The 57,671-nt window shown below is 58.1% G+C and carries 41 protein-coding genes and 6 pseudogenes (2 of these 47 running past the window's edge); 17 read left to right on the plus strand and 30 right to left on the minus strand.

The window, feature by feature from the left end; genetic code table 11:
• Positions 1-22, plus strand: the end of a protein-coding gene (groL, locus tag XH92_RS34845) for a chaperonin GroEL (RefSeq protein WP_194456166.1). It extends 1,619 nt beyond the left edge of the window; 22 of the gene's 1,641 nt are visible here — the last part of the coding sequence; its start codon lies beyond the left edge, outside the window; its stop codon occupies positions 20-22.
• A gap of 1,266 nt (positions 23-1,288) precedes the next feature.
• Here the strand turns inward: groL and XH92_RS34850 are convergent.
• The 11 genes from XH92_RS34850 to XH92_RS34900 all read right to left on the minus strand — a co-directional run bounded on the left by XH92_RS34850 (position 1,289) and on the right by XH92_RS34900 (position 12,551).
• The gene (locus XH92_RS34850) at positions 1,289-1,501 is read right to left on the minus strand and encodes a hypothetical protein (RefSeq protein ID WP_194456167.1); all 213 of its coding nucleotides are present in this window, start codon (positions 1,499-1,501) and stop codon (positions 1,289-1,291) included.
• A gap of 354 nt (positions 1,502-1,855) precedes the next feature.
• A complete protein-coding gene (locus XH92_RS34855) occupies positions 1,856-2,584 on the minus strand; it encodes a hypothetical protein (RefSeq protein WP_246787867.1) in 729 nt (242 codons plus the stop codon).
• The gene (gene alr, locus XH92_RS34860) at positions 2,581-3,675 is read right to left on the minus strand and encodes an alanine racemase (RefSeq protein WP_246787868.1); all 1,095 of its coding nucleotides are present in this window, start codon (positions 3,673-3,675) and stop codon (positions 2,581-2,583) included. Before alr ends, XH92_RS34855 begins: the two co-directional genes overlap by 4 nt.
• 103 nt (positions 3,676-3,778) lie before the next feature.
• On the minus strand, positions 3,779-4,846 hold the full coding sequence (locus XH92_RS34865; RefSeq protein ID WP_194456169.1) for an FAD-binding oxidoreductase: 1,068 nt from the start codon (positions 4,844-4,846) through the stop codon (positions 3,779-3,781).
• On the minus strand, positions 4,843-5,184 hold the full coding sequence (locus XH92_RS34870; RefSeq protein ID WP_194456170.1) for a cupin domain-containing protein: 342 nt from the start codon (positions 5,182-5,184) through the stop codon (positions 4,843-4,845). The genes XH92_RS34865 and XH92_RS34870 overlap by 4 nt, the downstream gene beginning before the upstream one ends.
• Positions 5,185-5,233: 49 nt before the next feature.
• Entirely contained in the window at positions 5,234-6,544 is a 1,311-nt protein-coding gene (locus XH92_RS34875; protein ID WP_194456171.1) for a lysine N(6)-hydroxylase/L-ornithine N(5)-oxygenase family protein, read from the minus strand.
• A 23-nt stretch (positions 6,545-6,567) separates the two neighbouring features.
• The gene (locus XH92_RS34880) at positions 6,568-7,782 is read right to left on the minus strand and encodes an MFS transporter (RefSeq protein ID WP_246787869.1); all 1,215 of its coding nucleotides are present in this window, start codon (positions 7,780-7,782) and stop codon (positions 6,568-6,570) included.
• Entirely contained in the window at positions 7,779-9,305 is a 1,527-nt protein-coding gene (locus tag XH92_RS34885) for a class I tRNA ligase family protein (protein WP_246787870.1), read from the minus strand. The genes XH92_RS34880 and XH92_RS34885 overlap by 4 nt, the downstream gene beginning before the upstream one ends.
• An 830-nt stretch (positions 9,306-10,135) precedes the next feature.
• A complete protein-coding gene (locus tag XH92_RS34890; RefSeq protein ID WP_194456174.1) occupies positions 10,136-11,740 on the minus strand; it encodes an IS66 family transposase in 1,605 nt (534 codons plus the stop codon).
• 74 nt (positions 11,741-11,814) lie between these two features.
• Complete coding sequence (gene tnpB, locus XH92_RS34895; protein WP_194456175.1) at positions 11,815-12,159, minus strand: IS66 family insertion sequence element accessory protein TnpB; 345 nt, start codon at positions 12,157-12,159, stop codon at positions 11,815-11,817.
• A complete protein-coding gene (locus XH92_RS34900) occupies positions 12,156-12,551 on the minus strand; it encodes a transposase (protein WP_194456176.1) in 396 nt (131 codons plus the stop codon). The genes tnpB and XH92_RS34900 overlap by 4 nt, the downstream gene beginning before the upstream one ends.
• An 89-nt stretch (positions 12,552-12,640) precedes the next feature.
• On the opposite strand from XH92_RS34900, the pseudogene XH92_RS44000 reads away from it, so the two are divergent.
• Positions 12,641-13,117, plus strand: a pseudogene (locus XH92_RS44000) (ATP-binding protein); the annotation flags it as partial.
• Positions 13,118-13,499: 382 nt separating this feature from the next.
• Here the strand turns inward: XH92_RS44000 and XH92_RS34905 are convergent.
• From XH92_RS34905 to XH92_RS34920, 5 genes and pseudogenes are all read right to left on the minus strand, one after another.
• A complete protein-coding gene (locus XH92_RS34905; protein ID WP_194456177.1) occupies positions 13,500-13,691 on the minus strand; it encodes a hypothetical protein in 192 nt (63 codons plus the stop codon).
• 368 nt (positions 13,692-14,059) lie between these two features.
• Positions 14,060-14,246: pseudogene (locus XH92_RS44005) on the minus strand (ISL3 family transposase); the annotation flags it as partial.
• A gap of 918 nt (positions 14,247-15,164) precedes the next feature.
• On the minus strand, positions 15,165-15,998 hold the full coding sequence (locus tag XH92_RS34910) for a YopT-type cysteine protease domain-containing protein (RefSeq protein WP_194456178.1): 834 nt from the start codon (positions 15,996-15,998) through the stop codon (positions 15,165-15,167).
• Positions 15,999-16,958: 960 nt separating this feature from the next.
• The gene (locus tag XH92_RS34915; protein WP_194456179.1) at positions 16,959-17,129 is read right to left on the minus strand and encodes a hypothetical protein; all 171 of its coding nucleotides are present in this window, start codon (positions 17,127-17,129) and stop codon (positions 16,959-16,961) included.
• Positions 17,130-19,111: 1,982 nt separating this feature from the next.
• The gene (locus XH92_RS34920; RefSeq protein ID WP_194456180.1) at positions 19,112-19,330 is read right to left on the minus strand and encodes a hypothetical protein; all 219 of its coding nucleotides are present in this window, start codon (positions 19,328-19,330) and stop codon (positions 19,112-19,114) included.
• Between the two features lie 847 nt (positions 19,331-20,177).
• Between XH92_RS34920 and XH92_RS34925 the strand changes: the two genes are divergently transcribed.
• The 12 genes and pseudogenes from XH92_RS34925 (at position 20,178) to XH92_RS34975 (ending at position 33,221) form a co-directional block, all read left to right on the plus strand.
• The gene (locus XH92_RS34925) at positions 20,178-21,647 is read left to right on the plus strand and encodes an acetyl/propionyl/methylcrotonyl-CoA carboxylase subunit alpha (RefSeq protein WP_194456181.1); all 1,470 of its coding nucleotides are present in this window, start codon (positions 20,178-20,180) and stop codon (positions 21,645-21,647) included.
• Position 21,648: 1 nt separating this feature from the next.
• The gene (locus tag XH92_RS34930; RefSeq protein ID WP_194456182.1) at positions 21,649-22,152 is read left to right on the plus strand and encodes a biotin/lipoyl-containing protein; all 504 of its coding nucleotides are present in this window, start codon (positions 21,649-21,651) and stop codon (positions 22,150-22,152) included.
• Position 22,153: 1 nt separating this feature from the next.
• The gene (locus tag XH92_RS34935) at positions 22,154-23,761 is read left to right on the plus strand and encodes an acyl-CoA carboxylase subunit beta (protein WP_194456183.1); all 1,608 of its coding nucleotides are present in this window, start codon (positions 22,154-22,156) and stop codon (positions 23,759-23,761) included.
• Positions 23,762-23,786: 25 nt separating this feature from the next.
• Complete coding sequence (locus XH92_RS34940; RefSeq protein WP_194456184.1) at positions 23,787-24,152, plus strand: hypothetical protein; 366 nt, start codon at positions 23,787-23,789, stop codon at positions 24,150-24,152.
• A 195-nt stretch (positions 24,153-24,347) separates the two neighbouring features.
• The gene (trpD, locus tag XH92_RS34945) at positions 24,348-25,355 is read left to right on the plus strand and encodes an anthranilate phosphoribosyltransferase (protein WP_194456185.1); all 1,008 of its coding nucleotides are present in this window, start codon (positions 24,348-24,350) and stop codon (positions 25,353-25,355) included.
• A 265-nt stretch (positions 25,356-25,620) separates the two neighbouring features.
• Positions 25,621-25,803: a hypothetical protein gene (locus XH92_RS34950; protein ID WP_097675029.1), complete on the plus strand. Its 183-nt coding sequence runs from the start codon at positions 25,621-25,623 to the stop codon at positions 25,801-25,803.
• A 278-nt stretch (positions 25,804-26,081) separates the two neighbouring features.
• Positions 26,082-26,606 carry a flavin reductase family protein gene (locus tag XH92_RS34955; protein WP_246787871.1) on the plus strand — a complete coding sequence of 175 codons (525 nt, stop codon included), beginning with the start codon at positions 26,082-26,084 and terminating at the stop codon, positions 26,604-26,606.
• A gap of 7 nt (positions 26,607-26,613) precedes the next feature.
• Positions 26,614-26,727 (plus strand): annotated as a pseudogene (locus tag XH92_RS43315) (site-specific integrase); the annotation flags it as partial.
• A gap of 951 nt (positions 26,728-27,678) precedes the next feature.
• Entirely contained in the window at positions 27,679-28,803 is a 1,125-nt protein-coding gene (locus tag XH92_RS34960) for a M20 family metallopeptidase (protein WP_194456186.1), read from the plus strand.
• An 805-nt stretch (positions 28,804-29,608) separates the two neighbouring features.
• Positions 29,609-29,782 carry a hypothetical protein gene (locus tag XH92_RS34965; RefSeq protein WP_194456187.1) on the plus strand — a complete coding sequence of 58 codons (174 nt, stop codon included), beginning with the start codon at positions 29,609-29,611 and terminating at the stop codon, positions 29,780-29,782.
• Positions 29,783-30,202: 420 nt separating this feature from the next.
• Positions 30,203-31,720: a class I adenylate-forming enzyme family protein gene (locus XH92_RS34970; RefSeq protein WP_194461564.1), complete on the plus strand. Its 1,518-nt coding sequence runs from the start codon at positions 30,203-30,205 to the stop codon at positions 31,718-31,720.
• Between the two features lie 199 nt (positions 31,721-31,919).
• Positions 31,920-33,221, plus strand: coding sequence for a peptide ligase PGM1-related protein (locus XH92_RS34975; protein ID WP_246787872.1), 1,302 nt, complete (start codon positions 31,920-31,922; stop codon positions 33,219-33,221).
• Between the two features lie 238 nt (positions 33,222-33,459).
• Here XH92_RS34975 and XH92_RS34980 read toward each other — a convergent pair whose 3' ends face one another.
• Together XH92_RS34980 and XH92_RS34985 are read right to left on the minus strand one after the other, a co-directional pair.
• The gene (locus tag XH92_RS34980) at positions 33,460-34,137 is read right to left on the minus strand and encodes a 2OG-Fe(II) oxygenase (protein WP_194456189.1); all 678 of its coding nucleotides are present in this window, start codon (positions 34,135-34,137) and stop codon (positions 33,460-33,462) included.
• Positions 34,138-34,175: 38 nt separating this feature from the next.
• Positions 34,176-35,237, minus strand: coding sequence for a GFA family protein (locus XH92_RS34985; protein WP_246787873.1), 1,062 nt, complete (start codon positions 35,235-35,237; stop codon positions 34,176-34,178).
• 987 nt (positions 35,238-36,224) lie between these two features.
• Here XH92_RS34985 and XH92_RS34990 point away from each other — a divergent pair.
• Positions 36,225-36,922, plus strand: a pseudogene (locus XH92_RS34990) (MFS transporter); the annotation flags it as partial.
• A gap of 1,662 nt (positions 36,923-38,584) precedes the next feature.
• The gene (locus XH92_RS34995; RefSeq protein ID WP_246787874.1) at positions 38,585-39,901 is read left to right on the plus strand and encodes a DUF3422 domain-containing protein; all 1,317 of its coding nucleotides are present in this window, start codon (positions 38,585-38,587) and stop codon (positions 39,899-39,901) included.
• Between the two features lie 247 nt (positions 39,902-40,148).
• Here the strand turns inward: XH92_RS34995 and XH92_RS35000 are convergent, their stop codons facing one another.
• The 3 genes and pseudogenes from XH92_RS35000 to trxA all read right to left on the minus strand — a co-directional run bounded on the left by XH92_RS35000 (position 40,149) and on the right by trxA (position 48,057).
• Positions 40,149-40,991 (minus strand): electron transfer flavoprotein subunit beta/FixA family protein, encoded by an 843-nt coding sequence (locus XH92_RS35000; protein ID WP_194456192.1) that lies wholly within the window; start codon positions 40,989-40,991, stop codon positions 40,149-40,151.
• A 611-nt stretch (positions 40,992-41,602) separates the two neighbouring features.
• A pseudogene (locus XH92_RS35005) lies at positions 41,603-46,657 on the minus strand (shikimate kinase).
• Between the two features lie 1,079 nt (positions 46,658-47,736).
• On the minus strand, positions 47,737-48,057 hold the full coding sequence (gene trxA / locus XH92_RS35010) for a thioredoxin (RefSeq protein ID WP_194461565.1): 321 nt from the start codon (positions 48,055-48,057) through the stop codon (positions 47,737-47,739).
• 416 nt (positions 48,058-48,473) lie between these two features.
• Between trxA and XH92_RS35015 the strand changes: the two genes are divergently transcribed.
• Positions 48,474-49,907, plus strand: coding sequence for an IS4 family transposase (locus tag XH92_RS35015; protein ID WP_194456193.1), 1,434 nt, complete (start codon positions 48,474-48,476; stop codon positions 49,905-49,907).
• Positions 49,908-49,993: 86 nt separating this feature from the next.
• Here the strand turns inward: XH92_RS35015 and XH92_RS35020 are convergent.
• The 9 genes and pseudogenes from XH92_RS35020 to sctR form a co-directional block, all read right to left on the minus strand.
• Positions 49,994-50,708 (minus strand): annotated as a pseudogene (locus tag XH92_RS35020) (IS5/IS1182 family transposase); the annotation flags it as partial.
• 436 nt (positions 50,709-51,144) lie between these two features.
• Positions 51,145-51,675: a hypothetical protein gene (locus XH92_RS35025; RefSeq protein ID WP_194456194.1), complete on the minus strand. Its 531-nt coding sequence runs from the start codon at positions 51,673-51,675 to the stop codon at positions 51,145-51,147.
• Between the two features lie 49 nt (positions 51,676-51,724).
• Positions 51,725-52,594, minus strand: coding sequence for a hypothetical protein (locus XH92_RS35030; RefSeq protein ID WP_194456195.1), 870 nt, complete (start codon positions 52,592-52,594; stop codon positions 51,725-51,727).
• A gap of 43 nt (positions 52,595-52,637) precedes the next feature.
• Positions 52,638-53,759: a type III secretion system translocon subunit SctE gene (sctE, locus tag XH92_RS35035; RefSeq protein ID WP_194456196.1), complete on the minus strand. Its 1,122-nt coding sequence runs from the start codon at positions 53,757-53,759 to the stop codon at positions 52,638-52,640.
• A gap of 1 nt (position 53,760) precedes the next feature.
• Complete coding sequence (locus XH92_RS35040) at positions 53,761-54,291, minus strand: SycD/LcrH family type III secretion system chaperone (RefSeq protein ID WP_194456197.1); 531 nt, start codon at positions 54,289-54,291, stop codon at positions 53,761-53,763.
• A 1,019-nt stretch (positions 54,292-55,310) separates the two neighbouring features.
• A complete protein-coding gene (locus tag XH92_RS35045; protein ID WP_194456198.1) occupies positions 55,311-56,375 on the minus strand; it encodes an EscU/YscU/HrcU family type III secretion system export apparatus switch protein in 1,065 nt (354 codons plus the stop codon).
• A 6-nt stretch (positions 56,376-56,381) separates the two neighbouring features.
• Entirely contained in the window at positions 56,382-57,170 is a 789-nt protein-coding gene (gene sctT, locus XH92_RS35050) for a type III secretion system export apparatus subunit SctT (protein ID WP_194456199.1), read from the minus strand.
• Positions 57,171-57,263: 93 nt separating this feature from the next.
• Positions 57,264-57,524, minus strand: a complete 261-nt coding sequence (gene sctS, locus XH92_RS35055; protein ID WP_194456200.1) for a type III secretion system export apparatus subunit SctS — start codon at positions 57,522-57,524, stop codon at positions 57,264-57,266.
• Positions 57,521-57,671 carry the end of a type III secretion system export apparatus subunit SctR gene (gene sctR, locus XH92_RS35060; RefSeq protein ID WP_194456201.1) on the minus strand. The gene runs 512 nt beyond the window's last position, so 151 of the gene's 663 nt are visible here — the last part of the coding sequence; its start codon lies off the right edge, out of view; the stop codon is at positions 57,521-57,523. The genes sctS and sctR overlap by 4 nt, the downstream gene beginning before the upstream one ends.

Raw genomic sequence — 57,671 nt, forward strand, 5'->3', positions numbered from 1 at the left:
CATGGGCGGCATGGACTTCTGATCCCTCCTCTCAAAAGGATCGACAGGCAGAACCCTGGCAGCAATGCCAGGGTTTTCGACTTCAGGCAAGCTTGCAACCACGCAACCATTGTCAGCTTGAGTTGGATCGGCAGTTGGCGCCAGCCATTTTATCAGCAGCGGCCGTCCGACGCACACCTAAGTTGGTTAGTCTGCCTTCTCTCTCCCGCCGCCGCTCGGCTTCCATCCATGACGTTCCATGAGCTCTAGTTCTTAGACCGCGTATACCGGATCTTTCAGTTCCGCGCATGATCCAGATCGATCCTATACCACGCTATCTAGTCAACGCTGAGGGTTCACAGGGCCACGCAGATGACGGCGTAAGATGCGGCTCGACCGGCGCGCCGACATTTTTCCTTGGAAAGCGGCGTTATTGCGCGCGGGCCAAACGAGTAAGTTCGCCTCAGGCGACAAGATGGCAGGTCGCCCGCAGAGTACATCGCTGATCTAGAATTCTCGATCGCCAAGAAACGATGTGTCACGGCAACGGTCGTTACTAGAATCTTCTTCCGGCACGGCTGTCGGAGCCAACAAGACTCTCGAGCAGTGCCCGGTCAGCCACAACGCATCAATTAGGTTTCATGCAGAAGCGGCCCCAGCGAGAGGTTCAAGCTGGGGCCGAGCTGAGGTCGCGGCCGCTCGTCACCGAAATCAGCAGCCGAACCAGGGCTGAACAATACGAGATGAAAATTACCCGCCCTATGCCCGCATCATTAGAATCGAATTTCGAAAAATAACGCGTGTGAATCTCAGCGAAGAAATCGCCACCGGGCCCGGCCGCCAGGTATCATAATCTCGAGCTCCTCAGTTGCTCACTGGTTCCGTTTTAGAGACTCCGAACTGGATTTTCGGCCTAACCATCCTATTACTTTGGTTTGCGAGAGCGGAAAGAAGCCAAATAGCCCGCAAAGCTGCTGGTCATTGTCGCCCTCGAGCCGCGATCGCTTAAGTTTTCGACGCAGATGCCTTATCTGATTCGGGGAACTACTTCGGCTGGATTTTAACGGAGGCTGCTGAACGGGACTCCACACCCGCTGTTCCCAAATTGGCTCCCGTCGCGGCATGGTTTCAAACACGGATATACCGTGCGGACCACTGCGGCGCAGAAGTCGCTAGGTTGAAGTCAAGTCCCGCGTGTGGTAGGCGATCGCTTGCCGACCTCAGAAAGAGGCTCGATGCTCTCGGCGCGCCGATCGGTCCGGAAATAAAACGCCGGGAATTTGTTTGCCGATCGCTTGTTGTTTGTAGATCAAGCTTGCTTGTCAGCTAAGGTTTTCATCGAACGACCTAGCGGCAACTTTCGCCGATGGTAGCCGTAGATCCGGACATCTTCGCGGATTTGCTCGCTAACCGAGCGCACGACACGTTTCTTCCGCCAGTTCCTGTTGAGATCGATCGGAATGGAATTGCCTCGAGGAACGACGAGAAGGTCGTTCCGTTCGTTCAAGTAGACATCGTACATGGAAGTCCTCGCTCCGGGTCAACATAGGCCGAAGCCCCAGCCCTTTGGTGACTTGGACGACACAGTCTCATGAAAGCCGAACAGGGTGCTTTGCTCTCGGAATGCCAAGGCTGGGAGGGACGATTTCTGCTTCATCTAGGCAACAGCGACGAAGCCGAAAGAAACTGCGGATTGGAGCTCCCCGCCCGGCGCGTGTCGCAGGTCTCGGCTTGACTTGTTGTAAGCCTTTCGTTGCCTAATGGTGTCGGCCTATGCAACTAGCCGTGGCTTTCCGTGCTGCTTGCTTTCTAGTGATCCGGCTGGCGTCGATACCTAATATCTGTTTCTGAGCTCGGTTGGCATTATCCTGCTCCCTCATATCCTGCCCCTCATTTCAGGATGCCCCTTTTTGAAATGAAGGAAGTTACAGACATCATGATATTCTATCTCGTTCAAGCGGAAGCCATACGAGGATATGCGGTTCACCAGAAAGACCGGATCGAACGCGAATGCCTGAAAACCGTTGGAGCAATCTAATCGAACATAGTCATCCGTGCGCACCACCCCCTGAATGGTAATACCACAAAGGTCATAGTATTCGTGGCGAGCCACCGTTGCCGTATCGCTCGTCGAAAAGAGCGACAAAGCTAGATCAAAAGGCGCTTTACAGACCAGCGACAGAAATTCCATCGGCGCGTCCATCGTGCCAATAAAATTAAACGGCAGTATGCAAAGCACCTTTCCATCATATCGGCGCATTATCTCTTCGATTAGCCGCATTCTTTTGAAGAATTTTCTGGCCTCGCAGCGGATAACCGCTCCTCTCCTGCTCTTTAACCGGCGCATACGAGGTGGATTTATTTCGATGCCAAGATAATCATTGTCATCGTTTTTTATGCCGATAAGGCGGTAGCCGCTACAACCAACTTCTATGATCAACTGGTACTGGGTCGCGCACAGGAGATCGAGGTAAAACAGTCTCTCGCGATGATGAAACTGACGCACCTCGGCAGTGAAGCAGCTCGGACGCATGAGACGTACGCCTTCATTGCCTAGATAGATCGCTCGATTGACTTGCTGGGACCGGAACGCGGAGGAGTTCACTGGTGCCTCATATCATCTCGCGCGGATGAGACGTAAAGCCTGCGGCATCGTCGTCCCATCGCCGTGGTCAATTCGTCGCTCAGCATTTTCGCGGCCAACGCCATATCCCCGACGGTCTGCTCGGGGCAGATGAGATCCACCACCGTACCGGGCGGCGTCAAACTCTCGGGCAGGTCAGTTACGTCAATGGTGATAAGGTCCATCGAAACGAAGCCGACGATAGGCGCACGACGACCATATATGAAGACATGCCCTCGATTACCCAGAGTACGCGGAAATCCATCAGCATAACCAATCGCGGCGGTCGCGACCCGCATTTGCTTCTTTACTGTGTAGGACCTGAAGTATCCAATCGCTTCCCCATGCTCGAGTTTACGGCATTGAATAATTTGCGTTCGCAGATGAACAACTTGCATCGGCTTGAAATCGGGATCATCGGACGCCGAGAAGCCGAAAATTCCTCCACCCGATCTTACGAGGTCAAAATGAAACTCACGTCCGGCGAACAGTCCGGCCGAATTCGATAGCGAAAGAATCGCATTCGGGAACAAATGGGAAAGTCTGCGAAACCGATTTAGTTGTTGGAGACAGATCTCGTTTCGCCACTCTGCACAGGCGAGCTGACTCATGAACAGCACGACAGGCAATTCAGACAATCCGTTTCTATTTTCGACGATTGTGCGTAATTCATCAATGGAAAACCCCAATCGAGAAAGGCCAGTGTCGACATGAATTCCTGCTGGCAGCGCACGATTGCGAAGTCGGCAATGCCGAAGCCAGGCCTCCAATTGTTCCCTGCTGTTGAGGATCGGCAGCAAATTGCGCTGCTCGGCCGCCAGCTCCATGCCCGGCATAGCGCCGTAGAGCATATAGATCCTCGCGGATGATGGCAGCACCTCGCGCAAGGCAACGCCCTCCTCCACATCAGCGACGAAAAAATGCACGCAGCCGAGGGAAGCCAGGAAGGGCGCTATACGTGTCGCGCCAAGACCGTAGGCATCAGCCTTGACGACGGCGCCGCAAGCGCTGCGAGGCGCAAGCGCCTGGCACTTCCGATAGTTGGCTTCAATTGCGCTGAGATCAACAATCATGGTCGATCTCGACGTCTCGCGAACGGCATCTACAAGTTTATGATAGGGATGGTCTTCGAGACCAATCGGCACATGTCTTCTCATCACGGCACGCCGACGACTATCAATGGTGAGAATACAGCGATCGAATTGCCTCTTCCGCGCACGCGGGCCCAAAACGAAACCCGTTACCTGCACCGCCGCCAATGACATACAGTCCGGCGACATCTTGAGCTGGACGAGAGAACGGGACCCCATCGTCAGAATAGCAGTCGCAGAACACACGCGCTGATACCACGGTGGGGATGTCAGGGGAAAACCATTTTGCGAGGATTGCGGTGGCGCGCGCGAGATCATCCGAACTGACGTGCAGCCCGCCGGGGTCAGCTCTCACATCCCATTCTTGCGAGGTGAAACTGAACAACCAATACCCCTCCTCAATCATAGGAACCAGGAACGCATAGTCATCGAACAAGCCGACCATTGGACAGTTCGTTGTAGGGCGCGCCGCCAAGTGAAGCGCGACGATCTTTTTGACTCGCCATCGCGGCCCCTCCGCGAAATGCGCGCGCAAGGGTGACTCTGGCAGCCATGGACCGATTGCCAGAACGGCCCGCCTCGCCGAGAGTTCGCTATCATCGGATGTCTGAAGACGAATATGGCTCGGCCTCTGCCGTATCCGTGCAATCGATGTGCGCTCCCGTATCGAAGTCCCGACGGCCTTGAGCCGTAGGGAAAGGTCCCGAACAATGGAATTGACTGGGCAGTAAGACCCCCGATCCAGTGCCACGACCATATCGCCGGGAACCACAAATTGCGGCAGTGATAAAAGTCTCTCCCTGAGCGCGAAAGAAGTCGATGGGGCGGTACCGACCACACAGCTCGTTCGCGTGAGTTCTTCCGGATCACGCGTCAACCAAAATACGTCGCAGTCTCGGCCGCCGGGCCATTGCCCATGGGGATAGATCTCTCGCCAAATCCTTGACCCACGATTGAGGAGGCTTCTTTCCTTTTCATTACGACCGATGTTGATCTGGATTCCGGGGGCAAACCCACTGGCACCTGCCCCCACGGTCTCTCGATCGAAGATGACGATTCTATCCCGCGGCCGGCTGTTCGCTGCAATGAAGGCGGCACTCAGGCCCATGACGCCGGCGCCAATGACCGCCAAGTCGTAAATGCTGTCGGTCATCGAGCTCCCTCCCAAGCGATAGACAAAGCGCACAGAATTTCGCTGCCGCGATTTTCCAAATAATGAGTTCGATGTGGCTGCAGAAACACCAGATCGCCTGCCTTGATGGCCAACTCTCCATCGTCAGTTATCACCCGACCTTGGCCGCTCGTGATGCGCCAGATCTCGCAGGAAGAATGAGAATGAGGCGTCGACACAGCGAACGGATCCAGCCGAAATTCGATGAGCTCGACGGGACAAGGGGTCCCGGACTCGCCGATTTCTTCAACGTGCTGCAAGACTACACCGGGGCTATAGACCGTCCTGTCGCCCAGCGCCATCAACTGTGCATTCTTCATTGTATACTCCGAACCACTACCCCGTGTTCGTGGCAGACTTGTTCGCCGGTCAGCAGGAGCCCTCGTAGCTAATGCTACTCCACTCGATGACGCCTGTTCCCGGCCCGCAATCGTAGGCTACGCGGCCGATGATCGAATTGAGGATCAGCGAAGCGCGCCAAGGAACCAGGCTTAGATTTGTATCAGCGATGCCATGTTGAAGGCGTGCGCCATTCTGGACGTACAAGCGGCACTTTCCGGGACCGTCAAAACGAGCCGAGAACTCTTTGTCGACCACGATCTCCTGAGAGCCACCTGGGGCATTCAGGACCTTGAGCCGTCCTGCGATCGGTTCCAGGAACGATGGGATTTCGGTGCGGTAGCCTGTGGCCAAGACGACAATGTCTGCGACATGTTGTGAACAAGTTCCTGTCTTCCGCTGACGCAAATCCAAGCGAAAGGGAGACATGCCGCGCAAGTCCTCTGCCGTGGTATCCACGTATATCTTTACGTGGGCCGGGTAGGACCGTCTATGAACTTCGCGGTCGTACAGCGCATTGTAGATAGCGCGCAGCGTCGAGCAGTTCACGCCATCGCTCGCCAACGATTGTCGCTCAAGAATTTGCTTCCGGGCGGCTTCACTCTGGTAAAAAAACCAATCACCATGTTGCGGAAAGAACCATTCATTGACGAAAGGACTGTCTTCGAGCGCGAATATGCTTGCGCGGCGCGTCACCCAGGTCAGGGTTCCCAATGGACCGCATGCACCACCGAGGAGATGAAGGAAGATTTCAGCCCCGCTTTGGCCGCCACCTACGACCACGACACGCTTGCCGGAAAACTCACGTCGCCGCAGGAGAAGGGTACTCCCGTGAAACACCTCGTTTGGCGGCGCATTCCTGCCCCACTCAGGAACAGACGGTACCCTGCCCACACCAAGCACAATCGTACCGGTTTGGTAACTGCGGCAATTCGTTGTGATATTGAAGGCTTCACCGCGCAGTTCGACTGCGCTCACGTGCTCGCCGAATTGAATGTTCGCCAGCTTCGCCGCAGCCCAACGCAAATAGTCCTCAAACTCACTACGAGTAACAGAGGCCAGTCCCCGAACAATAGCTTGATAAAGTCGCTTCTTATCATGCAAGTAGGCGAGGAAACTGTATGCACTCGTCGGATCGGCCGGTGTGACCAAGTCCTTTAGCGGGCTGGTTTGCATGACGGCACCTGCCAAAAGCAGACCGGGATGCCACTTTACCTTCTCTAAGCTTTCAAGGACGTTCAACGAAATGTCCAGAATTGGAGCCGCGAGCGCTGCCAGACTCAGATTAGCCGGCCCCGCACCGATCGCGATGACGTTGTAGCTGTCGGCGTGTTTCAGCATCCCATGATCCCACAAGGAGCCAGTCAATGTTCTCGGCTGCCCGAGAACACTTGAGTTACAAGAAGAACTGCATTCCCGACGATAAGTATCATCATGCTTATCAGCAGATTATCGACGCTGCCGAACTTCACGATTTGCCCTGCGATGTATGGAAATCCGAATAGGCCAATGAAGTAGGAGAGCGTGAAGACTTGAGACGCAATTGCCAACGATGTCCCATCCGTTTCAGCAATGTACACGACCATACTGTTCAGGGTCGAATAGCTGAGACCGTATCCCAGCGCGAACATCATCGTTCCGAAGATGTAGTTCGCCGTACTGCCTACATTCACGAAAAGAATGAATAGCCCCGCGATAGTGCATATGATGAGAACCGCGGCTACGCGTTCAAGGCGAAATCTTCCAATTACCGGCGCCACAGCAAACCGCATGAAGACGGCTGTCAGCGTGAAAACCAGAAAGAATGTGTCGGCAGACTGCGATCGCGATGCAGCGTAGAGCGTTTGGAACGTAAAAAGACCGGCGAAAACGCATCCCCCAAGGCCGATCATGATGATCGGATATCGCGTGTTCGATTCGAACGCTTTTAGCACGCCCTCCAGGGTGAGACGTATGGTTGGCAATTTGGTCTGAGGAGCTTGCGCCAACCCCCTACCGGCGAATTCCAAGAACGTCGCGCCAACGAGACATGCAGCCGCAAATAGGGCGTACACCGCAATGTAGGATCCCGCAGTCACCGCGACGGTGTGCGCGAGAGGAGAAGCAAGTCCGATACCCAGCATTTGCGACCCGGATAGCAAGGTAAGATACTTGATGCGGGCTTCGGCCCGCACGTGGCCAAGGACTTGAAGAGGCGCCAGCATATAGAAGCCGGACCACCCAATGCCGAGAAAAAGTCCTCCGACGTAGGCGAAGAGCGTTAAAGTTGACGCTAATGCGAAACACATCATCGCGCCCGCCATCATCACTGCGGCTACGGTGATAGTTCGCATTAAGCCAAGCGAATCCGCGATCCGGCTGACCATTAGCGAACACAGTATCGTTGCGATCGTACCGGTCGAGATAACGGCTCCGGCGGTCGTGGCGCTTTGTTGAATGGACCGCAGAGCGTCCACGAGAAAGAAGCTCGAACCATAGGACGCCGCCAAGCTGATACTACCAAGCATAAAAGGAATGGACACTTCTAACGGGATCGCACTGGGCAGTTTCTCGGCAGGAACGATGTTCGCGACTGTCATGCTGCAATCTTTCCCGGAAGGCATCGTTCAATATCTGAGACCGCCAACCTGCGTCCATCGATCTTCGGTGCCCCTCCATTTCGGTGAGGTGAAGGCGTCGAAGCGCGTGCGGCAACTGGATGGCCGCTATGACCGAGCCAGCGCCATAAGGCTTCTGTTATCTTGGGCATCAGCGGCCAGGCCAATATACTGAATCCCATAAGCCAGGCGTAAGCGGTCTTATGGTCCGGCGAACCATCAAGATGATCAACCCATTCGATAAGCGGCCGCGACGATTGCGATACCCGCAGACGGTCGAGCGAAAGCGCGGCGCACTGCTTTTCGTAGAGTCGATCCAACGTAACCATCATCGCACTATCAACGTGACATCCAGCGAGAGAAGGCATCGAGTTTAGGGACTCCGTGCAGCGGTCGATTGCCGCAGATATCTTGTCGAGAACCGCGTTGTAACGATCGACCAAGCGCCCTGGCACCAAGTCGGTCTCGGTTTCTTCCGGGCAGATTTCCGACAGGTACACTCTGAGGACGTCGACCGATATATTTGGAATTCGAGCGATTTCGCCTGCCCAGATCACATGGCCGCGACTCGTGGAGAACTTCGAACCGTTCAGCCGAAGGAAGTGATTAAAAAAAATTCGATCAAATGGGCGGAACGAGTTCTGACCCAATGCGCATCCAGTAACGCCGACAAGCATCGGGATTGTGTTATCGATACCGGTACCGCCAATGAGGAACGCATTGGACTCGCGCGCAAAAGGATTGGGCTTGTGGGTGCCCTCCGTGTCCTTGTAACCGCAATAGAGAGAATGAGCGTAGAGTAACGAGGAGTAGCTAAACAATATCTGCTGGCTGTTGAAATGTCGTGAATTCCAAGCCAGCCCGTGTAGTCCCGGTACGGTCAGGCGCATTTGCTGGCCTTTGCGCGCGACGTACCGTGTCCCTATCTCCAGAAAGCTGGATTCGATGGCCGTATCGTCCCACGTTCGTCGAAATAGGTCCTTTCCCGAAATTGAAAGGAACGCGGAAATGTTTTCCAGCCATTCGACGATCCGCCCGCGGCTGGATACCGGATTCAGCGCTTCTTCTGGTTCAAAATGATGTCCACACTGTTCGCAGAAGAAGCTCCCGGCAGATGCCAGGCAAACCGGGCAGGTTGCACCAAACCAGCCTCCAATGCAGAATCGCTCTTCTGGTGCGGCACTAGAATCCGCATCGTCCACTGGTAAGCGCCCCGCGAGGAAACGAAGCGAGCCTGCTGCAGATAAGGCGCCCATCAGCGCGTTGCCGACCTTCGAAAAGCGCTGCAGATTGCTGCCATACGCTGGATCATCGAAATGATCGAAGACGACACCGACAGAGGCGAGATCTTCAACAATTTTGATATGGAAGCCATGTGCCAGGGCGGACGGGTCAATGCTCTCAAGAGCCGCTCGGACCAGGACATGGTTCTCGAAACCGTCAGTCGTCAGTCCAGAACGAACATGATGCCCCGCCCTCTTCAGGTGCTTCTGTACAACATCCATTCTGAGATATGGCCCAGCGGCATGCCCCAGATGTGCTCTGCCATTGGCCGTCAAGTTGACGGGAGATATATACACATCAACGGGATGCGTATTCGCTTCATTTATCCGCGGGACCGTTGGACTTTTTTTCATAGCTTCACAATGACTTCTATGAACACATATCTGGAAGCATCCAAACAGGTGCCAGACATCGCCGCTGGGACACGAAGGCGTATGCGACTTATGGGGTTATGGACGCAGTCCGACTGCGTATCTCAAATTGGTCTCCATACGTCGAAGACCTATAGCGTTCTGTTTGAGATTTTAGAGTAGACGACGCTGTTTCGCGGGATACTCGACGTATCGCTCTACCTCAGCTCGCAACATAGGTAACCTCCTGACCAACCGCTGCTTGGAAGCGATCAGTTCTGACGCCGTGAACGAAGCAAACGGCGCGCCAACTGAAAACGCTTGATTCTGAGGCTTGTCACGCCTGCGTTTCGTCAACTTTCCTACATTGGTCACGAATCTCACAAGTGGTCCCGTAAAGCCGGATGAGAGCGGTTTTAGGCAGAGGGGTTTCTATTTTTTCGCGACCGTAACCCAGCTGCGGCCAGCTGGTGATGCCGACGACTTGGGGCGGCGACCAGTCCGGACATAGCTTGTTTCCGCGGATCAACGCGTCACAGCCAATCGCTCACCATTAAATTAACCTGGGGTACGCCTGCACAACAGGCCGAGGTGCCATCCTAAACATTCCGCGCAATCCCTGGTTCAGGCGGGGGACTCGATCCGGGATCGATATCGCTGAGGCGCATACATTCCGTTGGTAAGCGGCAAGCTGAGGCCGTTCAGGGTTTGAAGTGCCAGGGCATGAGCGCATCGATCTGAGTGATCGGCCAGCGCTTCGCGATCCGATCAAGAGTTTGTGTGAGCCAGGCGTGCGGGTCGACGTCGTTCATCTTCGCGGTCTGCAGAAGCGTGGCGATGGTCGCCCAGGTCCGGCCGCCGCCATGCGACCCGGCGAAGAGCGCGTTTTTTCTCGTGATGGTTTGTGGCCGGATCGCGCGCTCGACGGTGTTGGAGTCGAGCTCGATGCGGCCGTCGCTCAGGAAGCGCTCGAGAGCGGTGCGCCTGGATGTGGCATAGCGGATCGCCTCGGCGAGTTTGGATTTGCCGGACAGGCGAGGCAGCTCCTTCTCCCACAGATCGAACAGCGCTTTGACGATGGTGGCAGACTTTTCCTGGCGTGCTTGCACCCGCGTTGCAGGATCCTGGCCGCGGATGTCGGCCTCGATCGCCCAAAGCCCGGCCATTGTCGTGACGGTCTGTGTCGCCAACTGCGAGCTCTCGTTGACGTGAAGCTCGTAGAATCGCCTCCTGACGTGGGCAAAGCAGGCTGCCAGCGTCACGCCCTCATTGGCGCCCGCGGACCTCGCGAGCCGATTATAGGCGGCATAGCCGTCGACCTGCAGGATGCCGGCAAAGCCTGTCAGATGGCGTTCGACGCATTCGCCGGCGCGGCTGTCCTCGAAGCGATAGGCGACCATCGGTGGACCGTTGCCACCAAATGGCCGATCGTCGCGCGCATAGGCCCACAGCCAGGCCTTTTGCGTCTTGCCGGATCCGGGAGCGAGCGTCGGCAAGGTCGTCTCGTCGGCGAAGACCCGCTCGCCCTGCTTGATCTTCTCCAGCACATAGTCGGCCAAGGGCTGCAATTCGAAGCCGACCTTGCCCATCCATTGTGCCATCAGCGATCGGTCGAGATCGACACCGTCACGCGCATAGATCGCCTCCTGCCGGTACAGCGGCAGCCCGTCGGCATATTTGGCCACCGCGATCTGGGCGAGAAGCGCTTCGGTCGGAAGCCCACTCTCGATCAGGTGCGGAGGCGCCGGCGCCTGAACTACACCGTCGCGATTGCGATAGATGTATTTCGGGCGCCGCGTCACGATCAGGCGGAACTTCGCCGGCGTCACGTCAAGGCGCTTCGACACGTCCTCGCCGATCAGAACCTTCTCCAGCCGTTCGCAACCCGGAGGCACCTCGGGCTCGACGACGATCTCCACCCGCTCCAGATGCGCGCCGAACTCCTTGCTCGGCCGCGGCGCCCGTTGCGGCTTGTCCTTGCCGCCTGCCTTGGCCAGTTCGGCTTCAATGGCCGCCACGCCGGTGGCGATCTCGTCAAATACGAAGGCGATCTGCTCATCGCTGGGCTTGTCGCTGCGCAGACGTTCCGAGCGCGTGCCATAAAGCGTGCGCTCCAACATCTTCACGATCGCCGTCAGCTCCACGATCCGCGCGTCAGCCGCCTGGTTGATTGCGCCAAGATCGGCGTTCGCCGCAGTCAGTGTTGCAATCTCGGCCTCGATCGCCTGCCGCTCGGCCGCCAAGGCGAGGATCAGCGCATGGGCATCGGCAAGGGTCGTCGGAAGCTCTGCAACGGGCGGCGTCATCGCCGTCCATCACAGCAGAGTCGCCGCCAATCTTCCAAACCTTTCAGCGCCCCGATTCAATTCGCCGCAGGTTATCAACCCATCGATTGCGGGCGCTTCACAACCACCGGACGCACCTTCGTCCAGTCCAGCCCGTCAATCAGCGCGAGCAACTGTGCATGGTTCAGCCGCACCCGGGTCGGCGCAATTTTCGGCCAGCAGAACCTCGCCTCCTCGAGAGTCTTGGCAAACAGGCAGACCCCGCTGCCGTCCCACCAAACCGCCTTGATCCGGTCCGCTCTTTTCGAACGGAACACGTATAGCGCCCCGCTGAATGGGTCGGCACCGCCATCTCGCACCAGCGCCATCAAGCCGGTCGCTCCCTTCCGGAAGTCGACCGGCGTGCTGGCCACGTAAACTTGAACACCTGCCGGGATCATGCCTGCCGAACCGCCCGGATGACCGCGGCAAGGCGCTCAGGCTCCACGTCGCTGCCGATGCGCACCGCGACATCGCCGACCACAATTTCCATCGTCTCGCCCGCCACGGCTTCAAAACGCGCGAACTTGACCGGTCGGGCTCGCTCCGAAAGCGGCGCGACCATTCCCGAAGCCAGCGCCTTGCGTCGCCACGCAAACACCTGCGATGGATCAAGCCCGTGAGCGCGCGCGATTGCCGACACGTTCGCCCCCGGCGCGAACGTTTCCCCGACGATCCGCTCCTTCTCTTCACGCGACCATGTACGGTAGCTCCGCCCCGGACTAACCGAAAGCCGCTCAGGTGTCGCCATGATAACTTCGAAGCTCTTAGTGTCAGACCTATGTTCGCTCATATGATCTCCTGGGAACAAATCACCAGGAGATTCTCTGACAATCAAACGCCACCCGCTATCTGGGGTGACCTACACGCTAACTTCCGTTGCGCTACTACGCCGAAACGGCCTCGGACTGGCTCTGGGATACCGGGCCGGATCACCTGTGCACCCGTCTTTCGGAACACGCGAGCGCTGCAGGTCTCTTGGCCGCCGAGCTCATTGGCCTGGCTCGTTGGGACGTTGCGTGCGATGTTGAGGCAGAACCACGGAAATGGCAGCAGCATCGAGCAACGCTAGCTGCACATCTTCCGTTTCGCGATCTGATCTATCCCGTCATTCGCTCATTCAGCCACAGTGCAGAATACGTGCAGCTTAGTGTGGCTCACTGTGGCGTCGGAATCGCTGAGGATGATACGGACCGCGTCTTGGTTCTTCACCACTAAATCAAGCGGTCTGGAATGGGACTTTCGATCCGCCGTTCAATCATGGAGGCGCACGGAGGGCGTCTGTCATTTGTCCGCAAGTCGGAGCCCGCTGCGGCGCTTCAATTCACTCTGCCGCTGCATAGGAAAGCCATGTCGTGATTGGACGTTCTGAGTCGCCGCACGACCACAGGAAGGCCGGGGCGCGTCAAACGGTCGTCTCGTCGTCGTGGACGATGGCTCAAGGCCGATCGCTCAAGAACCTCTTCAATCCGTGCACCCGGGCATCGCCAATTTCGGACGGCTCGCGAGATACGGCGGAGCAAGCTTCTGGATGTTGTCAACAGTCTGGTTCTTGCACCTGGTTGGCGGATTGATCGGTTCTCGATTTCCAGACCGAGCTGCCTTCATTGACTAATCGGCCCGAGATTGAAGCGTTGGCGAAGAGGTTCCGATCCTTCCGGCCCACAGGCGTTCCCACGAATATGTGGAACGAACAGTTTTGTCTCATAACCGCCGAACCACCGATGCCGGGACAAGCAATCTATTCGCACGCGGCGAGTTCAACGATCGTCGCCGTGTCGAGGACCCTGCCGGCAAGGTCCTTGATCAGGATCTCGTTTCCAGATTCGGCGAGTTCATTTGCCTTGGCGACAGCTTGCTTTGCGGAGGAAACAACGACCCGGATAGCACCGTTGCCGCTTCTCGAATAAATCTGATATCCAACGCCACTCATCGTGCCTCGCTCACGAAAATCTCTAACGTTCCTACAGATCCGCGCCTAGTGCAAACGAGCCACAGCTCACACCTTCCGAACGGAGCGAGTGCCAGGCGCTGGTCTGTAAAGGATCACTGGACACACCATCTAGCCGGCCGTTGTACGATTGAGAAGGCGCGTCGAAAGATGTTGATGCGTGGCTGGGTTTGCCATCATCGCGGCCGGCATCGCGAAACGCTCAGGGCGCGGGCCGGTTTCTGAGCGGCATCTCGCGAGGCCTCCCTTTCCGAACAAGCGCAGCGCCGCTAGCCGCTACTGACGCTGAGATGTTTTCCACTCCGTCGCCGAGCATGCCCGGAACGGAGCTTTGGCGACGATATTTCTGGACCAATCAGCCGAGCTTGAAGCAGATCGATTTTCCCTCGACCGTACACTTGGCTTCTGACGAGGCTGGGACGCCGATCTGATGCTCAGTCTGTCTATTGGACTGCGGGTCAAAGCGACCGCCGCTCGATTTGCCGCCATCCTTCGCGACATCGTTCTGGCAATCGACCCTTCTGAATGTTCCGCGCGTCAGCCTTTCGGTCGGCCGCTGCAGGTCGGCGCCTTCTCCCGGCAGCACTTGGCCGTTTAGGGAAGCCTCCTGCCGGTCGACCGCCGAGCGCTAAACCGAGTGATGGACGATAGAGTCCGACCTCGATGCACCACGCCAAGGGGCTGGGACAGCCACTGGTTGCTGCGCCTCCGAACAGAGGCAGATTGGTCACGCTTGGCAAATGGCCGCTATGGATAAGCAAGCAAGACCGTGCCAGATGCATCCGGGCACGGGTTTAGAGAGGTCGCTGACGTTCGTCGATCGGCACCTGACACACGAGGCGTAGTGCCAGGCCATCTATGGTTTCTCAAAACGGAATGCGCCTTCACACCAGAGGCCACGGCGACCTGACGGTTGCTGCCGAAGACGTCCGCGGCTCGCAGGTCGTAAAACTATCCGAATGCTTCACGGCGTGCCCGAGCACGAATTCTCGATGATGACGCTCGCCAGCCCCTTCACATGGACGTAATGAAGCTGCGGATGATCTAGGGCGGGGTTCCTTCGCAATCTGGTGCTCAACACGCTGACAGACAAATGCTGGCATGCACATGATGAAGCGATCATGGACAATCCAGATCGCGGGTCAACCGCACCCGCGCCAGCATATGACGCTGTGGCAAAGCTCCTCACATTCCGCCCGCATTGCCGCTACCAACGCCCGCACGCAAAGAATGCACAAGTTCTCGCTCGACGAGATCGGCCCTTCATCAAGCGAACCTCTAACATCTCCACACCGTCAGCGTGGCCTCATCTCAGCGCGTTGCCGTACGCTGAAGCGGCAGACTCGGAGCCCACATCCGCTTGCCCCTAAACGCGACGTCCTGATTCTCCGTCTCCATCGTTTTCGCGCCGGGAACGACGGAGATCTCGGCAGGATTGGTGAAAGCTCCGAACGCTCAGGCCACCCTTTGCGTGACAACCGTCGATATATCATGTTGGTTCGGGTTCCTGTAGCGCTCGGCAAGACTTTTGAACACCTCACCCATCTGACCTGAGCGAACAGTAAACTCCCCATAATTAGGATCAAAGAGGGTCGTCATTCCATTCGATGTCGACGTCGCGATTGTGTGTGCGCCACCTGCGGCGAAACGCAAGCCGATCAAAAAGATCGACGGATCGGCGGTGACTTCGTTCACTATCTCGGCAATGCGCGAAGATGAGCCAAACTTATATCGCGTCTGTTCGTCGGATGGTTCCAAACCCGCTTCATGCAGCATTGTACTTCTTGCCTGAAGGTTGTGAGAACCTCGCGCCCCATCGTTTCGCAGCAGAGTCTTGATATCTGCATATCGCTGCTGTCGCGCTGCCGCCGAGGCATGGTTTGGTGTGCCTGGGTGCAGAGCGCTCATTCTGGATGAGGGGCTGCTGTGGAGATTGAGTAGCCACTCCGCTGCCAAACCAACGCAGATACCGTTGACATTGGCCCCGGGCAATTCAGCGGTCCTGTATTCGAACAGAGCATGGATCGGCCGCGCCGGAGACGATGGACTGGAATCGGAGGACAGGGAGGATGTGCTCGGGTCGGAGGGGTCTGGACTGTAAACGTTTGTCTCTGAGGTATGTGGCCTGCTGCAGCAGCTCCCCATTTGGTCGAGCAACTCCCCATCTGACAGGCTCTCCTGTCGCGCGCATTCCGTAAGTGCTTGCGCGAAGCTGCCATTGTCCACCGACTGACCCGATACATCAGCCCGATTGGAGCCTATGGATTGTCCGCTCACTCGATTATACATGATGGCTCGCCTGCCTCTTAAGCGCACGTTTCCTCAGAGCGAGTGCGGGATGCTCATGCGCTGCCTGTGAAGGATATTGCCGCAAGCTGACCACAACCTGACGAGCCGGCAAGCTTGGAAACGTTATCGATTCATGTCCCCTATTGCAGGCACACCGTTTTGATCGCCAGCTCTGTTCCAGGCGGATGGCTGGGACTGCGAGCACGCGGTTCCGCTTGAGGTGGTGCCCGCCCTCGATAAGACTTCCGTTGTTGCTCCTACCCCACGTTCAACGCGGCTTTCCACAAGCACTGGCTTGAACGCCGCCAAACACTCATTCGAATCCCATCACGCTCACAATGAATGTAGCCGCGGTGATGCATATGAGACAAATCTTGCCGATTCAGTGAACTTTACCGGCCACTTGCGCGGCAGCAGGATTGCCGGCTGAGCCTCCCCACGTTGTCCACTGGCAGAAAAGCCCGACATGTCCGGCAATCGCGCTGCCCTCCGGCGGCGCAGAACCGACATTTCTGTGCTGGCCCCAGCCCCTCTTCCAAGCTGATATTGATGCAACTCGTCATGCTATCGCGCTCATCCGTGCAAATAACATTGCTGCTTCGGACGGTCCTAGCCCAACTATGCCTACAAAGCTCGGCGGCGGCGTTGGGATGTCCCGATAAGTAGGTTTCCACAGGTGCAGGCAATACCGACTGTTATTCACATATTGCGAAAGAGGCGGATGCAATTGCATCACGCACTCCTCTTCATCCCAAAACAGGTCTTTTACGAAGCACATCTCTTCCCAGTTTGGACAACGCCGCGCCGTCGAGACAGCGACGTGCTCCCAGGTAGGACGAACTAATCCACTGATCTTGAGTTCACACCCGCAGGGCCCCTGCACAAGAAACAGGCCGCAAGGGCCTGATCCAGGAACGCTGGCGAACTGCCCGTATTTTACCCGGCCAGCCTCAAGCTTCTCTATGATCTGCGCTCGCACGTCCCCTCCTTTGCCTCGCGGATTGCTTTGAAGTCGACGTAGATGACGTTGTCTGGCAACTGATCAACCGGCGCCAGCTCGGTCCTCACCCCGGCGTTCCAAAACCACTCTTCAGCGAACCATCTGCCGAGAAATACGCAGATGTCCATCATCACTTGCTCTCCTAATTCTTGGTTTACGAACGCTCATATCGCGTTTTAGGACACGACGGACACGCTCATTGCCCCTTGATTGCCAGGCCGCGCACGATCCGCTCGATACGAATCGGCCAGTTACACACCCATGGTTGACCCGACGGGCAGACCCGGTGGACGACTTCGTCACCACGTCGAGCCTCGCGTGGGCCATCTTGCTCATCTATGCTGGCAGGCTTGGGCTCTCTTCGCCGAACAGCGCCGGCCTGCAGGCAGGTCGGCTCTTGAGCCTTAGCACGTCCAAACAAGTATTCATTGCCCTGCCCGTGCAGATCAGCTGGTGATGTGCTTGACCATATGAAATGGGTCGAGGCCGATCATGGCCCATCAACTCATCGACGATGGACCGATCGTCATCCCGGCGGCTCCATTTGATCGCATGTGATACCTGCTTGTAGATTCCATTATGGCTCGAAAGCCGCGCACGCTCTGCCGCCACTATGATTCGAACGGGACGGCGCCTCGGTCCGCGCCGTCATGTGGGTCCTCGATAGCTCGCAGCACTCGCTTCTCGTGGTCTGAAACAGTGCCAATGCGTCATCTATGTGACCGTGATCAGGCTGTAAGAGCGCAAACTCAAACCAGTTCGCATCGGAGCCGCAGACGGCTGAGCCAACATGTCATTAAGTGAACTGCCAACATCTCAACGCTTTTCTTCCATCTAAGCGGCTCTTCGTCAGCTAGCGGTCAGCGAAGACGACTAACTTGGCTTGCTGCCTCAGGCTGAACCGCGATCAACGGCGATCTTTCGGACGACATTGTCGTCGTATGTCGCTTGCGACGGACCTACTGTCGTTTGCTTTCAGACATCGGTGTCGCGAATTCGACTAAGGGCAGCTAGACCATGGCGCTGAACGCGACAAATGGCATTTTTCTATTGTCAAAGCGGCGCCGGTACATCTCCGTTCGTGGCATGCTGATTGCTGCGGTCAAGAAAACGATGCGAACAGGACGCGCCATCGGTCGTCAATTCACGACGGGCTATTTGTGTTGTCCGGAACGCTGCAGCTCTAGGCAGGCCGGCAATTCGCAGGGTTCTTCGTCTGAGCGACGATACGAACGGAATTCTGACACTCGAGCCCTTGAAGGAAGACCGCGAAACTCATGAGTGATACGAGACATCCAAACGCGAGCCTGCTTCCGTGGGCCAGCGCATCGTGGGATGAATGATGCACTGGCGCACACCAAAGCAGCCCATGATCAAGCAGTATGGCGCTGATTGCGGATCTTGGCCGACGCAAACGAAATGGAACCTGTGGCCACTGGTCGGCCTGCTCCTAAACGCGCTGCTCTGGGCCGGTATCTGCTGGATCGTCGCAGCGCTCCTATGAGCGAAAACGAATCGAGGGCGATGTCTTGACAAATAGTGCGGCACACGAGCGCTCTTCGACCACTCGTATGCCGCGACTGTTCCGATCGAATCGTGCGGAGGATGAAGCAGGTACACCGCCAGTCTGGCAGTGGAAATCTCTTTCCTTGACTTGGTTCAAGTCAACACCTGGCGGATTACCTAGACACGACATGCGGCTCTCTCGCGACGCAAACGAAATAGGCGGAGATAACAGGACAACGCCTCGAATCGGCGGACTGACATGACCCGCCAGCATGCCGGCTGACATCGGCTATTACCCGCGCCCAGATGCGCAAAAGGCCGCAAACGTGCTTTGTGAAGCCAGCGCAAGAATGGCGACAGCGATCGCGTCGCCAGACTCGGCGGCGTTCCGATCCCATCGCGACAGGAGCAGGCCGTCATATCAACATGTTGCACGCGGCCACCTCGTCCCCTCTCCCCCGAGATCTGACGCCCCGCCGTACGTCTCGGCTCATCCGGCGTACAGACTTGCAATTGACTCGGCGCCACGCGCGCCGAGCGGCCTTTGCTCCACGAATGAAATTGCGAACCGGTATGCCCGGGGAGGTGGTTGAAGCGCAGCGATCCCTTACAACTCATAATCGGACAACGTATCGTTCTCGTTTATGCGCGCCCGCCAGTCCTGGGCACGCAGAGCCAGCTTGTCGTATTCGATGGCAATCTTAAGAAGCCTATCTCTGGATTTGCCGTAAGCGAGTGCTTCCGCCTTCTTTCGCGTTGCTTCCGCACGGCCTCGCCAGTGATGGGGCTCGTAGAGTTTACTTTTCGGATTCATGTCGGTGAGCATGCATTTTTCAGATCAAAGAAATGCGACAAGCGCGCTACGTACAATTACGTAACAGCGATGCTCATCTCGTTGGCTACGCCGGCGTGCGATGCCCAGGCGCCGCCCAGCAATACTGCGTACACTGTTTCATCCGACGTCCCTCGCACAGGCGTTCGCCTAAGACGGAATATGCACATTCCAACATCTTCACACGATTGGGCCCACGAAGGGGCTTGAATCGCTCGTTGCGTCAGATTGTACGATCCTCGACAAGTGAGAACCACCTTCGACAATCTCGACGCTTCCTGACAGATAATGAGAACCGCGCGTCCGGGCCCATTTTTCGGTCGTCAGGTCATCTTGCGTTTGGCGCCGAACAACAACCGCTGCAACACCGACTTGAATGGATATCATGAGTCAAAACCAACGACTTCGTTTGGCTTCGCTTCTCAATGCCAACTATCGCGCTATCGCTCTTGCTGTCGCAATGACAGCCGCAATCCCCGGACAGGTAAATGCGCGCGATCAAGCGCCGACCGCGGAGGAGAAGGAGGCTTGCATGGAGGACGTGTTCCGCCTGTGCAGCAGCCACATACCTGATCGTGCCGCCATTGCGTCTTGTCTCCGATCAAAACAAGCGAGCCTCAGCCAGCAGTGTCGCTACGTGATCTCCGTTCGAGATACTGGCAAGAAGAACAGTGACTCAAAGTGAGGGATCCCCGGCCGTGAGCGTGCGAGCTCACATTCAGAAATGGATCAAGCCTGATCTTCCTCCAAGGCAGGCGATCAAGCGCGGGCCGTCGAAAGTCGTACCAATCGGTTACAACTGACAGAAGCTCTGGCCCACAGTGCTTGTTCGGATAGGCGAATGCACAAATTACCCTTCGATACGGTTCTAATCGCCAATAGGGGCGAGATAGCTGCACGAATCATCAAAACGTTACGGAAGCTTGGACTCCGTTCTGCGATTGCCTACCACGAGGTAGACGCCCTGACCCCGGCCGTCTCCATGGCCGACTTGGCGATTCCGATTAGCGGCCGCACGCCGGTGGCGAGCTATCTGGACATTGCGCAAATCATCGCTGCCGCTCGCAAGGCGAATGCCGGGGCACTGCATCCGGGTTATGGATTGCTTTCCGAGAGTGCGGAGTTCGCCAGGACTGTGATCAAGGCAGGTATTACCTTCATCGGGCCTGCTCCGGAAACCATCGAGCTCATGGGGGACAAGATCCGGGCCCGCAATTTCGTTCAGCGTAACGGCTTTCCAGTCCTTCCCTGCGCCATCGAAGAAGATGATCCGCCGACATTCGTTTCGAGAGCGCAAGCTGTTGGATATCCTTTGCTGGTGAAGCCGACAGGGGGCGGTGGGGGCAAGGGCATGCGGATTGTCCGCGACCCAGATGCACTGGAAGCAGCTATCGAGCAGGCGCGCAGTGAAGCGCGTCGCTGCTTTGGAGATGGCCGACTTTATGTCGAACGATATCTCGAAATGCCGCGGCACATCGAAGTACAGGTGTTGGGTGACGCCTTCGGTAACCTAGTCCATCTCTTCGAGCGTGAGTGTTCGGTGCAGCGCCGCTTCCAGAAGATCATAGAGGAGACGCCCTCGCCCGCGTTATCACCAGAATTGCGGACGCGCATTTGCGACGCCGCGGTCGGCATCGCCCGTGCGGCGCAATATCAAAATGCTGGAACGGTTGAGTTCATTCTCAGCGAAGGCGACTTCTACTTTCTCGAAATGAATACCCGCCTTCAAGTCGAGCACCCAGTGACCGAGATGGTCACTGGCGTCGACCTGATCGCCGAACAGGTTTATGCCGCAGCGGGCCGCGAACTCGCGCTTTCGCAATCCGATATTGCTTCGAACGGGCATGCGATCGAGCTTAGGCTGTACGCGGAGGCTCCCGAACGCGGATACGTCCCAACCACTGGCAAAGTACTTCTTCTCGAGTATCCGGACGGCGTACGGATCGATAGCGGCATCATGCTGGGTCAGCACATCACGCCGGAGTTCGATCCGATGCTTGCAAAGATCATCGTGCATGCACCAAGCCGCATAGAAGCTGCTATGAAAGCCCACCGTGCGATTCGAGCACTTGTTCTACTTGGGTGTGAGACCAATGCAAGCTTGCTCGCCCGGATCCTAGCCGACGAGGCATTTCTCGGCGGTCAGCTTCATACGGGATACCTTGAAGAAAACCCGCATCTTGCAGCGGACAATTTTGCTACCGGATTGTCTGCGTTCCTGGCATCCGCCGCTCTGCTGACGAGACCGGTGCGTGCTTCCGCCGACGCCGTGCCCGAGCTTCACACAGCATTCGGCAGCTGGAGAAATTGACGTGTATCACTCATTCGAGGTCGACCGCGTAGACCATAGGCTATGGCTTTCAACCAGCCAGCAGGGCTACCGGCTCCATTTGCGCGACCAAGTAATTGCCCCCGTCGCGTTCACGCAGCACAGTGAGAGTAGCGGCATCCTGACCATTGCGGGGGAACGCGAACCGGTCAGGTTCGCCATTGATGGCGACCTGATTCACCTGCATATACGCGGCAGAACCCGCATTGTGCACTACAACGACCCATTGCGAGCGCTCACTACCGCGAATGACGAAACACGCCCTCTAATCGCCCGTGCGCCGATGCCTGGCGTAGTTGTTGCGACTACCGTTTCGCCTGGCCAATCAGTCTCGGCGGGAATGGCGCTGATGATGATTGAGAGCATGAAGCTGGAGACGATCATACACTCACCGCAGGACGGCATCGTCGATCGGATTCACGTCAAGGAAGGCGAAAGCTTCGAGCATGACGCTGTGCTGGTCACGCTGTCCGAAGAAGGGCGCTGAAATGCAGCGGATCGGTTCCGTAGCGGACGTTAACTCGCAGGCGTTTCGCCGCAATGATTTCCATAACAGACAGCTTGCGGCCGAATTGAAGGAACGGCAACGCGCTGCCCGCTTCCACCGGCCTGAACGGGACTTCGAGCGACTGCGTCGACAGAACAAACTGTTTGTTCGCGAGCGACTCGCAGCCTTGCTCGATCCGGAAACTCCGTTCCTGGAGCTTTCCACGCTGGCCGCCAACAAGGCATATGATGGCGAGGTGCCCAGCGCCGCGCAGGTCGTAGGCATCGGCATTGTGGCGGGTCGGGAGGTGATTGTTCATGCCGACGATGCCAGCGTGAAAAGCGGCGCATGGTATCCGCTCTCGGTCAAGAAGATTGTGCGGGCCCTGGATATCGCCATCGAGAACCGTCTGCCGGTGATTCATCTGTGCGACTGCGCCGGCGGGTTTCTGCCTTTGCAGGCGGAATTCTTTGCGGATCGCTACCACGCCGGTCGAATACTCCGGAATCAATCCATTCTCTCGAAGATGGGAGTGCCGCAGGTCGCCATCGTCATGGGCCACTGCACCGCGGCAGGGGCCTACGTCCCCGCGCTTAGTGAATACAACATTATGGTCGAAGGTACGGGAGCGATTTTTCTCGGCGGCCCCCCGGTCGTAAAGGCTGCCACCGGGGAACACGTGTCGGCCGAAGATCTGGGCGGCGCCCTCATGCATACCAACGTGTCGGGCACCAGTGATTACGTCGCAAGCTCCGAGATGCATGCAATTGCGATTGCCCGCGACGTCGTCGCTCGGTTCCGCCAACCGGCGAAGACTTGGATCGATCGAGTGGCTCCTGAGCCCCCCACCTACAGTGCTTCCGAACTCTACGGTATCATTCCAAAGGACGCCCGAGCGCAGTTCGACATGCGAGAGATCATCGCTCGCCTGGTCGATGGCAGCCGATTTCATGAGTACCAGCCGCGTTTTGGCACGTCACTTGTGTGTGGCTTTGCGCGGCTTCATGGATATCAAGTCGGGATCCTTGCCAATAATGGCGTGCTGTTCAGCGATAGCTCGCTGAAGGGCGCTCATTTCATCCAATTATGCGACAAGAATCGGACGCCCCTGCTCTTCCTGCAGAATGTCACGGGCTTCATGGTTGGCCGCGAATATGAGCGGCGTGGGATTACCAAGGACGGCGCTAAGCTGATCATGGCAGTATCCGGAGCGTCCGTGCCAAAGTTTACGATCGTTTGCAATAGCTCGCACGGCGCGGGAACTTACGCTATGTCGGGACGCGCGTTTGATCCTCGATTTGTGTTCAGCTGGCCTAATTCCCAGATATCCGCGATGGGCGCCGAGCAGGCCGCAGGCGTTCTCACCCACGTCAAGGCGCGACAGTTGGCTCGCGCGGGCGGACGTCTCTCCGAGCAGGAACTGGCAGCCATTCGAGAGCCACTTCTTGAAGAATATCACGAACGATCCAGCGCCTATTATGCGACCTCCGAAATCTGGGACGACGGCATCCTGGATCCTGTCGACACCAGAACCGCCCTCGCAATTGCATTGAGCGCTTCGCTCAATGCGCCGATCGACGCGCCGCAGTATGGCGTATTCCGGCTGTAAAGCAGGACCGAACACGAGATGCAGCTTGAGATATACCACCTTCCGCAACCGTCAGCAGGTAGAGTTCGATGACGGCCGATCCGTGAAAGCAGTAGAGCATGGTGTTCGTGACGTTCTGTGCACCTTCACCTGCAATCTGGCCGGTTACTTTCTGGTAGCCATGAGGTCGGGCTTCGACCCGAAACAGGTCATGGAAGCTCGCTTCAACGCTCGACGACGCGGCGCCCGCAGGCCGAAGGCTTCCGTGGACCGGATCGGAACACCGCGCTCAAGAGACAGCCGCGGCAACCACCGGCGCGAGACATTTACGTTGGCGCTGGCGTCCACGCGCCTGCACTGTTCTGATCGGCCGATGAGCTGTCCTGACAGCACCATAAAATGGAGAGCTTGACCCTCACGTAGCGTCAGGTTGTAGCCTCCCCGAGGGCCCCGCACCCAACCAACCGATACGCACGGGTCAATGAAGTATCAGCCGCTCAGGTTGGGCGGCAGGCAGCTGCTTCGATGCACCAATGTCATGTCTCTTCAACGAAAACACCGTTGAACGGACGAGCCTCAGCTTTGGACACGGATCCTGGAAAGTTCGATGGAAGCGCTCAAATCGATCATTGGCAAAGTTGCCAGCGGCGCCATTCTGACGCGTGAGGAAACCGCGTTAGCCTTCGACAGCATGATGTCGGGACACGCGACCCCTTCGCAGATCGGCGGCTTGTTGATGGGAATGCGGGTCCGCGGCGAAACGGTCGAAGAAGTTACCGGTGCAGCCTCGGCGATTCGGGATAGAATGCCGCAGGTCGAGGCGGCATGCGATCCCATCGATATCACCGGCACGAGCGACGGCTCCATGTGGTCGGTTAACGTGTCGACATGCGCCTCCTTTATCGTTGCCGGGGCCGGCGTTCCTGTTGTCAAGAACGCCAACCGCGTTGCGTCCTCTGGTTCGTGTGCCGCAGACGTGTTGGCGCGCCTCGGCGTGAAGATCGATCTTGAGCCTGAGGCGGTTGTGCGTTGCGTGCACGAAGCTGGCATCGGCTTCATGTTTGCGGCGCCCCATTATCCGGCGATGCAGCGCGTTGGCCAGATTCGGACCGCACTTGGGACCCACACGATTTTCAATCTAATCGAGCCTCTGTCCAATCCGGCCAGGGTCAAGCGGCACATGATCGGAGTATTCTCTCGCGAATGGGTCCAGCCTTTGGCGTATGTATTGAAGAACCTTGGTGCGGAATCGGTATGGGTGGTTCATGGCTCGGACGGACTCGACGAAATAACACTTACCGGCCAAACCTTTGTTGCCGCGCTTGAGGCGGATACAGTCCGCACCTTCGAAGTGACGCCGGAAGAAGCCGGGCTCCGCCGCTGCAGCAAGGAGGCGCTGGAAGGCGACGATGCCGATGCCGCCGCGCTGCAAAGCATGCTTGATGGCGCACCAAGTCGATTTCGAGATGCCGCGCTTTTGAATGCGGCGGCCGCTTTGATTGTAGCCGGCCAGGCCTCAACGCTGCAGGAAGGCGTTGCACTTGGGAAAGAGTCGCTTGATCGCGGCGCCGCGGCCACTCGTCTTAAGCGCCTGATCACGGTTTCCAATGCGTGACAGCGGGGTTGCTCGATGTTCCAACGTTCTGATCAACGCCAATGCTCACAAGCGCGAATGGATTGCAGCCGCGAACGCGCGGCTGTTTGTGCGAGCTTTCGAAGATGGTGTTCCCGTCTGTCCGCGCATTGATCAAGCAATTCGCCTTAACCGCGCGGCGCGAGAGCCCCCTTCTTTATCGGCAAGAGCCTGTTGCGGCACACAGTTGAAGTGGGGGAGCGCGACGAAGCGCTCGTGCGCTGCGCTCCAAAGGAGATCATCAGCAATGTCCTCACAGGATATGGAAACACTCGGATCCATTGCAACGATAGAACACATCATTAGAAAGTTTCGGGAATTGATCGACACGGACGGATCGATCCCGCCGGAGCTGCGAGGTGCGCTGCACGCGACGCTCGATGGACATCTTCTCGATGCGAAAAAGCGTGTTCTCTTGAGAGTCAATTAGCGTGCCGATGCTGCTCCATGCGGAAAACATCCGGCCGGACTGTTCATGGATTCGTCGTCGCGATCGACGGCGCGGGCAGAATTGCGACTCGCCGCCGACACATGCATCAACAGGGCACTCCCAAGCGGGAAACCTCCTCGCGCTAAGCTGCTCGGCGAGAGGGGCAGCCATTGGTTGCGCAATGCGACACCGTGCGCCCAATAGCAGGCGCAAAGGTATCAAGGTCATCCGCGCGCAACGGAGACACCAGAATTGGAGTAAAGCTCCAGAGGCAGGTCATGAGCCACCAGTTCCCTCCTAGGATTCGGGATACCCCATCGGTCCAAGCGACCGAGTTCCGTCAGGCCATGCGAAATCTGGCGAGCGGTGTCGCCATCGTGGCGACGGGAAAGGCAGCCGAACGACGTGGACTGACGGTCAGTTCGGTGACCTCCATTTGCATGGAGCCACCGTGCCTGCTCGTTGGCATAAAAGTCGGCTCCGAGACGCATGACGGGATACTTGCCAGTCGCAGCTTTGGAGTCAGCCTTCTGCGCAGTGACCAGGTTGACCTTGCGCTACGTTTTGGCGGTCAGGAGGGTGCGAAAGGTGTTCACCGCTTCGATACCGCGCCCTGGAAACAGGGCATCCTCGATGTACCGCTATTGCCGAACGCTTTTTGTGCGCTCGAATGCGTCCTCTACGACCACAAGGTGATTGGCACACATACCATCTTTATCGGACGAATCATCGCGACCCAGGTAGGCCTCGGCAATCCATTGATCAACTTCCGGGGCGCGCTTCGAGCCCTGCCGCTTGATTGAGTGCGATTTCCTTTACAAGCACCGTTCGGTGAGTGCGGCGTTCACGCGAGCCTGTGACGCGTTAAAGATCGATGACCTGCATTTTCATGATCTGCGTCACGAACGCACCTATCGTATTTTCCCGTGAGCTGCGATCCCGCGCCAGCACAAGAGGTGAGCGACCCGCTCAAGCTGGACGACCTCTTGATGCGAACAACAGCGCGTCCGAGGCAGGCATGGAACACAAGAGGTTGGAATCGGGCACGCTGCTTCGTCCCCGGAGCCGAGGTTAACCGGAATTACACTCATCTCGCGAAGCGAGTATAGAGACGCTCGACGCCGGGTTCCACCTCGAGCACGAAGATTGCTCGATGTCGAACCGCTGTTTAGCGCCGGCATCCGCCCGGTAGACGCCGCTGATCTTCTCGCCGGCCTTGGCATCAACGTGTTTAAGGCCAGTGCCCGCAGACATCCTCACGGAAGAGCATTGGGTGAACGGCAGCTTGTGGCGCATCCCGAGGCCGCGACAGCGGCGCCTAGTCTAGCGCCTTGACGCGATTTAGCCCTTCTGCGACGAACCTTGCCCGCCTTTGCGCTTGCGTTCCTGCACTTCGTAGCTGGCCTTGAGCGTTGGGTCGCTTGTCTCGCCGGCAACCCATCGGCATCGCCGCCGTCCCGGGCCGGGTCTTGATCGCGTCCGCAGTGTCTTTCATTTCCTGCCTGTTCCGGCGCCGGGTCGCCCGAAGACTCGCAGACACGTGTGAAGACAAGATAACAGCAAGCGGCCACGAGGCCGCTGAATTGCGGGGAATGTAAGCTGCGCAGTTAGCGGAGGAATTGAGCAGAACAGCTACAGTTCACGAGAACAGCCACCGGCTCTCGAGCTTGCATGCTGGATCCTACCAAGTTTGGTAGCTGTTTATTTCAACCGGCGTAGCATCATTGCCTGCGGCAAGACTTAGACTTCAGAGGCCCACCTGACCCACAACGTTGGGGACTCTGAACGTCTTCGCGTTAGATCATGATGCGATCAAATGGATTCTATCACGATCTTCTGCGAACGCTGAAAGTCGATTCAAAGGGCGTCAGATCTATGTCCAGCAACCCATTCGAAGCCGCGGTGATTCTCGACGGCATCCGCCGCTGGGTCGAGATCGAGTCTCCAACGGAACGGCCGGATCAGGTCAACAAACTGGCTGATCTCGTCGCGTCGGGCTATCGTGACTTGTCGGCCAGCGTCGACCGCGTTGCGGCACGTGACGGCTGCGGCGATCATTTGGTCACACGCTCGTCCTGGGGGCAAGGCGTACCGGGCATTCTCGTGCTGAGCCATCTCGACACAGTTCATCCAATGGGGTTCATCGAGCGCCTGCCGTTCAAAGTCGAGGGCAATAGGGCATTCGGCCCAGGGATCTATGACATGAAGGGCGGTGCCTATCTCGCGTATCACGCGTTCCGGCAGGTTTGCGCCGATGATGCCCGCCCTCCGCTCGGCATCACCCAGCTTTACGTATCGGACGAAGAGATCGGTAGCCCGACCTCGCGGGCGTTGATCGAGGCCGAGGGCCGCAAGGCCAAGTATGTGCTGGTGACCGAACCCGCGCGCGAGGGCGGCAAGATCGTCACCGGACGCAAAGGCGTTGCGCGCTTTGAGGTCTTCGTCAAGGGCACGCCGGCCCACGCCGGTGCGCGCCCCGAAGATGGCTGCAGCGCGATCCGGGAACTTGGCAATGTGATCCAGACACTGGAGGCGATGAACGATCTCAAGCGTGGCGTCACCGTCAATGTCGGCGTCGTCCGAGGCGGCACCAAGTCCAATGTGATCGCCGAAGAAGCCTATGCGGAAGTCGATATGCGGGTGCCGACCATGGCTGACGCCGACGAGTTGGTTCCTAAGATCCTCGGCATCACCTCACGCACCCATGGTGTCAGCGTGAAGGTTATCGGCGGATTGAACCGTCCACCGTATGAAAAGAGCAACGCCGGCGCCGCACTTTACGATCACGCCAGGAGCCTTGCCGCCGGGCTCGGCTTCAAGCTGCTCGATGTATTCAGCGGCGGCGGCTCGGACGCCAATTTCACCGCGCCGCATACCGCAACCCTCGACGGTCTCGGCGTCGACGGCAAGGGCGCCCATACGCATTATGAGCAACTCTACATTTCGTCGATTGAGCCGCGCGCCCGGCTCCTCTATCGCCTCTATCAGACGCTGCAATGATCTTCGCTCCAGTGAAGCCCGCGACCGCGACGTGTACTGAATGACGGCACGCTCGCACATTCGCGCGGCTCGTTCGAACGGCGCTAAGTGATCAGCTACCATCAGGCCGACTTGTCGAACACAATCGTCGGATCTCGCCGTGGGCTTGCCACGTCAGCGCCCGATAGATGCGCATTGAAGCATTCAATAACGGCACAGCGGACGTTACATCCGCTATGGCTGCGAAGACGATGGATGCCCGATCGCGAAAGCGTGGGTATTTCGGCAACAGCCTCGCCGCTTGCGAACCTCGTCTCAAGCGACTTTCTGACGCAGACCGTGGCGCAGAATTGCTGTCGACACGACACCGCTTGGCATCGCCTTACCGGCAAACCTGAGAGCTTTGGCATGTCCCGCGGGTTGCACAAGAGGGCTTGAATCGGACGTAACGTTAAGTTGTACGATCCCCAAAATCGACGCGAGTCTTCGTCTGCCGTCGCAATCGTGAAGGATTACGGATGTCTCACCTCGTCAGAACATACGCTGAGTGTTGGTCATGATCCTCATTCCCGACAGCAAATTGGTCGAGACGCTCGTGCAGCGAGTCTTGATCGTAGCGCCGCGGCTCGCAGCTAGGTGTGAACGGCCCGGCATTCCAGAACCGATACTATGCGGCTGTCTCAAAGCGAGGCGCCAGCGAGACGGTGATGATGCCGGAAGAGATCAACGTACACCTCGATCCCAAGCCGGTGCAGGGCACCGCCGCTTCCTGCATTTGCAACCGAACGGCGAGACGATTGTACCGAACTCAGCTCGGAGAGCCAGCATGTGGTTCGATTCACACCACTTTCCCGACGCTGATGGGGGCTTTTTGTCGCGCAAGTGTGCGACGGCCCATGCGACTGCGGAGCTTTTCAAGAAACTTGAGCTGCAAGTGTCGCTCGACGTGACTGGCGCGGCATCGGAAGAGATGGTTCGATATCCCGGAGCAGCAAGTTGAAAGAGCCGGACGGCATCAAGAAGGTCCTGCTGATCGACCACATTGAAGGCCAATGCCGGGCCATTGTCGGCTTCAAAGATGGAGATCCAAGATCGGCGTATATGTGCGGCGAGCCTGTATGTCAAAGACCAGGCAAGAAACAGTCGTCATGGTGCAGCTATCACTACGGGCAGATGCACACGACTGCTTCCGAGCAAAGCAGAGCAAGTGGATCAAGTGTGCCTGAGATACCTCGAACAGTGTCGATCGTTCGCTCCCCATGACAGCTATCAAGAACCGCTTGGTCCAGCTCGGGCCGCGTGATCATAGCCCGCGCAACGGGTACCCGAAGCACTCAATCGAGGTCTGGCGAAGTAATTCCAAACTCCGGCTGAACTACACCGGAACCAAAGTGTCTTGCGAAGCTTACGGAGAATGAGTTTGGATCTCTGCACATTGATCGAGCGCAACGCTGCATATGCCCCCGACAAAGCCGCGATCCGTTTCGAGGGACACACTCTGAGCTACTCGGCCTTCAATCGACGGATCGGGCGTGTCTCTTACGCCCTCAAGCGCCGACTCGGCATCAAGAAGGGTGACCGGATCGCGATCCTCAGCCTCAACCGGCCTGACTATCTGACCTTGCTCTATGCCTGCGCGCGGCTCGGCGCAATCCTCGTTCCATTGAACTGGCGCCTTGCGGCCGCCGAACAGGTTTTCATTCTTTCCGACTCCGGGGCACACGTGCTCGTGTTTGAGCAGGCATTTAACGCCGTCTTGCCGGTTCTGACGCGGCAACTTCCCGATATCTGCCTTGTCGGCCTGGACTTCGCGCCGCCCGGCGGAAGCAAGTTGGACGACCTTCTGGACGAAGGCTGTGGGGACGAACGCGATCCACGTGCGGACCTGTCCTGCCCGCTTCTGATCGTCTATACTTCGGGCACGACGGGGCGACCTAAAGGCGCTGTGCTGCGTCAGGACGCATTGCTGTGGAACGGGGTTATGAGTCAGCACATGCATGACTTAACCTCGACTGATCACGCCCTGACCGTTTTGCCGCTCTTCCACGTCGGCGGCCTCAATATCCAAACGACCCCCGGTTTGCATCACGGCGCGACGGTAACTATCCAAAGCCGCTTTTCGCCAGAGGCAACGTTTGATGCATTCGAGCATGACCGGCCCACGCTCGCAGCCTTGGTGCCTGCCATGATGCAAGCGCTAACGGACCATCCGCGATGGGCAAGCACAGATCTATCCGCGCTCAAAGCAATCTGTACCGGATCGACGATGGTACCTCAGCGCCTTGTCGAGCGCTTTGTCAGGCGCGGAGTGCCAGTCTTACAAGTTTATGGTTCGACGGAGACCTCTCCTATCGCTGTCTATACTAAGCTCGGCGCAGATCTCGCACCTGACGGCGCAAGCGGCCTGCCTGGCCTTTGCTGCGAAGCAGCCATCATCGATGACGTCGGCACCAAGTTGCCGCCCGGGATCCCAGGCGAGATCGCAGTACGCGGACCCAACGTCTTCTGCGGATACTGGGGCGATCAGCGGGCAACGCGTGAGGCCTTTAGTGATGGTTGGTATCGCACTGGTGACATCGGCCGCTGCGACGCCGATGGATATTTTTGGGTCCGCGACCGCAAGAAGAACCTGATCATCTCCGGCGGAGAGAATATCTATCCGGCGGAAGTGGAACGTGTGCTCATGAGCCATCCAGATGTCGCCGAATGCGCCGTCGTCGGTCGACCGGACCCGCGCTGGGAAGAAGTCCCGATCGCCTACGTGATCAGGCGACCGGGGGCCCGGATCGGAGCCGAAGCGCTGTTGGCGCACGTCCAATCGCAGCTCGCCCGTTTTAAGGTACCGCGCGAAATCATATTCACGCACGAACTGCCGAAAACGGCGTTGGGCAAGGTCCAGCATTTCATGCTGAAGGTCGACACGCAGTCAAGCCCGTAAGGAGACAGTAATTGAGAACGGCGGATTGGTTAGCCGTAGTTCCCTACTACACCACAGGAGATATCGAGGCGGCGCAATACCGCCTTTCGGTTGGTACCTCCATACGATGCGCCGCAGCGAACTCATCGTTGCTGGCATGGCGGTCTGTGCTTAATCACGCCAGGCGTCGGGGAGATTGTCGTTGCCTCGGATCTTAATCATGAATGCCGGGACAGCTCAAATGTCGGGTGGCGATCTAACAGCAACTCAACTGTCCCTTTCCGCCAACTCCGCATGCCGGTCTGCCTGGTTCGCACAGGAGGGTGATCTAATAGTCTCTCCGGTAGCAATCCCGGCAGACCTGCTATCCTTCATCGGCGCGACGCTCAATTTCGATGCCTCGAGTCTCTCGACGCTTGTGCCTGACGACGCCCGTGAATCGCCGATTCTCAATGATTGCACCCTGCTATCCAATGCTTTCGTCGAGCGACTCAACAGCCATATTCGCCAGAACTCAACTTGGAGAATGTCTGCCTGCTACTCTAGTGAAGGCGTAGCGCGCTTGGCGGCGCTGCTTGGCATCCCGCAGAGCGGGGACGAATTCGCTTTGCAGCGTGGGCCGGATCTCTTGAACCGCAAGAGCCACTTCCGTCAATTGGCGACAAGTGTCGCGCTCCCGCTGCCCAGTGGATGCGCGACCACGAACCCAAACGAACTTTTCAGAGCGGTCACCTCCTTGAGGTCAGAGACCGGCAACGTGATCGTCAAGTTGGATAATGGAGCGGGCGGAGTCGGCAATGTCATCCTGACCGGCAACGAAAGTGGAGCACTTCCTGGGGCGCGAGATACCCGAACGGTTGCTTGGCCATCGTTTGATCCTGAAGCCCTTTGGTCTGAGATGACTACAGCATCCTGCAAGACATTGGTCATTGAATCGTACCACTTGGCTCGCGCTCTGTTCTATCTTGAGTATGAGATAGAGGAGGATGGTTCGATCGTTTTCATCAACAGTGGAAGCATCCGTCTACGTCGCAGCGAAGACCGATCCGAACGGGCGCTCATCTGGACAGGGCTCGAGCTTCCAAGCGACCTAACGAATGAGCAATGGCTGGCTGCCCAGGCGCACGCCTACCGATTTGTCGGGCTGGCGCGAACCTTGGGATATCGCGGAATGATCAACATTGACGGCATTTTCGCGAGCGACGGCCGGCTTTTCTTTAACGAAGCGAACGGCCGGTGGGGCGGAGGGTCAGTGTTACATAGTATTGCCGTCCGGCTGCTGGGCATCGATTATTCCAGTCGCCACGTTATTTCTTCCGTGAGAAACGTTCCATCATGTTCTCTCCGGGCCGCGCTTGATCGGTTCGTCAGGTATGGATTTCTATTCGATGGCACACGCAAGGAGGGCGTGATCCCGCTTGCCGTCGATCAAAATGCAGGCACCGTGGAGTGCCTGGTGATCGCGCCCGATAGGCCAACGGCCCGCGATCTGCAGCACCGGCTCTTGGCAATGGCCAACTGATCACAGACCTTTTAAACTCCTCCATTCATTCGAAGCCATCCCCCGTATCCGCACGTGTGCTTGACACCCGCTGTTGGGAACGTCAGGTCAGTATCTGCTTCTTTCGCTCGAAGTAGACCAATCGTGAACCCAGGATATACCACAAGGTTCAAGGCACGCTCTTGCGAAGCAGGCAGCGTCTGCCAGAAGTTGGCTCCGCGTCCTCACCCCGTTCGAAAGCCGTTTCCGCTAACGGTCCTCATAGGCCGTCAGCAGTGCTTTCGATGATCCGGCGATTTGCGCCGCTGCGTTTTGAACAGAAGTACACCAGCGATCGGCGCTCCCCAGCGTGCACAGGCTTCACCTCGTGTCGGATCCTACATGTGGTGACAAGCACGGCCCCAAACGGCGGTCGAAATACCTGCTGTTCGTATGCGTTCGGATAGACCACGAACTCCCCCCCCTCAAAGTCCCTCGCGAGTTGCACAATCACGGAGTACTCGAAGTCCGGGTCGCTCTCAGCGTCTAAGTGGATGCCAACGAACGAACCGGGAGGCAATCGATGCATCTGGCATCGGCGAATCACGTAATCTGACGATGCCCCCAAGATCTTTTTTAGCGCAAAGCTGCGGTCTTTCCTCTCAAGCAGTTCGATGATCTGCCCTGGAGCTTTGCCCTGCACATTGCTAGGAGGGCGGCCCGGCGGATCTACCCTCACCCGCCTCACGAAGACATTGTGCGAGTCGCCGGCATCTCCGACCCGCACCTCTTCTTCGGGAATTTCCATCTGGAGCTGATCGATCCTCGCCAAATCATCTCGGGTGAACAACGTCTGAGGGGCGATCACGACCGTACCCTTCACCAATAACTCTATACGGTATTTGGTGAGAGCCTCCTCTGACAGCAGACGGGATCTATCGTTCATTGCGCGCGCCATGCGGCTTCACTCCGAGTTTGATCTTAGCGGGTGGCTTCTCACGCCTCGTGCGTCAGGCGGAACGCTTCCTCCCAATGCTCGCCATCGAAATCCTCTATTCTTATGTCTTCGATCGTTCGCTTATCCAAGCATCCAATGTTTACGCTGAAACCCGCGGGGTTCGATCGCGGCCGATAGAACGGCTTTACGCCGCAAATCCGGCAAAACGTGTGACGAGCAATATTCTTATTAAATTGATATGTATTGAGAAAGTCTTCGCCATACTCAATCCTGACCTTATCGCCGGGCACAAGTAGGTGCAGAAACCCGGACATTCGGCAGATGGAGCAGTTGCATCGAACTGCGGAGAGCTCTCGCGGCGCTCGGACGTAGAACTTGACGGCACCACAATGACAACTGCCGTGATGTTCGATCTCCGCAAGGCCATCTTCCTCAATTGAGACACTTTGCAGCAGATCGCAGCACCACTGTAAGCTGAGCCGATAGGCTCGATCGAATTCATCCAAAAAACGACGATTGCCGTCAGCAGGCACAAGTTCGCGAATGAGCCGGGTCGTCATTTCTCCGTGATACTTCTCGGCGGGATCCTCGCCGCCGACATGACTGCGGAAGTACTCCAGATCGTCAGACCGCACATCAAAGGTTTTGACCAGGGTGGTCCACAGTGACTGGATCATTTCCGCAGCATGCAGCTCAAAAGCGACCATGTAGGCGCAGCGCACGACCGGGTCTTTCGATGACAATCCAGCATAGAGGGAATGCAGGTACCGCTTTGTTGTAGCGCTATAATTCGGCTGTATTGTTCTACCGAGTAGTCGCGACGCATCCTTTCTAAGCAGGTTTGAGTGGAAATTTTCAGTCGCCAGAATGTCGGGTAGCGCCGCCTTGCCGCCTCGGAGAACTCGGCCATAACCGCCCGTCTCATCCCAACAGATGAAATTTGCGACCACGCTGGTTAGTTCAACATCCCAGGGAAGGTCTCGGTTGCGACGCATCGCATCAAATATGAGATCCTTTTGCGAGCCTGCCTGCAGGTAAGGGAACGCCTGTGACATCGCCAAGTATTCCGGCAGCAAACTCGCAACTTGGCGTTTGGACATCTCCGTAGCGAACGGATGCAGGCCAGACAGATTTCGCGCTTGCTCAGTCAAGTACTCGCAGAATATCTGCGAAGGTCGATCCAGTTGAACTTGCGACGCTTGAAAAGACCTCATTTGAACCCTAGCGTGAGGAGAGAACTGATGTTTGAGGAGAACTTTTGAAGGTGGCCAACTTGGTCCGACGGGTTTGCGGTCGCGTTCGCCATACAGGCGAACTGCCCCACGACCATCTTGGCAGTACCAGACAGGGCCTCGGGAGATCAGTCCTGTTCATGAGCGCGTCGATAGTAACATGCCCATAGATTGAAGCGACGTCCCTCTCGCGTTGGATTTCTATCCACGAGCAATGCGATCCCGCGAATGGCCAAACGCGCTTCCATCATTTGCTGATATCGGCGTCCGCCAGGCCAAGGGAGGCTCGCCTGACATGCGCAGGCGGCACATCGGACCACCTCGATGCTTTCATCTGCGACCTGTCGTGGACGGATCAAACCTCCTCAGTTGCTGTTCACTGCCTGCTCAGCGCATCCCCTGGGGACTCGATTCGGCATTACCGAGACGAGCCGCATCCGGCGGGCTCTTCGAGGCCTGCAGCCGCGATCTACGCGACATTGCGGCTGCCGGCCGAGCGCGATTGTCTCAAGACAAAGGGATCGCCGCTGCCATTCGCCCGTTCTGCGTGCACTCGTCCAATATCCCGTATTCCTGCACGCTTGTAGCAATTGCTATGCCAACCTTGCACTAAGCGGGCAAATGCCTGAGTACGAAACGGCTATTCAAGGCCGGTGTTTTGAATCTGGCGGGAATCTATGCGCAGTTAAAAGCCGAACAGTGAAGACGCGTTATCGAATCAGCCGACACCATCCGCGGTGGACACAGAGCTATTGAAACGCCAAAGATGGCTCGAAAAGCTACCTCATAGGTGACCGAGCGGAACCTCAAGGCTTGATTTCGCCTCGAGTAGGCGGGCTTCTGGCAATTGATGTTCTGGCGATGAAGAAGCATCCCACGGCGCGCGAGGTCTTTGCCTCGACGCTAGTCCATTGGCGCACGGTCGTTCTCGGGATAATGATGGCGATCCTGACCACGACGACTTTCTATTTCGTCACCGTCTACACCCCGACGTTCGGCAGGACCGTGTTGAAGCTGTCCACGCAGGATGCGCTCTTGGTGACTCTTCTGGTCGCGGTAACCAACTTCATCTGGACTCCAATTGGCGGCATCGTTTCCGACCGTATCGGCCGTAAGCCAGTTCTGCTGGCCATTGCTGGCTTTGCGTTGATGACCGCCTATCCGGCTTTGAGTTGGTTGGTAAGCGCCCCAGTTTCGGCAAGCTGCTTGCGGTGGCGATGATGTTCTCGCTCTACTTTGGCACCTACAGCGGGACTATGCTGGATGCTCTCGTCGAGATCGTGCCTGCGCATGTGCGCACAACGTGCTTCTCCCTGGCCTTCGCGTTCGCGGCGGCCCTGTTTGGTACGTTTACGCCACTCGTCTGTACTTGGCTCATTGAGCGGACTAATGACAAGGCTTCACCTGGATTCTGGCTGATGTTTGCAGTTGCTCTCGGTATCGTCGCGGCACTCACCATCTATAGGAGAACCCCCAAGCCATCGAGAGCTGCGAAGCCTTCTCTTCGGAAATCGCCCGAGAGCGCTTTGGGCGTGCAAGCAGCATCACGCTAGCATGTGATCCTAACCGCTGACGTGTCTTACGGCCTCAATCGATGCGCGGAGCCAGAGTTCGCTCAGCGCACCGACACGGGGCTAGGAGTCGCATCGCATGTCCGACATTGTCGGAAACCAGACACGACGCGATGACGGCATATCTGACACTTTACAAGTAAGCCGTAAGAGTGCCACGTCCCCGGTGATCCGCGTAAGCGGCAGATCGCCATCCAACATAGACACCAGGCCGGCCGCCGCTGGATGTCGGCTGTGAGCGTGGGAAAGTCCTGGTCTGGAGACTGCCTTGTTGCGCTCCGAACAACGGACGGTTCCATCGAATGTGCCGCCGGTTGGGTCACAGCAGGCCGTGATGGACGTTGTCGGATCCGGACTCCGTGCCCACGCCAGCAGTCCGAGCCGTATCGCGGTATAGAACCCTGGCACCGTGTACTCGGATCTATATCGCCCTCAACTCCGCGCCGGTGCGTCGGCTCGGACCGATCGGGCGCACTCTCGAGGGTGTTACCGCTGTCGTTGCGGCTCAGCGCGAGGGCTGGTATCGCGGCAAAATAGCTGGTGAGCATGGAGCGCCTATGGCGGCGGGATGCCGATTGACGCGAGCCTGACGCCATCGCTTGATGGGTCAAGCGGCATCGCCGCTGATGTCATCGAGATGCAGCCTTATGACGCCCGTGCCCATATGCAGCGACCTGTGCGGCCCGATGGTGTACCATCTCGCACTTTTCAGGCGGGTCGCTCGTGCCGCCGCAGCCTCGTGGTTTGCTCGGACACGATGCGCTCCGGCACATCAGTCAGTTCGGACTGCAGGTCGACTCTTGGATTTTGCCATTTCCAGGCGCGACGTCGGGCCGCTCAGTTCTCGGCCGCCTTCGCTGCCGGTGAACAAGGCAATGCGTCTTGTAATCGGACGCATGGAACGCTCGACGTTCACCGCCATCAATTCTCTAGGTTGAAGTTGACCGGCCTGCAGGGTACGCCTTGTGTCGGATCCCGATTCTGCTCCGCCCTATGCGATAATCGTCACCGCAGGGGACTGTCTATGCACTGAGGTCGGATCCGCAACCGCTAATCGGCAGTCTTCGATGACGCTGCTCAATCAAGCACGACAGCCATGTCAGCATTCCGAAATCAGCAAGGCCTTCTGATGTCGCGGTTGTTACAGAGGCCGGGCTCAAAGAGCGCAAGCGACCCCGTCGCAATGAGACTGGGATTCCATCTGATGGCGAGACAGTTCCAAAATCCCCTGTGAGGATGGTTGTCCGAATGTAAGTGATTTCCTTGCCGGACATCCTCCGCTGGCTGTTGCGACAATCACATTACGCGAAAAACACGACCTTTCCGCTACTTCCGTGCTGGCCCATATCCTGCATCGCGTGCGAATGTGAGACAGGAGAGCAGCCAAGATGAAAGCCACGTTTGCGCGATTTCGCTCTGGCCTGCGCGTCACGTGTTATGTGCGCCAACACATCGATGTCGAGCGATGTTCGTCGTCCGGTGGAAACCAACGCGTTTGGCGCGGGTTTCGCAACTTTGAGCGGCTTCGGATCAACCCGCGCCACCACCTCTACCCGCGCGAACAGATGCCTAGAGTCGACACCAATGCCGCTCGCGCGCTGACACAGATGAATGCGCGCCCATTCTGACGCGAGGTGCTCGCACGTGCCCGATAAACTGGATCTTCGGAGTTTCAAGCTACATGCGCAGCGTGATGCCGTACTCAATGAAGTGCATGCGCGCCCGTTTATGCAGCTTGTCCCTCCATTTAAGGTGACGCACTTCGCATTTCTTGCGCAGGGCGATGCGGCCGCAAGCGATCGCCGCGCCTTCGTCACGTTTTGTCGAGAGCGTGACCTTCCAGCTCCGCGGCTCTCAGCGAAACATCACCAAATCGACATCGGCCCCGTTGTGCTTCGCTGGGAGCAGCATGCCGAGTTTGCAACCTTTACCTGGATAGCGAATGGCCCGTTCGCTCGACAGAGCGACGACTCCCAAAGTGCGGTTCACTTCTTGATGCGCGACTTGCGGCAGGAAGGGCAGTTGCTGGTCGCAATCAAGCTGGATGTCGAGCAGCACACCTCCCCATTGAGGCGCGCCGAACAACTTTTCGACAAGAGCAGCCTCGCCATGGCCAGCATAAAGGGCGGAGCAAGTGTTATGGCCTCGGATTTTCGCGTCGACGAAAACGGTTTCACCAAAATTCTTGTCTGCGACCTCGGGCTGACGCCGCACAATCTAGGTGCACTGGTGCAGCGGCTGCTTGAAGTTGAGACCTATCGTCCGTTGGCGCTGCTTGGTCTGTCGGCCGCTCTTGAGCTTGGTCCATTTGTCGATCGCATTGATAGACGTCTCGGTGAGGTGCTCGAAGAAATGCAAGGCGCGGAGGGATTGAAGCTCAACAACCATCTCCTTGCCGAACTGACCGCTTTGGCCGCCTCTTTCGAGCGAGGCGCGACCGGAAGCCTGTATCGCTTCGGCGCCAGCAGAGCTTATTACGAGCTAGTCCAATCCCGACTGTCCATCATCGAAGGCAGTGAGATCACGGACTATCCGACATGGTCGTCGTTCCTGGCTCGCCGGATGGCGCCTGCGATGCGAACTTGTGAGACGACCAAGGATCGTGAGGTAACTCTGTCGGTCAAGTTGGCGCGCGCCGCCGATCTGTTGCGAACCCGTGTCGACGTTGAAATCGAACAGCAGAATCGCGACCTATTGCACGCTATCAATGAACGCACGGGACAACAGCTTCGGCTGCAGTGCACGGTGGAGGGATTGTCGGTCGCGGCGATCGGATATTACGTGGTCAGTTTGTTTGGCTACCTTGCCAAGGGAGCGCACGATGTTGGTCTCCATGTAGAACCCTCTTATCTAACCGCGGCGTGCGTGCCGGTCGCAGTCGGGGTGATCTGGCTGGTTAGTTACAATGCACGAAAGCGACACCTCAAGCATCGCGACGAGCCGTCCGTAACGGACAAGTAAGCATCGATTGTAGCTGATTGACAACAGAGCTTAACGGCAGACATTCCCGCCCCACGTGGCAAAAGTTTTCACCAAGTCGTCGGCGGCCCGGATAGAGGTGATCGCCGACGGGAGGATTGCGCTTCAGCTCCGCTGAACGGTTAGCGCCAGGCTCTACATGCCTCCGTGCATGTCGGTGTGACCAGATGAGCGCCAAACCTTGACGCGTTCAGGACCGTTGCGCTTATCGTCGCCAAGACTCTCCAGGTCAAGCATCGCGGGCTAGCGCCGCAAGATCGGTTTCGAGCTTCGGTTGATGCTTAAAAATAGCATCAATCAACGCCTGCGCTGGTTGCTCGGCGGCCTCCACCAGCGCCGCTTTCTCAGCCCGCGCAGAAGGAGCGAAGACTCGCTTGACGACGGTCGGCGAGCCCTTAAGGCCGCATTTGGAGACGTCCTCGACGCCGGCATCGTGCGCGCTCCATTTCACGATTGGTGCACGCGCAGCACGCAAGGCATCGGCCATCGCGCCGCGCCGGATCTGGCTGGTCCCCTCCAGCATGGTAATGAGACAAGGCAGCCTCGTGTGCAGCACCTGGACCCCCCCTTCGGAGCGTCGCTCCGCTTCAATTGTACGGGCAGCTAGATCGAGGGTTTTTACCTTGGCGACGTAGGTCAGCTGCAGCACACCTAGCCGTTTTGCGATGCCGGGCCCAACCTGCGCGGTATCGCCGTCGATCGTCTGCTTGCCGGTAAACATGAGGTCTGGCGAGCCATATTCCTTGCCAATTTTTCGGATGGCGGTTGCCAGCGCATACGTTGTGGCCAGGGTGTCGGAGCCCGCAAAGCTGCGATCGGTGAGCAGTACGGCGCGATCGGCGCCAAAGGTCAGCGCTTTCCGCAAGGAATCTTCCGCCGATTGCGGCCCCATTGTCAGCACGGTTATTTCGCCGCCGAACCGGTCGCGCAGCTCGAGCGCGGCCTCGAGCGCGAAGAGGTCATATGGGTTAATGATCGTCGGCACACCCTGACGCATGATCGTATTGGTCACGGGGTGCACGCGGATCTGCGCAGAGTCCGGAACCTGTTTAATGCAGACGACAATGTGCACTGAGTTGCTCCAAAGGTTGCGGTAGCTGCGAAAAGAACAGCAAGTGTTGTACCACAGCGCCCGATTTTGGAATCTGTTAGCTGCCACAGAGGCTTAGATAGGTAGATACGCCCCTCCAGCCCGGTGTTCTGGACGAACGAATATCGACACCCGTCGGAACTGCGACAGCGCCATTCCGTTCCGTCCGACCACGGCGCGAAGCCGTGAGCTTGCAAGGCCCACACCGCGACCTCCTGCAGAATTCAAGCTGCAGGTCCGGGCGCGCTCCGGAAAGGCCTTCGGCCTCGCTGCAGAAAACCCTGAGACTCTAACCGCTGCTGGATGAAAGTTCAGTGGCAAGTCAACATCAGTATCCACGCTTCATTAACTTGACGATGCCGTTTAGACTCGGAGGTGATCCTCACCGGTCTATCACCAGGATTTGGCTCGGGACCCGGCACCGGCGGTTCGTCTTTGTGCGGCGAATCCTCCTGTGTCATCCAGGCCGATCAACTCGGCCGTCAGGCTTCTCACGACTTTATGCATACGATTCCGACTTTTATAGCATTCAGCGCGAACCCGCACCCTGCACCCGACCTGCGAAAGAACCCCTGATTGTTGCCGCCTAAAGCTTATCGTCCTCGACTTAAGCGTTCTCTGCTTCTCGTGGAAGACGCTAATCCGCTCGTGCGTTACTGCCGGCCAGCAAAAGCTGCGGGTCGGCGGTGAGGGTGTCGAGGGTGGGCGGCCGTTCCCCTTCACTCAATGGTGCCGGCGGCGCCTAGATGGTTTCCACGACGCCGCTCCCGCAATCGTCGCCATTGTGATCATCATGCATGCTCTGTTGGGGACATGCTGATGGCGGTGCCGGAAGCACCAGAGACATGTGATATCTCGGTAGCGGGCAGAGCGGCTTCTTTGTCGTTGCACAGGAAAGCGTAGAGTTCCTTCACGCAAATGCGGGCGTTCTTCTTGTCTTTTTGAATGGGCGTGACGAGGGGCAACCTGATATCGGCCTTTTGGTAGAACGGACTGCGCTCTTCGTACAGCTGTTCAACCTTCTGCTCGATGTCGACGCCTTGCAGCAGCGGCCGGCTGGTGTCCCTCTTGAGGCGCCTGCGGAGCTCTTTCAGCTCGGTGTCGAGCCAGATAGACCTCGCCTTATTAAGGATCAGGGCTTGATTGGACTCCTTGCCAAAGCAGCCGCCGCCGGTTGCGATGACGATCGGCCCTCTCTCCAGCTGCTTGGCGAGCTCTTTGGTCTCCAGGTCCCTGAAGTGCGCCTCGCCGCGGCCAGGGTCGGCGAACATCTCCATCAGATTGCCGTGCTCGGCGACGATACGCTGATCGATGTCGACAAACTCCACTCCCAACTCCTTGGCAAGCTGGGGGCCGATGGTCGACTTGCCGCTCGCCGGCATGCCGACGAGCACGACCGGCCGCGTACCGAGGGCCGCGAGGATCTCGCCGGCTTGCGGCGAGCGAGCGACCGCAATCTGTTGTCTTGCGACGGTGAGCGACCTGGAGGTCCCTGCCGCCCTCGACCTGTTTTCTCCTGACGAACCCCAGTGCAATATGTCCCAAGCACCACGGGGAACGGGTACCAGCTCGCAATCGCTCTGCGCGCCCTGCGCGAGCTCGGCTCGGTAACTGGCCGGCGTATGGAACTCGACCTCGAAGCGATAGTTCTGCGCGGTTCTGAACGCCGTGTGAACGCCGCGTAACCTCGGCGTGTCCATCCTGATGAACCAGTTGGTGGTCTCGACCTCGCTGCAGTCCCGCTCCTCGAAGGCCAGTGCCGCCTTCCTGAAGGCGCGCGTAAAAGCCTCGTCTGGGATCTCGAAGACATGGCGCACGGCATTGGTGACCAGTTGGGCCTCCGGCGCCGCGCTCACGCTCTGGCCGGTCAACTCGTCGGCTATCCAGACCTGCCCGCGCGACCGTTGGTCAAGATGCGGCACCTTCACCTCGATGCCGTCCTGCCGCAAAAGCTTGGCAACGGCATGCACAGTTTCGGTAATCGCGCTTTGCGCTTCGGCGGGGACGGCTTCGAGCCTGGCGCGCTCCAGGGCCTGTTCGCTGCTCAGCGTTATCCTGCTGGCGGGGTCGTCGTCGGCCGAGATTGGTAAGGCGCTGGGCAGGATGCGCTTTTCGACGGCGAGCTTGATCGAGGCCTCCATGACCGAGGCCGCCAGGGTGGGGTTGTCCTTCAGATCCGCCAGGGTGCCATCGACGTCGAACCGGCCCTGGTGGAGCATTGCCGCCTGCGCCTTGACATAGGGCGCCGGCTTGAAGCCCGGCCACCGCTCCAAGAGCCGCTGCAATTCGGGGGCTTTTTGCCTGAACGCCCGTGCACCGGTATCGGACTTGTAGGCGTCCGTGCCGACCTTGATGCCGACGCTCAACAGATTGATGGCGCTTTCATGCAGATCGTCCGGGTTGTAGCCTTCGGGCCGCGGATCGATGCGCGGCTGGTAGTGGTTGAGGAGGAAGTCGATGCGCTTCCTGGCGTCAGCGGTTGCCGGATAGGATTCGCTGAGTTTCGGGAAGAGCGCGCTGGCGTCGGCGCTAACGGCAGGCTTCGCGCCGGTTGAGGCCACGGATCGCGCTAACTGTTGCTTGACGTCCGACCGCTCACGAGCCGCCTCGCTATTGAGCTGCAGGTTCCAGTCCTGGAGCTCGGCCACTAGCAACGCCGCCAGTTCGCGGGCCACCGGATGCCTGGCGGCCTTGCTGTCCTCCCCCGCCCTGGCGATGAGCTCATGGAGGGTCTGGCTGTCCGGCCGATCTTCCTGCAACAGTGCGCGGATGTCGGCCTTGAGCTCATGATGAATGCCCTCGTAGGTGCCGAAGATGGCACGCTCGGCAAACCAGCGTTGCGCCTCCAGCGGCTGCGCCAGCATGTTGCGCTGTAGGCAGCTGTAGGTCTCCAGCACCAGCCCGGTGGTCGACAGGATCTGCTTGGACCGGCTGAACTGGTAGCCGCCTTTTTCGATGGCCGGCGTGTGCGACTTCGGCGGCTTCATCGAGGCGATGCCGCGCGCCTGCAGCTGCGCGTCGGACTGGCGCACATGCTCGTAAAGGCGAGGCCGGTCGCCGACGATGACGACGGCGTCGCCGTCAAAATCGCCGTCGAGCTTTTTTTGTTCGGCGGTCGGGACCGCAACCAAAGAGCCGGGCGCGAACACCTCCGTCGCCTGCAGGATGCCGACGCACTCGAGCGCGGTGTCGGCCTTGACCCGGTCCTTCTTCTCCAGCCAGCGCGAATGGCACTTTACGTCCTCGGCAGACATCACCATCCCGCGCTCGGCGAAGTCCGCCGGCCACATTTCGTCGGGCACAACGATCAAGATGCCTTTGGCAAAGAAGGTCGGATCGTCGGCGGCAAGCCCAGCCCCGGACCTGTGCGCGACGTTGAAGCTGTATTGGAAGGCCACGCACCGATCCAGGAACGCCGCGGTCCGATCGCCATCGCTCGCCAACCTGACCCGGTCGGCGGCGAACGGGCGCAGGTTGGGCTTGTCATAGGGGGAGCGTCCGACAAGCACGCCAGCGTCAGGGGTCAAGGTCTTGCTCTTGCCCGTCGGCACATGCAGGCATTCGTCGCTGGACGGCACGGCAATAGCGATCGGCCCGTCGATATGCCCGCCCGTGACCGTGCGGAACAGCTCCTCGGCGGTGAGGCTTTGATGGGTTTCGAGCCAAACCAGAGCCTTCTCGCGGGTCTCCTGTGCCACTTCGACGCTGCGCGGATAATGTTGCAGCGCCGAGGGCGGTACCGCCGATTGCCCTTTATCGGCATAGGCAGGCATCCGCTCGGGAGCGTCGTGGCGAGCCCGGGCAATGGCCGGCATGCGTTCGGCCAGTGAGGCCCTGATGAAGCCGCAGCCGTCATGCGGCCGCAAGGCGATCTCGCCGTCTCGCCCCTCGAACCGGAAGGGATGCACTGCGCCTGCGGGGCGGTCGGGCAGAAGGGACAGCTTGAAGCACCCTTCCAGCGCATAATCATGCGGGCCAACGTCGGGGATGCCCGGCGGCGCGGCAAATGCGCGGCGCTGGATATAGTAATAGGCTTCCTTGAACGGCGCCCAGGCCCGCAAGAGCTGCTCAAAGGCCGTACCCGGAGCCGTCTCGGCATAGGGGATCGCCAAAAGCTTGCCGCTTGGGGCCTCTTCGGCCGCGAAGGGCAGGCGAGAGGCAAGCTTGTTCAGGCTCTCATGCGGCGGCTTCAGTTTGCTGCCGCCGAACAGGTCCATGCGGTAGGGCACGCCCTCCACGGGGAACGTGCGTGTCAGCATGGTGGCAGTCGGAGTTCCCTTTAGCTGGACCGCCACCACCTTCACCGCGCCCGAGGTCAAGCGGTGGAGAATGGAATAGCGCAACTCAGCTTCGCTGCCCAGTGGCCGGCCTTGCGTGTCGACCACTGGCAGCCGCATCAGTCCGGCATCGCCTTGCGGCGGTCTCGGCTCGTGGTCCATGGCCTGAAGGACCCGATGGACATCGAAGCTGGCGGCTGCATGCTGGGCCTGGACCATCGATGCGTTCTGCGCAATGAAGGTGTCCAGCGCTTCGAGCGGCTCCTTCGCCTCGATCTCTGCGATCACGTTCCAGCTCATGTAGGAAAGGTCGGCGTAGATGAGGGCGCGGGCACTGTCCAGGATCTGCCTGGTCTTGCCGTGCAGCTCCTCCTGCCTAGCCTTCAAGGCGAGCTCGTCGCCGTCGACATAGGGCCGCCGGTAGAGCGTCTCCAGCACCACCCGGGTCTTGAGCACCTGATAGATCGAAAGCGCCGGGCAGCGGCTTGCATTGGCGCCGCTAGTGCGCTCGGCCTGGCCTGCCCTGAGATGGGCATCGATCTTGCGTTCCACCACCGGCTGGATGGCGTTGAGCAGGTTCAGCGCTGACCTGCGGTGCCAGCGCAACACCGGCTTCGGGCTGCGAGCCAGTGGCAGCAGGGAGGCGCAAAGATTGCCCATCGTCTCGAGATCGTTGTCGAGCTTAAACCCGGGAGCGGCACGTAACACCTCGAGCCTGTCCAACCCCGGCTGCGCTAGCGCAGCGAGATCGTCCGACAACTGCGCCGTGCCCAACGCCTTGAAAATACTCGCGATGGCACGGACATCGGCCTGCTGCAGCCGACCCTCGGCATATTGGAGGTAGTGCGCCAGCTGATGCAGGCGGTCCTTCAGCAAGGCGGGTTCGGCGACCTCGCCGGCGGCCTCTCCCACCTCGATAGCCCGCGACAGACCGTTGGCGCTCCTGGCTAGCGCAGGCGTGCTGAAAGTGCTGAAGCGACGGCCCTTGGAACCGAGCTCGCCGGCGATGGCAACGATCGCCTTGCGTGCTTTTTCTTCTTCCGGCCACTTGCCGAAACCGTTGACCAGATTGGCCAATTCCTGATCCGAGAATCCGTCGAGATCGCCGGCGCGGGCAACCACCGCGCCGGCGATGGCAACCGTCGCCTCACGCGTCTTCTGCTGGTCCGGCCATCTGCTGAAGCCGTTCACCAAATCGGCCAACTCTGAATCCGAAAATCCGTCGAGCTTGCCGGCGCGGGCAACCACCGCGCCGGCGATGGCAAGCGTCGCTTCGCGCGTCTTCTGCTGGTCCGCGTCGGAGATGCGGTGCGGGCCTCCTTCGCTATCAGGACGCCCTGCTTGTCCGACCAACTCTCCGGTGCCGCCGATATTCCCTCTCCGATCCAGCAAAACGCATCTCCGCGCCTGGGCGTCTTGATGACGCACGGGCTCGACGGAACGTGACGAGGCGGTTTGCTGAACCGGGGTGGTCGGTTCACGACCATCATCGCGCTCCGTCGAAGCGGCGGACAAGGTCAATGGATTGGCTTGCTGCCCGCTGCCGGCCCACCGCTCGAGGCGCCACTGCCGATAACTGCGAATGTCCATCTCCGAAGCGATACCGCCCGAGGAATCCAAGATGGCGTTGCGGTCGATGACCCCCGCAAGGCCGTCAGTAGGCCGCCCCTGTGACGGATTTCGCAAATGGCGAGGGCTATCAAGCAATGCGGACTCACGATCGGGGCGATTCAAGCGAGAATTCGGCTGACGTTCAATCTCGGCCAGCACCGTGCCCAACTCCCGCGACATACTGCCCAGCGAATTGTCTTCCCCATCGGATGATTCCACCGAGCTCACAGCGCCTGGCTGCTCCAGATGGTCAGTTGCTGACCTAGACGCTTCCGTGCTCGAATGCTGGATCTCCTCATCTTCTTCCATGATGGTATACAAAGCACGATCAGCCCAGGCTCGCTCGACAAAATCCATGCCTAGTCTCCCGTTTTAGAAGCGCCGCCGCCGGTTTCTGATCACGGGATATTGCGGCGTCCAACTTACGAGATGCTGACGATCGCGACGAGAATACCCGCGTCAGGGTGTCGCGTCATAAGACCCCCCAAGCTCGCCGAATAGCAACGATGGATTTCAGTGTGAGAAAGCTTGGAAGCTCGAGATTTCCAGATGCAGCAAGGCCACAGCATCCTTTCTCCAGTTCGGTTGGGTGGCCCCTTCGCAGAAAGTAACGCGTCCGGCTAAGCTACCATCAGCCTCGCGCCATTTGCCGGACACTGAGGCCACCTTCTTCCCGTTTCAGTTCCTGAGACTCGACCCGCACCGTCGTCTGGACAGCAGCACGGGCTCTTTCTCCGTCCAGGCAAATGCCTAACCAACCAAGAGCCACTGATCCGTACGAGTGGAAATGAAGCAGCTACGCCAGGCCCGCGCCAATAAGACAAATTGAGCGATATCGATCAGGCAGCGTTCGAAATCCAGTTCAAAAGAGCTGTTTTCGGTTTGGCGCCGACCGAGAAATCGGCCACTTCGCCGCCCTTGAAGATCGCGAGCGTCGGAATGGAGCGCACGCCCAATTGGGCGGCGAGTTCCGGGTTTTCATCGATGTTGAGCTTGGCGACCTTGATCTTGCCTTCCATCTCGACGGAGATTTCCTCGAGGCTCAAAGCAATCATCTTGCAGGGATCGCACCATTCGGCCCAGAAATCGACGACGACGGGTGCTGCGGATTCCAGAACTTCCGACTGGAAGTTATTGATATCGACTTTCACGGTAGCCATGGCTGCTCCTTTGAACCGAAGATGTTGAACCACATGTGACGGTGCGGTGCAGAATTTTCAGTTGTCAACCCGACGATCAGCTTTTCTTTGCTCTAAGACACGCCAACGACACTCATGGTGCCAAGGCGGAGCCTTCGCGCCCGCGGGATGCCTTCAACTCTGCTCGCGCCCGACTGCATGCTTCGCTGATGGACTTTCCGATCGGGCGAAGGACCAACATTTGCTCACATGCGCTCATGTTCTTTTCGTATGGACCAACTGCCACATCCAGAACTGATCCGTAAGCGGCAAAGAGACCTTTCAATTACCCACATTTGACGTCGGATTTGGGCGAGGCGCCGCGGGCGAAATCTTGAATCGGTAGAATCTGTTGTGATTCGTTGTTGAGCACCTGATTCGGAAGCGCGGGGTGCTCGATGGGCTTGGTGAAGGAACGCGCGGGGGCGCGTGCGCAGCGATTGACGACCGGTATCGAGACGTGGGTTGATCGGGAAGTAGCGGGATGCGAGTTTAAGGATGAGCGGCTTGGTCGCCGGTTCTGCAAATTGCTCGCACAAATCGGGAGCGACATGGGTCAAAGCATCCCGCTGGTTTGTCAGGATTGGGCCAACACGAAGGCCGCCTATCGCTTCTTCTCCAACGAACGGGTCGACGAGGCGGATATTCTTTGCGGTCATTTCGAGGCGACGCGCGGGCGCGTAGCGGCGACGGAGGGACCGATCCTCGTCCTCCATGACACGACGGAACTCAGCTTTAAGCGCGAGACGCCGGATCTGATCGGCTTTACGGGCAAGACGGCAGGACGCACGCAGTGCGGCATCCTGATGCATTCGAGTCTCGCCGTGACGACCGAGGGGCTTCCGCTCGGACTGTCGGCAATCAAGTTCTGGACCCGCAAGAAGTTCAAGGGGACGACGGCGCTGAAGCGAAAGATCAATCCGACACGGGTGCCGATCGAGCAGAAGGAGAGCATCCGCTGGCTCGAGAATTTACGGCAATCGACCGACCTTCTCGCTGCCCCTGGACGATGCGTTCATATTGGTGATCGCGAGAGCGACATCTATGAGCTGTTTTGCCTCGCCGAGGAGGCTGGAACGCATTTTTTGGTGCGAACCTGTGTTGATCGGCTTGCCGGGGACGGCAATCATACAATTGCCGACGAAATGGACGAGGTTACGATCAAGGGTCTACATCGGATCAAGGTCAAGGACGACAAAGGCGATCCCGACGACGCCGTTCTTGAGATCAGGTACCGCAAGATACGAGTCCTGCCGCCGATTGGCAAACAGACGAAATATCCCGCACTCACTCTGACCGTGATCCATGCTCAAGAGCGGGGAAGGCCGAAACGGCGAAAGAAAATCGAGTGGAAGCTCCTCACCGATCTCCCGGTCCAATCGCGCAAGGACGCCATCAATAAGATCGAATGGTACGCCTTGAGGTGGAAGATCGAAGTCTTCCATAAGATCCTCAAATCGGGCTGCAAAGCAGAGGACTCAAAATTGCGAACGGCTGAGCGTCTGGTCAATCTGATCGCGGTCTTCTGCATTGTGAGTTGGCGCGTCTTCTGGATGACGATGCTCAATCGCTCCTCGCCGAATGCCGTACCGCAAATGGCTCTGACAGATCCCGAAATCAGGGTTCTTGATCATTTGGTGAAAGACAGGCGTGGTGATTGCTCTCGACGAAGCACGCTCTCGCACTATGTCGTCAAGATCGCGCGGCTCGGAGGATACTTGGCCCGAGCCAACGATCCGCCTCCAGGAAACACCGTGATCTGGCGCGGACTATCGCGGCTGAACGACATCGAACTTGGAGCCGCAATCGAGGCAACAATTATGGGTAATTGAAAGGTGACCTACACGCTAACGATAGAAGCGCCGCATCTAGACGTCCATTTCGGCCGTCGGTTCGCAACACGATAGATCGTCGACCATTAAGAAGCCGGATTGAGCTGAGCTGAACAATTGAGCGCGCGCCAGAACGAGACCCAACAGACGCAAAAATTGTCTGAACCAGGCGAGGATGCGGCGAAAGTTGTGGCCGACGGCTGAGAGGACGACGTTGGCGGCATCGCCGGCGCGGCCTTAAAGGTAACAGCGGCCAAGGTGTCCTTCGGCTTTGAGGTGTCCGATGATCTGCTCAATGGCGGAGCGGCGGCGCAGCTCGCGCTTGATGACGCCGAACACGCCGCGCTTCCGGCCGGAGATGAAGACGCGGCGGGGATTTTGCGCGTCATGGCCGCGGTAGCCCTTGTCGACATAGGCCCGCTCGATCGTACAGCCAGTGAGTGTCTCAGTGCGGTCAATCACGTCCCGCAACGTGTGACCGTCGTATGGATTGTCGGGCAGCGACCTGGCGTGCAGCACGAACAGGCCGCCAGGAGCCCGGCGACTGTTGGTGACGATAGAGGCCTTTACCCGAATTCGTAAGGCGCGGCGGCCTTGCCCTTGCCGATGCGCTCAACCTCCGGGGCATGGAACGAATAAAGCCTGAAGCCGCGCTGGCGCTGCTGCTGCGAGCGGATCTGCGTGGCCCGGCCAAGCGGGAGGGCGAACGCGTCCTCCAATGCGGGCTGGCCCTCGATCTTGCGACGGATGATCGCGAATGATCCGGCCCAGCCGACTGCGCAGGATGCGCAACTGCCGCTGGGCTGGGACCCCGCTCCCAGGGAGTCCGCCCACCGCAACGCAACGACTCAGTCCCCCCGCCATAGTTCAACCAGTGGATCGAACCCGACGCTTCTGAAATCGCCTCCATACGCAACGGTTTCGAACTTGAGGTCCTGAAGAACGACAAGGCGACTGATGGACCGCAGCGACGCTGATCTTGCTGCTGGTCAGCGTCGCTGATCGCGGTACCTTTCGAAAGACGGCCAGCGTTTCCTGTTGCCAAGGGCAACGGGCCCCGATCATTGCTTCCGCGGTTGGACCAAAGACGAGCTCCTTCGTAAGGATCCACCACAAGCCCAGAACAGGCCGCTATGGGTCTATCAGCTAATTGATTGACCGCATCCTGCTGACCCGTCCTGTGACGTTTTTGTATTGCAACAGCGATTACCTGCCCGCAGCGGTCAATATTGGCCCATCACCGAATATTGCCAATGACGGCCTCCTTGGCCTTTTCGTCTTTCGACAGAACGTTAGATGACAATTCAGTGACCTGATTGAGCTTATCCAGAAGCCCTTGCAACGAAATCACTGCCATTTGCCCTTCGCTGTTGGCGTTATCAACCGCCGCTTTAAGATTGTTGATCGCGGCGTCGAACTCCGCCTGTATGCCGTAGACGTCGTTATTGATGGTCTCGATGGCGATGCCATTCGCCTGCATGAACTCATAAACGCTTCGGCTCCTGCCTTGCGAATCGATAAAGGTGCCATACGCTTTGACAGTCTTCTCGTCATTTGGCCTTTCGGCCCGCAGCGTCGCCAATGCGCTATTCATGTCTTTCAAAAGATTGTTACGCGCCTGCATGCTGGCATGATCAGCCCGGAGCTCCGTCTCGTAGATGCCGTGTCGCTCCAACAAGAGCAGCATCATGGTCGAATATAGCGACTGCCCATCTGTGAGGGCATAGTCCGCACTGTAGGACGGCACGCTGGCAGTTCCATTGATCATTTTCTACCTTCCTTCCGGTCTAAACATCGTTTGTAACGATGCGTTGCACTCATGCCATGTTGACGAGTTTGCTCCTCGTCTCGCTATCTGCACTACGCATCTCCGCAAGCTTGCTCAGCAAGTCCTGAATCTGCGTCTGGTAGTAATCGATGAATTGCCTTTCGTCCTCCGCGTGGGCCTTCGCCTTGGTGCTATCTGCGTCATGCTTCGCTTTTTCTTCCTGGTATTGAGTGGACGCCATGTTCATGCCGGCCCCGGCGATCTTGGAGGTTTCCGTTGTCATGGCAGCCATGCCCCCCCATTTCATGGTCTCCTGTGCGGCTGCGGTTTGCGCGTGAGCGATGCGCGTAAAGTCAAAATGGTCAATGCCATCAGGAGTGCGGGCGTCAACGCCAGATGAGGCCTTGGGTGCATTGCCTTCGAATCGCAATTGACTCTGGCGAGCACCCTTGAGGTTCATGCCGGCGCCGGCGATAGCGCCACTCGATGCGACGATTGAGCCAAACAACTGATAGAGCCCTGAGTTTCGAATCGACTTGGCAGCCGCGTCCTGCGCAGCGATATCGGCACCAACCGCAGCCCACATGTCCTCTCTTGCCGCTTTGCGAAGCTCAGAATTGAGACGAACAATGAGTGCCGCAACTGCAGACATGTTACTTCCCGTCGCAAAGTCCTTGAGCTTGGGCGCGATACCTGAAAGCGTCTGCTGCGTAACAAGCTCAGGAAGCCCCGAGTTTCCAAGCAATGCAAAATTTGACGCGCCGTTAACACTATGGGCAAGCGACTGAGTCGTGGTCGCCTCTGGTGCGCGGGCGCCGCGGAGGGAGTCAGAGGGCGAACTCGGCGAAAGCTGACGATGCGCGGCATTGTCCAATGGATCAACGCCGACGACATTTACACGCTCGATAGCACCTAGCATGAATGCGTTCCTTACGCTCGCAAGAGAAGGCTGTTAGAAGTGATTAGGCGAAGGCACGGATGAGAGACGCATCGCTTGCACTGCGGATCTCGATAGCCTCGGCAATCCTCTGTGTGGTCGCCTTTTGGTCGAGGACGAGCTGCTTGATGAAGTCCATCTCGTTGTTTTGAAGCTCTTTCATCCACGTAATTCGCTTCCTTATGTCCAACGCGTCCGCCTGAGTGTCCGCGGCCTCCTTCTGCTGAACCCCATTCGCTATGCCCGCAGCGGCCTCGCCGAACGAAGCAGTTGCCTCGCCAACGCGGGCGGCGGTCGAAACCTTCTGGCTGATCTGAGCAATCCTGGTAGCGTTCGAGGTTGTATCTGCGATCGTGGAAGCGGCTTGATTCATGGCCCTTGAGAGGACGGTTGCCAACGAGCCCGGTTGCTTTGCGAGGGAGGCAAGTCCACGGAGAGCTGACGCGCCGGCCTCACCAAGGCGGCTCCACATAGCGGCCGCGCGGGCTCCATTCGCAGCCCCACCCATAAGCCCGGCGCCTGCCGTCAGCACGGTAACCGATAATATGATGCCCATCGTGATGCCGACAGCCACTTTGTTCGCTTGGGCAGCATCCATGTTGCCGTCTTTCATGAGACGTTTGGCAATCGCCTGGGTCATCTTGTCGACGACACCCGTTTCGTTGAGCACCGCAACGCCCACTGTCACTGCTGCGGCAACTGTCGCAAGAGTGCCACCGGTGACCACGGCGGCCGCGACCGAGAGCCCGACCGCGAGCCACCCGAGGAACTTCCTTATGTGTGCGCTCTTTTTCGCTTTCGCCATGGCGTTAGCGGCTTCGATGATCTTGTTGCCGATCGTCTCGTGCTGCCGCCTTAGCAGTTCGCCTTCGTGTCGAACATCCGCCATCCCGCTCGCAATTAGCCGGTCAGCCATTTTGATCCTCAATGCCAGCAGATTGTTAGCAAGTTCTACCGGGTCGAGCCCGCGCGGCAGCGCCAGATTCGGAATCGAACCCGATGCGACGATTTTGCGGGAGACTGCTGGCGGCAAATTGCCAATTGCTGTCGTATCGAGCGCGCCTGAACGAGCAGTCAAGGAGCGACCGGTTACAAGCGGCGCCCCTGCTTCGTACTGCGCTTCACTGTTCCAACCGGTTACGTTCAAGCTATGCACCACTTGAGTTCCTTTCCGTTTTCAGACGGTCGAGCATCCGTCGCGCGCGCCAGGCGAACGTGTTGAGCTCGGAATTTCCGGCGCTGAGCGTCAGGACATCACCGAGCGCGACTATGGCTGCTGCCGGGCGCCCCAGTTTGACCAAACATTCTGCAGCGCGAAGTGGTATCTGCGGGTCCTCGCTGTTCAGGAGCGCAGCCAACTTGTAAGCCTGCACCGCCCCTTCTGTATCCTCAAGCATCTGACTGGCAGCAGCCAGGCTGAGCCAGGATCGCGCGTCAGTGTGTCGATGCAAGCATAGAAAGCGAAAGAAACTCAGCGCGTGCTCATATTTGCCGCAGCAGTAATAGCGGTAACCCAGCGTATATAGTGCCTCAATTTCTTCGTCTGTAATGCCAACGACATCGCCTAACGTCGCGCGCCCCGCCATGAGGTCGAGCGTGAGGTGCGACGAGGCTCCGCGGTCAATCGCATCGGCCGCCTCAAGATCGCTCAATAGGCCTTGCTCGACCCCGCTCGCCATATCACACCCTCTGTCCGAACCATGAAAGATTCAAAGCCGTTTCGGGTGAAGGCAAAACATCGCCTGGGGCCGCCTGCTCGCATGAATAAGATGCGTCAGAGCCCCCGTCGCGATCGCCGTTACTCGCAGAAGGGGAATCCGGGCCGGCAGCCCCGGCGTCCGATAGTTGAGCCAGCCACTCAAGTCGAGCATCCGCCCTCCTTAGAAGGAGGTCCATTTGCTCGATCGTTTGTCGGGACCTTTGTATCGTTTCCTCTAGATCCACGTTCGCTTCCTCACCAACTTCATGCGATGCAAACCGGGTCCGACCTGCACCCGACGGCGCCATGCCGCTCGCAGGTGCAAACCACTCGAGAACCTCGACCGCCAGATCGGCGGCTCGACGCCAAAGCTGGGACAATCTGCGTCTTGCACAAGATGCCCGTTATCCCGACTGAACGACGCCGAGATCAACTTCGGCATCCAGGAGTACTGGACGGCCCCTGCCCTTCGGTACCCGATAGTCCGCGGCGTGCAAAATATTGAGTCATTATGGGTGCATCGGCACGAATGATAGGCCCGCTCGTATCGGCGCAAGCGTGGCTACCGTTCAAGTTGAAGGCCAATACGATTATTCTGAACTTCCCTGAAACCTGATAAGGGCGGGAGTTCGTAACAGCGACATATCGTGGATGTGAAGCGCGTGGCATTCTCCGGAGGCCTCGCGTCCCACCCGCCACTACCTGCCCAGGCCTTAAATTGCCCTCATCCATCCTAGGGGGCACCCAATAGCGATCCGAAGGCGCATCTTGCAACTTGGCCAGAACCTTCTCGGCAACCACGAGGTTTCCTGGAGGCATGATCGCGTATGCGGGCAAGCAGCCGCCGAACATGTCGATCTGCAAAAGGGAGTGAATGTTGCCGAACAATTCACGACAAATTACTCGGTTCTGAGCAGGATGGCGTCGAAGGTGGCTCCCAGGGGTCTATTCATTCGCGCCATGCTGACTATTCCGAAGCTCGCAACTGGCCTCACGAATTCAGAGCCGATCACCTCCGGTCTCGGTCGCAAGGTCCCCGAGCGCTCGCAACACCTCTGCGATTGGTTCAATCAAGTGTGACGGGATATATTCATCGACCAGACCGTCTTCCAGGAGCGCACGCGCCAGCGGAACATTTCGCATCACCGGCACGCCAGCGGCGGTGGCGGCCGCGATCATTTGCTGTGCGACCAGGTCGGTACCAATAGCGTCAATCAAGGGTAGCGGCGTCTGTTGCCCATCGTAGTAAAGCGCCACTGCAATATGCGTGGGATTGGAGATCAACGCGGTCGCACGGCGCGCTAGGGCGATAGGATCCTTGGCCATTAATTGCGAACGAAGTCGCTTGCGGCGCTTTTTGATCAGGGGATCGCCTTCGTTTTCCTTGTATTCTCGCTTCACTTCCTCCAGCGACATCATATTCTTTCTCTCGAACTGCCACCGCTGGAACGCGAAGTCCGCAATTGCCACGACAAGATGGATCGCCCCCGCCCAGACCGCGACATAGAATAAGAGGTTACCCGTCAGCAAAGCCAGGCAGGATATTCCGCAGCTCGGAATCCATACCAGCGAACTTACTGCTGCGCGAACCACAAATACAAGAACGAGACCGAGCAACAGCACCTTCACGACTGATCGGCTCAGCTCGAAGAGGCTCTGCGACGAGAATATCCTGCTGATGTTTTCACTTGGGTTCAGCTTCATGAGCGATGGCGCCGCTGCTGAGGGCGAGAAAAGCACTCCGGTCTGCAACACGTGGGCGCCCACACCGCCGATCAGGACGACGCCGAGAAACGGCATTGTCAGGCTCTGTATCTCACGGGTGTACGATCCGAAGAGTTGCAGCGCGACAACGATAAAGTTCTCATTTTTCAGATATGCGATGGGTAACAGGAGCGCTGCCTCAAGTCGGTCCACCAGGCGAGGCAAAGAGGCGACGAACAAGGTGAAGAACCCAATGGTCAGCACCGCCGCGACAACCTCCCTGCTCTGAGCAACCTGTCCTTTCTTGCGCAGCTCGCCCAGCCTTTGACGGGTCGGTTTTTCGCTCTTACCAGCTGGCATGAATACTCACATGGCGATGCGGCGAACAAATGCGACAGGCGATAGCCCATGATCGCCGGCATGAGTCAAAACTGTCGCGAGCGACAGGATCAGCAGCAGCAGACCAACCATGCTTTTGACCGGCATAGCGACATAGAAGACCTGCAATTGTGGCGAGAACCGACCAATCAGCGCCAGACCTAATTCACTTAAGAACATGGCGAGGATGGCTGGACCGGCGAGGAGCAATGTCAACAGCATGACGAGGTCCGCGAGACTCAGTACCGCTCCGACGAATGCTGGACCAATTGTCGGACGAAAGGTCCACACAGGCCAGATTTCATGCGAGCGATAGAGTGCCTCCAGGAGCTTGAAGAAGCCTCCCGTGACGAACAGCCATGTGAGGTAAAGCTCGCCCAGGAATGTCCCAAGCGGCGAGGTTTGATTGCCGCTTGCCGGATCGAGCAGACTGGCCATCGTTGCACCCCTTTGGTTGTCAATGAACGTGCCGCACGCCTCGACGCCCCACACGACGGCGGCAACTGGCAAGCCGAGTACAAGCCCGAGCAGAAGTTCCTTCAGTCCGAGGCCCAGGATCAGCGCCAGGCTGGCAAAGTCGAGGTCCTCAGGCCTTGTTGTCCAGGCGCGTCCTATTACAGGGAACGACAATGCGATGATCACGCTGTTGCGTGCCATTCCTGTCACCATATTGCGCGCGAGGACTGGGACGACCAGCATCATGCCCGATATGCGCGCAACCGCGAGCACAAGAACAACGAGGGCGGTACGCATCTCATCCGGATCAAGTGACAACATAAAAGGACAACCAGGATGATGAAGAGCGGCCGCGGTTCTTCCTGCAGATGCCGCACGCGATGGACAATCGATGACCCGCTCGAGCTCCAACGCCTACACCGCGCCGATCTTGTCGAAGATTCGCATGGTATACCGGCCAAGCTCCTCAAACCAGCTCGCGGTGGCGACCAGGACAAGATTTACGCTTATCAGCTTCACAGCGAAGGAAAGTGTTTGCTCTTGAATCTGAGTCATGGCCTGGATGAGACTGATGATCAGTCCCACTATCGTAGCGACGAGGACTGCCGGCAAGGACAGCACAACCGAAAGTGTAAGCGCTTCGACGGCGACGTTGACGAGCGTGGCGGAATTCAAGACGCCGGTCCTGCGTAGGACAAGACGAGGCCGTGGATGAGGCGCTGCCACCCGTTCACGGCAACGAACAAGAACAGCTTGAATGGCAGGGATATCGTCATGGGTGAAACCATCATCATGCCCATCGCCAGAAGGATGTTGGAGATA

The organism is Bradyrhizobium sp. CCBAU 53421, from assembly GCF_015291625.1.
Classification (GTDB): domain Bacteria; phylum Pseudomonadota; class Alphaproteobacteria; order Rhizobiales; family Xanthobacteraceae; genus Bradyrhizobium.

What these genes read in the sequence shown, in the direction of transcription:
- XH92_RS34905 (WP_194456177.1), bottom strand. Translation starts at nt 13,691, where the DNA reads ATGAGTGGCGTTGGATATCAGATTTATTCGAGAAGCGGCAACGGTGCT.
- XH92_RS34980 (WP_194456189.1), bottom strand. Translation starts at nt 34,137, where the DNA reads ATGGCGCGCGCAATGAACGATAGATCCCGTCTGCTGTCAGAGGAGGCT.
- XH92_RS34870 (WP_194456170.1), bottom strand. Translation starts at nt 5,184, where the DNA reads ATGAAGAATGCACAGTTGATGGCGCTGGGCGACAGGACGGTCTATAGC.
- XH92_RS34920 (WP_194456180.1), bottom strand. Translation starts at nt 19,330, where the DNA reads ATGCTCACCGACATGAATCCGAAAAGTAAACTCTACGAGCCCCATCAC.
- XH92_RS34960 (WP_194456186.1), top strand. Translation starts at nt 27,679, where the DNA reads ATGTCCAGCAACCCATTCGAAGCCGCGGTGATTCTCGACGGCATCCGC.
- XH92_RS34915 (WP_194456179.1), bottom strand. Translation starts at nt 17,129, where the DNA reads ATGATGGACATCTGCGTATTTCTCGGCAGATGGTTCGCTGAAGAGTGG.
- XH92_RS34975 (WP_246787872.1), top strand. Translation starts at nt 31,920, where the DNA reads ATGAATGCCGGGACAGCTCAAATGTCGGGTGGCGATCTAACAGCAACT.
- XH92_RS34850 (WP_194456167.1), bottom strand. Translation starts at nt 1,501, where the DNA reads ATGTACGATGTCTACTTGAACGAACGGAACGACCTTCTCGTCGTTCCT.
- XH92_RS35030 (WP_194456195.1), bottom strand. Translation starts at nt 52,594, where the DNA reads ATGCTAGGTGCTATCGAGCGTGTAAATGTCGTCGGCGTTGATCCATTG.
- XH92_RS34935 (WP_194456183.1), top strand. Translation starts at nt 22,154, where the DNA reads ATGCAGCGGATCGGTTCCGTAGCGGACGTTAACTCGCAGGCGTTTCGC.
- XH92_RS35045 (WP_194456198.1), bottom strand. Translation starts at nt 56,375, where the DNA reads ATGCCAGCTGGTAAGAGCGAAAAACCGACCCGTCAAAGGCTGGGCGAG.
- XH92_RS34985 (WP_246787873.1), bottom strand. Translation starts at nt 35,237, where the DNA reads ATGTCCAAACGCCAAGTTGCGAGTTTGCTGCCGGAATACTTGGCGATG.
- XH92_RS34865 (WP_194456169.1), bottom strand. Translation starts at nt 4,846, where the DNA reads ATGACCGACAGCATTTACGACTTGGCGGTCATTGGCGCCGGCGTCATG.
- trxA (WP_194461565.1), bottom strand. Translation starts at nt 48,057, where the DNA reads ATGGCTACCGTGAAAGTCGATATCAATAACTTCCAGTCGGAAGTTCTG.
- XH92_RS34950 (WP_097675029.1), top strand. Translation starts at nt 25,621, where the DNA reads ATGTCCTCACAGGATATGGAAACACTCGGATCCATTGCAACGATAGAA.
- XH92_RS35025 (WP_194456194.1), bottom strand. Translation starts at nt 51,675, where the DNA reads ATGATCAATGGAACTGCCAGCGTGCCGTCCTACAGTGCGGACTATGCC.
- XH92_RS34885 (WP_246787870.1), bottom strand. Translation starts at nt 9,305, where the DNA reads ATGGATGTTGTACAGAAGCACCTGAAGAGGGCGGGGCATCATGTTCGT.
- XH92_RS34880 (WP_246787869.1), bottom strand. Translation starts at nt 7,782, where the DNA reads ATGACAGTCGCGAACATCGTTCCTGCCGAGAAACTGCCCAGTGCGATC.
- XH92_RS34890 (WP_194456174.1), bottom strand. Translation starts at nt 11,740, where the DNA reads ATGACGCCGCCCGTTGCAGAGCTTCCGACGACCCTTGCCGATGCCCAT.
- XH92_RS34965 (WP_194456187.1), top strand. Translation starts at nt 29,609, where the DNA reads ATGTGGTTCGATTCACACCACTTTCCCGACGCTGATGGGGGCTTTTTG.
- tnpB (WP_194456175.1), bottom strand. Translation starts at nt 12,159, where the DNA reads ATGATCCCGGCAGGTGTTCAAGTTTACGTGGCCAGCACGCCGGTCGAC.
- XH92_RS34910 (WP_194456178.1), bottom strand. Translation starts at nt 15,998, where the DNA reads ATGTATAATCGAGTGAGCGGACAATCCATAGGCTCCAATCGGGCTGAT.
- XH92_RS34955 (WP_246787871.1), top strand. Translation starts at nt 26,082, where the DNA reads ATGAGCCACCAGTTCCCTCCTAGGATTCGGGATACCCCATCGGTCCAA.
- trpD (WP_194456185.1), top strand. Translation starts at nt 24,348, where the DNA reads ATGGAAGCGCTCAAATCGATCATTGGCAAAGTTGCCAGCGGCGCCATT.
- XH92_RS34925 (WP_194456181.1), top strand. Translation starts at nt 20,178, where the DNA reads ATGCACAAATTACCCTTCGATACGGTTCTAATCGCCAATAGGGGCGAG.
- XH92_RS35040 (WP_194456197.1), bottom strand. Translation starts at nt 54,291, where the DNA reads ATGGCGAGCGGGGTCGAGCAAGGCCTATTGAGCGATCTTGAGGCGGCC.
- XH92_RS34900 (WP_194456176.1), bottom strand. Translation starts at nt 12,551, where the DNA reads ATGAGCGAACATAGGTCTGACACTAAGAGCTTCGAAGTTATCATGGCG.
- XH92_RS35015 (WP_194456193.1), top strand. Translation starts at nt 48,474, where the DNA reads ATGGGCTTGGTGAAGGAACGCGCGGGGGCGCGTGCGCAGCGATTGACG.
- alr (WP_246787868.1), bottom strand. Translation starts at nt 3,675, where the DNA reads ATGATTGTTGATCTCAGCGCAATTGAAGCCAACTATCGGAAGTGCCAG.
- sctT (WP_194456199.1), bottom strand. Translation starts at nt 57,170, where the DNA reads ATGTTGTCACTTGATCCGGATGAGATGCGTACCGCCCTCGTTGTTCTT.
- XH92_RS34875 (WP_194456171.1), bottom strand. Translation starts at nt 6,544, where the DNA reads ATGCTGAAACACGCCGACAGCTACAACGTCATCGCGATCGGTGCGGGG.